Raw genomic sequence first — 56,391 nt, 5'->3', positions numbered from 1 at the left:
GGGAAGGGCCCGGTTCCCGCCTACATCGCCGGTGACGCCGGTGCGGGCAAGACCGCACTGGCCCAGCGCTTCTCCGCCGAGCTGGCCTCCCGCGGCTGGACGACGGCCTGGGGGCCGAGTCCGGAGCACGACGGCGTGCCGCCGGCGTGGGCGTGGACCCGGATCCTGCGGCGACTGGAGAGGCGCTGCCTTCCCGGTGCGCCCGAGCTGACCGGTGAGACGCCCTTCGCGGTGATCGCGGCCCTGTCGGACTACCTCTCGGAGGTCTCGCGGAGAGCGCCTCTGCTGCTGGTGTTCGACGACCTCCAGTTCGCCGGGGAGTCCACCCTCGAACTGCTCGCGGGCGTCCTCGGCACTCCCCCGGCGGGGCCGGTGCTGGTCCTCGGCACGCACCGCCCCACCGGACTGGCGCCGCTGACCGGTCTGCTGGCCCGGACGGCGCGGCTGGAGCCGGTCCGGGTCTACCTGTCCGGGCTCACCGAACCCGCCGTCGCCGAGCTCGGCGCCACACTCGCCGGACGCGATCTCGGGGCCTCGGCGAATACGATCCATGCCCGCAGCGGCGGCAATCCCTTCTACGTCAAGGAACTGGTACGGCTCCTCGACACCGACGGCGAGTCGGCGCTGAGTGCGGTGCCGCCCGGCGTCGGCGAGGTCGTCCGGCATCGGCTGACGGCCCTGGCTCCGGCGACGGTGACGGTGCTGCGGCAGGCCGCGGTCCTCGGCGAGGACGTCGACATCGACCTCATCACGGCCTTGGCCGGTGACGAGGTCCTCGACGCCGTCGACGAGGCCCTGGAGGCCGGGCTGCTGGAGGCCCCGACGGCGGCTCGCCTGCGTTTCGCGCACGCGCTCGTCCGCGACACCGTCTACCAGGACGTCTCGGCGCCACGCCGGGCGCGCTGGCACGCCACGGCGGCCGCCGCCCTCGCCGAATCGCGCCCCGATGACGCCGAGCGGCTCGCCCACCACTACCTGCGCGCCGACGGTCGAGATGCGGCGCTGAAGGCCGCGCATCACGCCGCGATCGCCGCCGAACGCGCCGACCGGCGCTTCGCCCCGCACGAGGCCGCGCGGCTGTGGCACGACGTGCTCGACGCGCAGGACCGCGCGGGCGTCGACGATCCCCGGGTCCGCCTTGACGCGCGCATGGGCCTAGTCCGAGCGCTGGCCATCACCGGCGACCTCGACGGCTCGCGGCGCCAGCGTTCCGCCGCCATCGGCAACGCCGAGTCGCTCGGCGACCCGCTCCAGACCGCCGAGGTGATCACCGCCTTCGCCGTCCCCGCGCTGTGGACCCGCAACGACGACGAGGCCCTGTCGGCGCGGGTCGTCGCCGCGGCCGAACGCACCCTCACCGCGCTGCCCGCGGCAGGTCGAGACCTCCGCAGCCGCCTGCTGAGCACGATCGCGCTCGAACTGCGCGGCACCACCGGCCCACGCGGTGACACCGCGGCACAGGAGGCCGAAGAACTCGCCGAGACCCCCGAGGCGCTGGCCGTCGCGCTCAACGCGCGTTTCATGCACTCCTTCGGCCGCGCCGGGCTGGCCCCCGTGCGGGCGAGGATCGCCGAGCGGCTCGTGGCCATCGGCGACCCGGCCTTCGCCGTCCTCGGGCACCTCATCGGCATCCAGGCCGCCGCCGCGCTCGCCGACTTCGCCACCGCCGACGCGCACTCCGACGCCGTCACCGCGATCGCCGTCGGGCAAGGGCTGCCGCTCGTCGGGATCTTCACCGACTGGTACGGGGCGACGCGCCTGTCCCTCACCGCCGACGCGGGCGCCGCCGAAGCCGCCTACCGGCGCGCGGCCGTGCGGCTGGCGACGGCCGGGATGCCCGGTATGGACGACGGGTTGCTGCCCCTTGCGCTGCTCGGGTTGCGTCTCCGGCATGGTGAGGCCGTCGAAGAGCGCGACGACTGGGGTCAGTACGGGCCCTGGTGCCGGCCGCTGGCGCTGCTCGACGCGGGGAGGACCGGCGAGGCGCGGACCGCCGCCGCGGCGATTCCGCCGTCACCACATGACCTCCTGCTGGAAGTCCGGCTGTGCCTGGAAGGACGCGTCGCGCGCGGTCTTGATGACCTGCCGCGCATGCGGCGGGTCTACTCCGCGCTGCTGCCCGCGGCGGGCGAGCTGGCCGGGGCGGGCAGCGGCGCGGTGGTGTTCGGGCCGGTGGCCTCGCATCTGGGCGACTTGGCCTTGGCGATGGAACGGCCCGAGGAGGCCGCGGCGCACTACGAGCGGGCCGCGGCCGTGCTCGCCGAGGCCGCGCGGAGGTGAGGAACCGGTGTCAGCCGAGACGTTCGGCGAGTATCTCCACGCCCGGGCCGCTCAGATCCTCCAGCGCCTGACCGCGCCCGGAGATCACCATGACCAGTGCCTCACCGGGACCGGCGACCTCGGGACCGCTGCCGGCCGCCATGCGCACGTCGACGGCGTCCAAACGCAGGCCGCGCGTGTGGCGTGTCGCGCCCGGCGGGCTGAAGGCGGTGGACAGGCGCAGGGCGCTGCGGATCCGGGGCGGCGGGATGTCGCGTGGTTCGCCCAGGCCCCGGCGGATGTCCTGGTGGTGGACGAAGGTCTCGATGAACGCGATCCGGCCGCCGAGCGCGGCGGCGAGGCCGCGTGGTTCGAGACGCTCGCGGAAGAGCTCGGCCAGCAACGCCGGCGGGTAGTCGCGGTAGTCGTCGACTCCGGCCTGGTTCGCGCCGTCGAGGGTGAAGCGGCCTCGCACGAAGCGGCGCAGGAGGCTCTCGGGGTCGAGTTCGTCCCTGGCGAGCATGTGGGCCACCACATCGCGCACGCTCCAGCCCTCGCACAGTGACGGCTCGTCCCACCGTTGCGCCGGGAGCCCGTCGAGCAGGTCGGCGAGTTCGCCGCGTTCGGCGAGGGTGAAGGCCATGTGGTCGGGTCGCTGGTGGCTCACCGTGGTCATGTTCTCTCCTGCCGCGCCGGGTGTCACCGGATGGTTCGGTACCCGTTGGAATGCCCCGCAGCGGCCTGGTTGAACCGTGGCCCGGGTGCGGCCATCATGGCACCCGCCCGGGGGCAGCGCGGGCGGTTCCGGTGGGAGGGGGCCGTTCGGCGTGGCGCCGGCGGTTTCCGGGTGACGTCGCCTGAGTCGCCGTGTTGGAGTGGCCACTGAGGATCGGGACCATGGCGGTGGTCGTCAGAACAGGCGGCGAACGGGATCTGGTCGCGGTCGGGGCACTGCATTCCCGTACCCGGCTGGCGCCTAGCGCGAGCTGACGTCTCCCCAGGCGCCGCTACCGGCCAGGCCGAAGGTGCGTGAGTCCATCACGGTCGGCTGACGCCTGACGGGCGGTGCTCCGGCCCCGCCCGTCGCACCGTCCGCGCCGAAGCCACCGAAAAATGACCCACGCGCCCGGTACATTCCCGACATGCCCCGATCCACAGCAGGCTCCCATCGCCTGAAGAGCCGCCTCCCCCTCGCCGTCCTCCTCGCCGCCTCCCTCGCCGTGTCCGTGGCGTGGACCGGTGCCGAGTCGCTGACCTGGACCTTCGTCGACCCGCCGATCACCACCGCCCGGCCGTCGCTGAACTCACTGGCCGCGCTCGCCCCGGACAGTGTCTGGGCCGTTGGGCGAGACGCCGAGGGTGCCGTCGCGACCCATTGGGACGGCACGACGTGGACGCCGACGCCGGTCACCGAGATGGCGTGGCTGTCGGACGTGTCGTTCACCGGCCCGTCCGCGGCGTGGGCGGTCGGCGGCGGGGTCAAGCCCGGCGCGCACGCCGCCGCGTGGGACGGCTCGGCCTGGTCGGCGGCCCGCACGCCGCTGCCCGACGCGGGCGACCGGCGTCCGTGGCTGACGGCGGTCGACGCCCTCGACGGCTCCAACGCCTGGGCCGTGGGCAACACCGGCGCGGTCGGCATCCCCGACGGTGTCGCCTTCCTCGAACGCTGGGACGGCACCGAATGGACCCTCGTGGAGCCGGATGTGCCCGACGACGTGACCGCCTTCAGCCTCAGCGACATCGACGTCGTCGCGGCCGACGAGGCCTGGGCGGTGGGTACCGCCTACACCGCCGGGGCCGCGCGGCCACTCGTGCTGCACTTCGACGGGACTGCCTGGTCGGTGCAGGACGTGCCAGGCCAGGAAGACGGCAACCTGACCGCGACCACCGTCGTCGAGGGCGTCGTCTACGCCGGCGGGTTCACCTCTCTGGGCGGGCCGGTCGAGGCGAAACCGTTGCTGTTGCGTCTCGACGGCGATGTGTGGACACCGGTGAAGACGCCCGAGGACACCAGCTGGTGGTACGGCATGGTTCCCGACGGTCGCGGCGGGCTCCTCATGACCGGTTACACACGTGGATCGTCGCTGGTGCTGCGCTTCGACGGTGAGACCGCCGTGATCGAGCCCGGGCCCGTGCCCGACGGTTACGCCACGATCCAGGCCGTGTCGCTCGTCCCGGGCACGACCCGGATCTGGACCGGCGGCCGATCGGAGACACCGGGCCGCGAGCTCTTCGTGGCGTACACGCCGGGTCAGTAACCGGCGGGCCGGTTCTTGCAGATGTAGAACGCCAGGTCGCCGGGCGCGAAGAACAGGCCGTCGGTGTCGCTGCCGATCAGCTGGAGGTAGACCAGGCCGCCCGCGTGGCCGGCGTCGGCGATCAGGTAGGGCCCGGTTCCGTTGACCGCCCACACGTGGTCGCCTTCGCCGACGGTGTGGCCGTCCTTCGTGCGCATTCGATTCGACATCGTCAACGACTACCAGCTCCCGGCCGCCGGTCCGGTCGGCATTCGGACAGGGCCGGGATCACGGGTGGAGGGGTGTGCGCGCCGGCCCGAAACGCGCGTGGACGCCCGGCGAGTACAGGACGCTGTCGGGCGGCCGGTCCACGATGCCGGGGATCCCGGCGGCGGCGAGGAGCCGGTCGTCGCAGTGGAGGAGCTCGGCGGTGTGCAGCGGCCAGGGCTCGTGTTCGTTGGCGAGGTGGAGGGTGCGCCCGAAAGCCCGGGTGTGCAGGCCCCAGCGGGAGGTGAGGTAGAGCTCCAGAGGGGACGGTCGCTCGATCGGCGCTCCGGCTTCGACGAGGACGCGGCTCGCCGGTGTCGCGCAGGTGTAGGTGAAGCGCTTGCCGTCGCGATCGAGAGTCATGCGCGACCAGCGGTAGGGCAGCCCGAGCGCGGCCCGTCCGATGAGTGCGGGCAGGAGCCTTTCGGCGGCCATCCAGCGGAACACGACCGCCCTGCGTCCATGCGCGTCGACGCTGTACAGGCGGACGTTGGTCTCGCAGAAGGTCCCGAGCCACGGGACGGGCGGTGAGCCGAACAGGCGCGTTCGCACCATGCGGAAGGCGATGAGCCCGACGTGGGCGACGCCGCCGAAGAGGTCGACGGTGACGCCGGGAGGCAACAGCGGGCCGACCGCTTCGGGGTCGATCTCCCAGTGCAGGAAGGCCGCGTCGCGCCAGGATTGGGCGAGCATCGCGCGGGTGAGCGGGCGCGGTGTGCGCGCCGTGACCGCTTCCGGATCCATGTCGCCCCCGCTCCGCCGGCCCCCGGTGGAAGGCTACCGCCGGGGCCGGTGGAGCGTGCGCGTCATGCCGGGGTGTCGCCGAGGGCGAGCTTGCGCATCTCCGGGCCGTAGACCGGATGGGCGAGGGCCGCGGCGAACTGGGCGAGCAGGTAGTTGAGGGGCGTGCCGGTGTCGTACCAGGTGCCGTTGATGACCTGGCCGTAGACGGGGTTCTCGGCGGCGTAGGCGTTGAGCGCGTCGGCGAGGTAGATCTCGCCTTGGCGGTGGGTGTACCACTCCTTGGTGAGGCGTTCGAGTTCGTCGACGATGGCGGGGGTCATGACGTAGCCGCCGATGGCCGCGAAGTGCGAGGGGACCTTGTCCGCCGGCGGCTTCTCGATGAGGCCGGAGACGCGCATGAGACCGCCGTCGAGGGTCTCCTCGACGACCGGGACGCCGTAGCGGGAGGCGTCTTCGGGGGCGACGGGCATGAGGGCGAGGACGGGCGCGTTGACGCGCTCGTAGCTCTCTTTGAGCTGCTGTGCGCGGGGGACGTCGGCGACGAAGACGTCGTCGCCCCACAGGACCATGAACGGTTCGTCGCCGACGATGCGGGCGGCGTTGAGGATCGGGGTGCCGTTGCCGTAGGGGCCGTCCTGGTAGACGTAGGTGATGCGGGCGAGGGTGGAGACCTCGCGGATGGCCTCGGCGACCTCTTCCTTACCGGCCTCTTCGAGTTGCCGCTCAAGTTCGGGGTCGGGGGCGAAGTGGCTCTGGATCGCCGACTTCCGGGAAGACGTGACGATGGTGATGTCGGTGATTCCGGAGTCGGCGAGTTCGCGGATCGTGTGTTCCAGGACGGGTTTGTCACCGACCGGGAGCATCTCCTTCGGCAGCGCTTTGGTGAGGGGCAACAGTCGCGTGCCGAGTCCTGCCACCGGTATCACTGCTTTGCGAATCACGTATCGGTCTCCTCGTCAAGGTCGTCAAGGTCGTCGGTGCCGCCACATTAACAGTGCGGTTCGGGTGGGTTTCCCGCGCTGCGCAGGCGATCGGGCCAGCGTGGGCGGGCCGTCGACCCCGTTGTCGGGCGGGTGAACAGGCGTCGGCGGGAATGGGTACGCACGCCGAACATCGCGTTTTCGAAAGGCGGGCGGACCATGCGCCGGACCGCGCGGGAAGAAGCGCGTGCCGAGAATTCCTCATGGCATTTCCCGGGGGCTTCGTCGTCCGTGGGGATGAACCATTCGGCACGGGGTGAGGGTTCATTCTAGGCGATTGCGGAAGGCTTCGGGGAAGGCGGAGAGGGCCGGTGGGGATCGGTCGGGGCCGTTGGCGGTATGGACGTCCGGAGGTCCGTGACGGGGCGGGCCGCGCCGACCTCGCCTCCACCGTGCGCGACCCCGGATTCCCGTTGCGTTACCGAATTGTTACCGCTCCCAACAAACCCACCCGCCACGCACCCTTGTGCGCTCCGTCACCGCGCTTATATGTTGCTGGGCACAACAAACCATCCGAGCGCTCGCAGACAGCCGCTGTGGCATCCGGACGGCCCGACCCGGCCGGCTCCGGCGGCGACACCCGAACACCCCCGCTCACCCACCCCACCTCGAAAGGACCCGTGCCATGCGCAGGTTCCTCACCATCGCCGCGGCGGGGCTGCTCGCGTTCAGCGGCCTCACCGCCTGCGGGCAGGACGACGACGGCGGCACCACCAAGACCCCCAAGATCGGCGTCATCCTCCCCGACAGCAAGTCCTCCGCCCGGTGGGAGACCGCCGACCGGAAGTTCCTCGCGGCGGCGTTCGAGGCCGCCGGCGTGGAGTACGACATCCAGAACGCGCAGAACGACAAGACCGCCTTCGGCACCATCGCCGACCAGATGATCACCAACGGCGCCACCGTTTTGATGATCGTCAACCTGGACTCCGGCACCGGTAAGGCCGTCATCGAGAAGGCCCGCTCGCAAGGCGTCGCCACCATCGACTACGACCGCCTCACCCTCGGCGGCAACTCCGAGTACTACGTCAGCTTCGACAACGAGAAGGTCGGCCAGCTCCAAGGCGAGGGCCTCGTCAAGTGCCTCGCCGACGCCAAGGTCGACAAGCCCGTCGTCGCCGAACTGAACGGCTCGGCCACCGACAACAACGCCACCCAGTTCAAGGCCGGCTACGACTCGGTCCTCCAGCCGCTCTACGACTCGGGCGAGTTCGTCAAGGGCCCCGACGAGTCGGTGCCCGAGTGGAACAACACGCAGGCCGGCACGATCTTCGAGCAGATGCTCACCAGCACCAGCGGCAAGATCGACGGCGTCCTCGCCGCCAACGACGGCCTCGCCCACGCGGTGATCTCCCTCCTGGAGAAGAACAACCTCAAGGGCAAGGTCCCCGTCACCGGGCAGGACGCCACCGTGCAGGCCCTCCAGCACATCCTCGCCGGTGAGCAGTGCATGACCGTCTACAAGGCCGTCAAGAAGGAGGCCGACGCCGCCGCCGAACTGGCCATCGCCCTCGCCAACGGCGAGAAGAAGACGACGAGCCAGACCACGAAGGACCCGGAGTCCGGGCGCGACGTGCCCTCCGTCCTCCTCGACCCGCTCTCGGTTACCGCCGACAACGTCAAGGCGGTCGTCGACGACGGCTACGTCACCGTCGCCGAGCTGTGCGTCGACGACTACGCCGAGCTGTGCACGAAGGCCGGCATCTCCTGACCATCCCTCCCCCGGGCGGCGGCGCACGAACGCACGCGGGCGCCGCCGCCCGGCCCCCAGCCAAGGAGGCCACCGTGTCCACCAGCCCATCGCCGCTGCTGGAACTGAGCCGGATCAACAAGAGCTTCGGCCCCGTCCAGGTGCTGCGGGACGTCGACTTCACCGTCACCGCCGGAGAGGTCACCGCACTCGTCGGCGACAACGGCGCCGGCAAGTCGACGCTGGTCAAATGCGTCAGTGGGATCTACTCCATCGACTCCGGCATCGTGTTCTACGACGGCGAGCCGATCAGCATCAACGGCCCCCGCGACGCCGCCGACCGCGGCATCGAGGTCGTCTACCAGGACCTCGCGCTGTGCGACAACCTCGACGTCGTCCAGAACATGTTCCTCGGACGCGAACGCCGTACCGGTCTCGTCCTCGACGAGGCCACGATGGAGGAACTCGCCGCCGAAACGCTCGCCGGCCTGTCGGTGCGCACGGTGAAGTCGCTGCGCCAGCCGGTCTCCAGCCTCTCGGGCGGTCAGCGGCAGACCGTCGCGATCGCCAAGGCCGTGCTGTGGAACAGCAACGTGGTCATCCTCGACGAGCCCACCGCCGCGCTCGGTGTCGCGCAGACGGGGCAGGTCCTCGAACTGGCGCGCAGGATGGCCGACAACGGCCTCGCCGTCGTCTTGATCTCACACAACATGAACGACGTCTTCGCCGTCGCCGACCGTGTCGCGGCCCTCTACCTCGGCCGGATGGCCGCGCAGGTGCCGATCACCGAGGTGACCCACGCCCAGGTGGTCGAACTCATCACCGCCGGTCGCAGTGGCGACCTCGGGCTGCCGGCCGCAGGCTCCGGCGACGACTACGGACTGAACGGAGCACGAGGGTGAGCACCCACATCGAAGCCACGCCCGCCGTCAAGACGGTCCCGCCGCCGGCGGTGAGCCTCGGCGGGCACGTCCGCGGCTACCTCGCGCGCGTGCGGGGCGGCGACATCGGCTCCCTCCCGGCGGTCCTCGGCCTGCTCGTGCTGTGCGTGGTGTTCTCGATCGTGCGCCCGACGTTCTTCTCACCGGGGAACTTCGCCAACCTGTTCAGTCAGGGTGCCGCCGTCACGCTCATCGCGATGGGCCTGGTGTTCGTGCTGCTCGTCGGTGAGATCGACCTGTCGGCGGGCTTCACCAGCGGTGTGTGCGCCTCCGTCCTGGCGATCCTGCTGGCGACCTACGGGTTCCCCTGGTACATCGCGGTCGCCGCGGCGGTGCTGGCCGGGACGGTCATCGGGGCGGTGCTCGGTTTCCTCGTCGCGAAGGTCGGCATCCCGTCCTTCGTGGTCACCCTCGCCGCCTTCCTGGCGTTCCAGGGGGTCGTCCTGCTGCTCCTCAAGGAGGGCACGAACATCACGGTCAGCGACTCCGTGGTCGTCGCGATCTCCAACCGGAACCTCCCGCCGGTGCTCGGCTGGGTGCTGGCCGCCGTCGCCGTCGCCGCGTACGCGGCCGTGCAGCTGAACCGCTTCCGCCGCCGTACCGGCCGCGGTCTGGCCACCGACCCGCTCGTCGTCGTGCTCATCCGCATCGGCGCGCTCGCGGTCGCGCTCGGCGCCGCCGTGTACGTCCTCAACGTCGAACGCAGCCTCAACACGCTCATCGCGTCGCTGAAAGGCGTTCCGGTGATCGTGCCGATCATCGCCGGGCTGCTGATCCTGTGGACCTTCGTGCTCGACAAGACGCCCTACGGCCGTCACCTCTACGCCACCGGCGGCAACCACGAGGCCGCGCGGCGGGCGGGCATCAACGTCGACCGGATCCGCATCTCCGCCTTCGTGCTCTGTTCGACGATGGCCGCCGTCGGCGGGATCGTCGCCGCCTCCCGCGACCACTCCGTCGACCCGAACACCGGTGGCAGCAACGTGCTCCTCTACGCCGTCGGCGCCGCCGTCATCGGCGGCACGAGCCTCTTCGGTGGAAAAGGACGCGCCCGTGACGCGGTGCTCGGCGGCGCCGTCGTTGCCGTCATCATCAATGGCATGGGACTGATGGGCTACAGCTCCGGGATCAAGTACGTGGTCACCGGATGCGTGCTGCTGCTCGCCGCCGGCGTCGACGCCCTCTCGCGCCGCCGCGCCGCCGCCACCGGGAACCGTTGAGCGCCCCGGGTCTGCGCGCCGGGCCTAGTCAGGAGGAGATCCGCAGACATAATCTCGGCGCGCTGCTGCGCTACGTGCACATCAACGGGGCCACCACCCGTGCCGAGCTCACCGGCGAGCTCGGTCTCAACCGCTCCACCATCGGCGCTCTCACCGCCGACCTGGCCACCGCCGGGCTCGTCACCGAGGAGACGCCGCGCGCGTCGGGCGCGGCCCGGGCCGGGCGGCCGTCGCTGGTGGTGCGGCCCATGTCGGCGCTGGTCTACACCTACGCGGTCAGCGTCGACGTGGACCGGATCCGGGCGGCCAGGGTCGGCCTCGGTGGGGAGATCCTCGACCGGCGTGAGGCCGCGCGCGACGGTGACACGAGCGTGTCCGAGACGGTCGCGGCCGTGGCCGCGTTCGTCGGTCAGATGCATCCCGACGCGCCGCCCGATGCCGTGAACATGGGAACGGGCGTGGCCGTGACGGGCACCGCCCGCACCGACGGCGGGCTGGTCCAGCTCGGCGGCGACATCGAGCGCTTCGCCGAGCCGCTCGCCGAAGCGCTCTCGGCGGTCCTGGGCGGAGATCCGCGGATCAGCGTCGGCAAGGTCGCCGACCTGTCGGCGCTGGCCGAGCACTCGCGCGGGGTCGCCGCCGGATGCGGCGACGTCGTGTACCTGTACGGCGACGTCGGTGTCGGGGCCGGGATCATCTCCGGCGGGCACCGCGTGACCAGTCACGGCGGCTACGGCGGGGAGGTCGGGCACATGGTCGTGCGGCCCGGCGGGCATCCGTGCGGGTGCGGGTCGCGCGGTTGCTGGGTCACCGAGATCGGTGAGCACGCGCTGCTGAGCGCCGCGGGCCGGGACGGGGCCTCGGGGAGGGACGCGCTGCTGGCGGTGATCGACGCGGCCGGGCGCGGTGACGGCAAGGCGCAGGCGGCGGTGCGGCAGGTCGGGGACTGGCTCGGCTTCGGGGTCGCCAACCTCGCGAACATCCTCAACCCGCGGATGGTCGTCTTCGGCGGGACGATGCGCGATCTGTACCTGGCGACCGCGGCGAGCCTGCGGTCTCGGGTGAACGCGATGGTGCTGCCGGCGTGCCGGGAGAACCTGCGGCTGCGGACCCCGAAACTCGGCGACGACGCCGCGCTGATCGGGGCGGCCGAACTGGCCTTCGAGAGGCTGCTCGCCGATCCCCTGGCCGATCCGGTGGACGGCCAGGGGGGCGACTGAGCTTCAGGCGGGCTTGCGGGCGGTGAACAGGGCGAAGCCCTGTCCTTCGGTGTAGATGCGGGTGTACTGGGCGACGGCCTCGCCCACCATGCCGTAGCCCTCGGGGCCGCCGACGGCGGTGAGGGCCTCGCGGCGTTCGACGACGGCCTCGCGCATGGCGGCGCCGCTGCGGACGACGTCGGCGCTGATGTCGCGGGCCTCGACGGACTCGAAGCCGGCGCCGGTCAGCAGCGAGACCCACTCGTCGAGCGGGGTCAGCGGTGCGGCGGCGAGCATGCCGGTGGCGATGCCGTCGTCTTCGGGCGACATGTCGTGCAGGTGGTGGTAGTCGGCGATGGAGAGCGCCGCGCCCGGCTTGAGGACGCGGAAGACCTCGGCGAAGGCCGCGCCCTTGTCGGGTACGTGGAACACCGACTCCATGGCGTAGGCGCCGTCGAAGGACGCGTCGGGCAGGCCGGTCGAACGCATGTCCTTGACCTGGAACTCGACCTGCTTGGCGACGTCGGTCTCCTGCGCGGCCGCGGTGGCCGCGGCCGCCTGTTCGCCGCTCAGGGTGACACCGAGGACGTAGGCGCCGAAGCGGCGTGCGGCGTGGATCGCCGGACCGCCCTGACCGGAGCCGAGATCGAGGAGCCGGGAGTCGACGGGGACGTCGTGCGCGTCGAGGACGAGGTCGGTCAGGTCGGTCTGCGCGCGGCTGAAGGTCTCCGCACCACGGGCCCAGTATCCAGTGTGGACACAGCCGTCGAACAGCACTCCGAAGGCGCCCACCGTGGCGTCGTAGAAGGCGGCGATCGCGCTGGTGGAGTTCGGTGGTTCGGTCATGGGGGCCTCCGGTCGGATGATAAACGGATTGGCGACTCACCTTGGGTCAGCTTAAATCCGTGAATGAGCCCCGACCAGGAGACTCACGGGCAGAACTTTGCGCAATACGGTCGGCCGATACGGCTGAGCTGCACGGATATGGGCGAAATCGGTCCGATGTGGAGAGTCGGCACGGCGTGTCCCGCCGTTCACCCCCGCAGGTCCCGCTCGATGGCGGCGAGTTCCTCGGCGCTGCCCTGTACTTTCGGTCCCGTGAACCAGCGGCGGGCCGAGACCAGCCACCACACGCCCGCGAAGCCGAGTACGGCGAGGACCGCGATCGGCGTGTAGTTGAACGTCGTCCAGTTGACCGGGCTCTTCTGTGGCAACAGGAACAGCACCGCGATGAACCCGACCCACACGACGGCGATGACGCCGATCGGCCGGCTCCAGCGGCCCAGATGCCATGGCCCGCGGTCGAAGCGGTCGCCCTGCCGCAGTCGCAGGATCGTCGGAAGCACGTAGGCGATGTACAACCCGATCACCGCCACCGAGGTCACCGCGGCGTAGGCCGTCTCGTTCCACAGGTAGGGCAGGCCGAGGACGAACGCGCCGGCCGAGGCCAGCCAGATCGCGTTGGTCGGCGTCCGCGTGCGTTTGTTGATGCGGTGCCAGAAACGTGAGGCGGGCAGGGCGCCGTCGCGGGAGAAGGCGTAGATCATGCGCGAGTTCGCCGTCACCGAGGCCATGCCGCAGAAGAACTGCGCGCCGACCACGACGACGAGCAGGAGCTTGCCCAGTCCCAGGCCGACGGCGTCGATGAAGATCTGCGCGGGCGGCACGCCGGTATCGCTTTTGAGGGCGCCGTCGTAGTCCTGGATCGCGAAGGTCAGCCCCACCAGCAGGATCCACCCGGCGGCCAGCGACACCACAATGGACAGCACCATCCCTTTAGGACCGGAGCGGGCCGCGTCGTGCGTCTCCTCGGTCATGTGCGCCGAGGCGTCGTAACCGGTGAACGTGTACTGCGCCAGGAGCAGGCCGATCAGTCCGACGTAGACCGAGGAACTCCAGCCGGTGTTGTTGACGAACTCGGTGAACACGAAGTCGGCCGACTGGTGCTTGTCCGGCAGCACCGTCAGCGCGCCCACGATCAGTGCGACACCGGCGATGTGCCACCACACGCTGACATCGTTGAACAGCGCGACGAGCCGGACGCCGAAGGTGTTGAGGAGGCCGTGCAGCAGCAGGATCACGCCGAAGAGCAGGATCGTGTTCGGCGGCGTCGCCTCGAAGCCGAACTGGAGTTCCAGCAGGGCGTTGAGGAAGAAGGCCGCACCGAAGTCGATGCCCGCGGTGACCGCCACCTGGCCGAGGAAGTTGAACCAGCCGGTGAACCACGACCACGCCGCCGCGCGCTTCGGCGCGAGCTTCGCGGCCCAGTAATAGAGCCCGCCCGCCGTCGGGTAACTGGAGCACACCTCGGCCATCGCCAGACCGACGAACAAGGTCATCACGCCGACGATCGGCCAGCCCCACACGATGATCGCCGGCCCACCGGTGTTCATTCCGAAGGCGTAGAGCGTCAGACAACCCGACAGGATCGAGATGATGGTGAAGGAGACCGCGAAGTTCGAGAATCCCGACATGTTCCGCGACAGCTCCTGGGCGTACCCGAGCTCGTGCAACCGCCGCTCGTCCGACCCCTTGGCGTCGTTGTCCTCGTCCGGCATGTCGGTCCTCCTTGGGCGGAGCCTCGTGGAGTGTTCACGCACTGTCCATTGAGGATTGATTGGGACACAGACCGAACCCGGTGTCAAGGAACCCACCGCGCGTCGCCGCCGCTCGCGGGGGCTTCAGGGGGCGTGCCGCGCGTACTCCTCGTCGCTGTCCCACACCCGCCAGTCCTCCTGCCATTCCAGAGTGGCGGGGCGAGCGCCGACGCCCTCGGCGAAGGCGAAGGCGGCGGCGATCACGGTCTCCATGGGGACGCTGCCCTCGTAGTCGAGCTGGGCATGTCCATCGCTGAAAAGGACCTCGTCGGGACCTCGGTTGACGGGGATCCAGGTGTCGCCGTCCTCGGCGCAGTACTTCAGCCCGCCGGTGTTGCCGGGGCCGTTGACGCCGATGAGCATGCGCCCGTTGAGATCCTCACCGTCGTACCACCATAGGGTGAGCTGCGCGCTTGGCGGGCACAGCGCGATGATCGTGCGGAGTGTGTCCTCGACGTCCTCCTGGCGGTGAACGCGGATTCCGCGGCCGTTGACGGGCGGGTGGATCAGCAGCATGGTCATCTCCCTGTGGCGTCGGCTTCGACGTGGTGGGCCGGTCGCGGGCGGTCCGCACCGACGGGTGCGTCCCCGCACCGGTGCCCGCCGAGGCGATCGAGTAGAACGGCCTGGAGGCCGATCACCGACGCGGACCCGACGATCTCACCGGCGGCGATTCGCGCCGGAATCTCAGCGAGGGGAATCCAGGCGAGCGCTTCGGCCTCGTTGACATCGATCTGGCCGCCGATCGGCTCGGCACCGTAGGAAACGTAGACGTGCTGGGCGCTGTCGGCGGTGGCGACCCACGGCTGGAACGTCACGAGCGGCTTGAGCGCGGTCGGGCGCCAGCCGGTCTCCTCGGCGACTTCCCGCGCGGCGCACACCGCCAGGTCCTCATCCCCGTCGCAGTAGCCGCCGGGCAGCTCCCATACCCATTGGTCGATGACCCACCGGTGTCGGTAGATGAGCAGGACCCGGTCGGCGGCGTCGATCAGGATCGCCATCGCGGACGATGGCGCACGCAGCACGTACTGCTCGAACTCGATGCCATCGGGCAAGCGGACGTGCGCGATGCTCCATTTCGCTCGGCGGGTCCCGTCGATCTCGCGCTCGCCGAGGATCGTCCACTGTGTCCTGTGCGGGGGCATCGCCATGCCGCCCAGCCTACGATCGCGGTGTGCCTCGCATCCTCCATCTCATCTCGTGCGCGTCACCCCCGATCTCCGACCTCGCGACGGGGATCGACAGCTTCGCGGCCGCCGGTTGGGACACCTGCGTCATCCTCACACCCACGGCCGCGGCCTGGCTCGGCGACGACGGCGTCGACGCGCTCGCCGCCCGAACGGGGCGACCGGTGCGCGTCAGGCTCCGAAAGCCGGGCGAGCTCGACCCGTTCCCGCCGGCCGACGCCGTCGTGGCCGCGCCGCTCACGTTCAACACACTCAACCGGTGGGCCGCGGGGATCTCCGACACGACCGCCCTGGGGAACCTCAACCGGGCCCTCGGCCTCGGGGTGCCGGTGGTCGCCGCGCCGGTGATCGGTCCCGTCCTGCGGGCGCACCCGGCGTACGCGGCGAGCACGACGGCGCTCGAAGGCGCCGGGGTCGCGATGCTCGATCCGGATGTCGTGACTCTCGTGCGCGAGGACAAGACGAAGGCGCTCGCGTGGCTGGTAATAACGGAGCGACTGGGCTCGTAAGGGGAGCACGGGCCGCGTTCCGGGAGCTCACAGGAACGCGAACCCCTCCCCCCGGTACGTCGGCACGCTCTCGGTGATCGCGTCGCCGTCGACCAGATGCAGTTCGTTGACGTGTTCGCACAGTTCGCCGGCCTTGGTGTGGCGGAACCAGACGCGGTCACCGATCCGCAGGCCCGCCGTGCCCTTGCCCGTCAGGGGTGTCTGGACCTCCCCCGCGCCTTCCATTCCGGTGAGCGCCAGGCCTTCGGGCCACACGGGTGTCGGGAGCCGGTCTCGGCCGGCAGCGCCGGAGGCGATCCACCCTCCACCTAGGACGGTCACGTGGCCGGGCCCCGGGACGCGGGTCACGGGCAGCGCGAAGAAGGCCGCCGGGCGGGGGCGAAAGGCACGGTAGGTGTCGAAGAGCGTCGATCCGTAGAGTCCGGAGCCCGCGCCGAGTTCGGTGACGGCGTCCTCCGCGGCGGTCGTCTCCAGGCTGCCGGTGCCGCCGCCGTTGACGAACTCCAGCGGCGCGATCTCACCAACGGCGGCGACGGCGGCCGCCCGGCGCCGGCTCAGCTCGCGCCGGGAGATCCGCTGCACGACCCGGACGGCGTGGCGTTCGAGTCCTGGCGCGTTGTCGCCGCGTCCGGCGGTCTGCGCCTCGTAGGACATGACGCCGACAAGCCGGAAGCCGGGACGGTCCACAATGGCCCGTGCGAGTTCGCGGGCCGCCTCCGGGCTGTGCACGGGCGAGCGGCGGGCGCCCAGGTGTACGCGGCCGCCGAGCAGTCGCAGGGACGCGTCGAGATCGAGGCAGATCCGGATCGGTTGGGCGTTCTCGCCGACGGCGGCGGCGATGAGGTCGAGCTGCGCGGGGTCGTCGGCCATCAGCGTCACGCGCGACGCGAGCCGTTCCGACGCGCCGAGTTCGCGCAGGGCCTCGGTGTCGACGGTCGGGTATGCGACGAGCACGTCGCCGCAGTCGCCGGCCAGCCAGATCGCCTCGGGGAGGGTGTAGGCGAGGATCCCGGCGAAGCCGGGCGTGTTCAGGGCCCGCGTGGTCAGCGCACGGCAGCGCACGGACTTGCTGGCCAGACGGATGGGTTTCCCGCCCGCGCGGTCGACCATGTCGGCGGCGTTGGCGGTGAACGCGCCGAGGTCGACGACCGCGAAGGGCGGCTGGAGGTGCTCGGTCGCGCGATGCAGTTCGGCGAAGCCCATCACTGCCTCCCTGGTGCCACGCCGAGGACGCGGTCGAGGTGGTCGTTGGCGAACAGGCCCGACGGGTCGAGCTCGTCGCGCAGGCCGGTGAAGTCGTCGAAGTGAGGGTAGAGCTCACGCAGTCTCGCCGCGTCGAGGCGGTGCATCTTTCCCCAGTGCGGTCGTCCGCCGACGGCGCCGAGGATGTCCTCCATCGCGTCGAAGAAGCGCCGGTAGGGCATGCGGCGGTACTGGTGGAAGGCGATGTAGACGCTGTCGCGTTCGAAGGTAGGGGCGAGCGGGATGTCGTCGGCGGCCACGTAGCGGACTTCGAGCGGGAAGGAGATCTTCTCGTCGTGGGTGTCGACCCAGCGGGCGATCTCACGCAGTACCTCGGCGGCGTGTTCGCGCGGGACGGCGTATTCGCCTTCGAAGAAGCGGACCGCGCGGCGCGAGGTGTAGACCCGGTAGGACAGGTCGGTGTACTCCCGGCGGGAAAGCGCGCGGCCGGCGAAGCGCGTCAGGGGCGGGATCGTGCGGGGGAAGACGGTGCCGATCTGCATGATCGCGCCGAGGGCCCCGTTGCTGAGCAGTTCGTCGTCGAGGAGGTGACGGAGCGCGCCGACCGGCCGCAGCGGGGTGTCGGCGGGCAGCCGGGTGTGGCGCTTGGTCAGCGCGGTGCGACCGTGCGGGAACCAGAAGAACTCCCAATGGTCGTTGCCGTCGGCCAGCTCGTCGATGGAGTCGAGGACCTGGTCGAGTGGGAGGGGTTCCTCAACGCCGTGCAGGGCGAAGGCGGGGACGCACTGGAGAGTGACGGCGGTGATGACGCCGAGGGCGCCGAGTCCGACGCGGGCCGCGGCGAACAGCTCGGGCCGCTCCTGCGCGTCGCAGTGGACGACGCTGCCGTCGGCGAGGACGAGTTCGAGGCCGCGTACCTGGGTGGCGATGCCACCGAAACGCGCGCCGGTGCCGTGGGTGCCGGTGGAGATCGCGCCTGTGATGGTCTGGCGGTCGATGTCGCCGAGGTTCTCCATGGCAAGGCCGTACCCGGCGAGGATCGGGCCGAGCCGGTGCAGGGAGATACCACCGTCGACGGTGACCAAGCCGGTGGCGGGGTCGGCGGAGCGGATACCGGCGAGGCGGTCGAGACGCAGCTGGACGCCGTCGGTGACGGCGATGGGAGTGAAGGAGTGGCCGGACCCGACCGGCTTGACCCGCAGGCCGTCACGGGCGGCGGTCTTGACGACCTCGGCGAGCTCGGCGGTGCTCGCTGGCGCGGCGACGCGGGCGGGGTCGGCGCGCACGCTGCCGCTCCAGTTGCGCCATGTGGTGCCGGTCGAGCCCATGGTTCACCTCCAGGTCACCTTCGCTGTGATGTGGGTAACGTTGGCAGGAGTGCCCTGCGGAGTGAAACAACCATTCCGGCCGGGACTTACAATCTGTGGTTGTGGATGTGTCCAGTCGCCGCCTGCGGTATTTCGTGACGCTGGCCGAAGAGCTGCACTTCAGCCGTGCGGCCGCGCGGCTGTTCCTGACCCAGCAGGCGCTCAGCAAGCAGATCCGGGAGCTGGAGGACGAGGTCGGTGTCCGGCTCGTCGAGCGGACCACGAGGACGGTCGCGTTGACCGAGGCCGGGACGGTGTTCGTCGCCTCCGCCCGGCGGGCTCTCGACGTCATCGAGGCCGGTGTCGAGGCCGCGCGCAGGGCGCACGACGGTGACATCGGGACCCTGCGGCTCGGCTTCTGCATCGGCGCCGCCTTGGAACTGACCACGCCGATCCTGGCCGAGTTCGGCCGCCGGCACCCGCGCGTCCGCGTCGAACTGCGCGAGGCGGGCTTCGACGATCCTTCGGCGGGTCTCGCCGACGACCGGGCCGACGTCGCGCTGATCCGGCTGCCCGTCGGGGCGCCGGGGATCGAGAGCGAGCCGTTGTTCACCGAGCCCCTGGTCGCGGCGGTCCCGGCCGGACACCCTTTCGCCGCGCGAGAGTCGGTGACCGCCGCCGAACTCGCCGCCGAGCCGTTGGTCGTGGGCCGCTCCCCCGACCCGGTCTGGACGGGCTTTTGGACGCTGGACGCCCATCGCGACCCGTCGCTCCCCCATCGCGTGCTGCACAGCTCTTCGCAGAGCGAGGAACTGGAGATGGTCGCCGCCGGTCTCGCCGTGGCGGTGACCGTCGCCGGGCTGCGGCGCTACGCCGCCGGACGAGGCGGGCTGCACTACGTCCCGGTCGCCGGCATCCCCGGCTCGACGCTCGCCGTCGCCTGGCGCCGGGGCCGCAGGACACCGGCGGTGGCGCACTTCGCGGAGGTCGCGCGAGAGGTCCGCGAGGCCGAGACCGCGGTCGTGCGGGTCATCGAGGGCGGTTAGATCTTGACCTGCGCGTGTGCCCGTTCGCCATCCGCGAGGTTGTCGTGGACGGTCAGCTTCTCGTCATAGGCTTGGAAGGAGACGCTGTAGCTGCCGTTGCCGGAGTACATCCAGGATCCGGCGTCCTTGCCGCCCGAGTCGTTCGGATCCGGTTCGACGTAGGAGTCGCCCCCATACACCCATGGGTCGGCTTGAGCGGGCGTCACCGACAGGGCGACGGTCGTGCCCAGTGCCGCCACCGACGCCAGCGTGATGCCGGCGAACCTCTTCAACATCCTCTTCCCCCTTCGGAACGGTTGTTCGGGCCGATGTTGCCCAGCGGCGCCACAGCGCGCCCATGATTCGCCCACAGTCGGTGGCGGCCCGCACCCCGACCGGGACCAACCGCCACCTGATCCGGCTCCCGTGATCGCCGGAACAGGTCCCAGACCGTCCTTTCGCGCCCCTCGTCCCGACCGTTCGGTGAAGGCGCGCGGGCCGCGGGCAGTCCACAGTGGAGGTGGTGGGTCCTTCAGGCCACCACACCACCGAGGAGTGCGCGTGAAAGCGATCGTCTTCGAGAAGTACGGACCACCCGAGCTGCTCCGGTACGCCGAGGTCCCCGACCCTTCGCCAGGTGCCGGGGATGTGCTCGTGCGCGTCAAGGCCGCCTCCGTCAACGCCGGCGACATGGTCGTCATGCGCGGAAGACCGCCCATGCTGCGGCTCGTCTTCGGACTGCGCCGCCCGAAGAAGCGCATCCTCGGCCGCGCGGTGGCCGGAACGGTCGAGGCCGTCGGACCGAAGGTCACGGCCTGGAAACCCGGCGACGAGGTCGTCGGCGAGGTGAGCCAGCTCGGCTTCGCCGAGTACGTCGCGGCACCCGCCGCCCACTTCGTCGCGATCCCGGAGGGAGTGAAGCACGAGACCGCCGCGACGCTCCCGATCGCCGCCACGTCGGCGCTCCAGGCCCTGCGGGTCTGCCGCATCGCCGATGGCCACAAGGTCGTCGTCAACGGAGCCAGCGGCGGCGTCGGCACCTTCGCCGTCCAGCTCGCCGCGCAGCTCGGTGCGCGCGTGACCGCCGTGTGCAGCGGCCGCAACGCCGCAGCGGCCACCGCGCTGGGCGCAGAACGCGTCGTCGACTACAACCGCGAGGACTTCACCGACACCGCCGAACGCTACGACGCCATCCTCGACCTCGTCGGAAACCACCCGCTCTCGGCGGTGCGCCGGCTCATCAAGCCCGGCGGCACCTACCTCACCGCCGGCGGGGGCTCCGATTCCTTCTGGGGACCCTTTGGCCGCATGATCGCGATCGGAGCCGGCGGACCCTTCGTGCCGCAGCGACTGCGGGCGCTCGCCTCGACGCGGAACGGTGAGGACCTCGCCCACCTCGCCCGGCTGGTCGCCGAAGGCGCGATCACACCCGCCGTCGAACGCACCTGTCCGCTCGCCGAGGCCCCCGCGGCCATCGCCGATCTGGAGCAGGAGCACGCGCGCGGCAAGGTCGTCTTCACCGTCTGAGGTGGTTTCGAGTCCATCGGGAGCTTGCGGGGAGACAGGCATCAGTGCTCCGTTGGCTGTGGCGAGATTGTGCCTTCGTTGTGGCGAAGCGATCTAACGTCGGCGTTTCGACGGCGCGGATTTCCCCGGCGCCCAACAGGAAGGCCACGTGACATGGGTCGACACTCGCTTGGAAGGCTCGCACTGGCGACCGCCGCCGGCACAGCACTCATTGCCGGCGTAACGAACGTGCCAGGCGCCCACGCCGATGCAAGCATCGCTTCGACCACTGAGGTCGACGGTGCAGGAGCGCTCACCGACGACTTCCATGACAACTACGACGACCTTGGCGGAAGCCTCTGCCACGGCTGCGCAAACAGCAGCAACACCGACGCCGTGATCCTGTGGCAGTCCATCCTCGCTGTGGACGGCTTCCTGACGGCAAACAAGTCGACCATCAGTGGAAGTTTCGGAACCCAGACCAGAGACGCGACGAAGGCGTGGCAGACCGCGCGCGGGCTGAGCGCCGACGGCAAGGTTGGGGACGCCACTTGGTCGATGGCCGACAACAACCTGATCTACCTCCCGAGCGGTGCGATCCAGTACCGGAACCCGTCCGGAAACGGGTACGTCAGCTTCCTGCGCGGAGGCGAAGCGTGGGCGGACGGGACCTATGCGCTTTACACAACAAAGGCGATGGATGGCACCTCTGTGAACAACCAGACCAGCCGCAACGTCTTCCTGTTCAAGCGAACCATCGTTTTCAACTGATCTCACCGGGCGCCACGGCACAGCCTCAGCTGCGCCGCGGCGCTTCCTTGAAGTTGAGTCGGGGAGAGAAGAAGCGACGCGGTGCCCGGGCCAGGTGCCGAAGCGGGAGGGCGAGCGCCCGGCGCGCGATCGACGTGAGGCGTCGGCGGTGCGTGGGGATGGTGCTGGTCATTCGCCGCGGCTTGAGCTGCTTGTGCCGGATCCGCCGGAGCCGTCAAGCTCAACCAGATCGTCCATGAGGTCCAAACCGAAGCGGAGCTCCCGCCCGGCCGCGCCGGAACGGCCGCACCGAGCGCCCGGCAAGACGAACGCTCGCCCTGAACCGTCTCGCCGGGTGAGGGCTGCACGATGTCGCGCCACGTCGCCTCCAGCGGCGAAGTCGTCCTGACCGTCTGAGGTGGTGGGGAGGCGCGTGCCTCCCCACCACGGGTCAGGCCGCGGCGATCCGGACGGTGTTCCACGACAGCGGCGGGAGCAGGACGTCGACACCACCGTCGGTGATCGCGATGTCCTTGTTCTCCCGGGGTGCGACCCGATCGGGCTCGCCGCGTGTGTTGCGGGCGTGCCGGTCGGGGTCGGCCAGGGTCGTGCAGCTGACCTGGCCGACGGGTCCCCGCGTGTCGATCCGCAGGTTCATCGGCCGTGAGGTGTCCCGGTTGACCGCGAACACCGTCGTCGACCCGTCATCACCGGCGACCGCCACGGAGTGCAGCAGCGGCACGGTGCCGTGCTTGGCCGTGTCGTGCGCGGGACCGTCGGCGACGGCGTGCAGGATCCGCCCGCGACCGTACCGGGAGGCCTCGGCGAAAGGGTGGAAGATCGTCTGCCGCCAGGACGGTCCGCTCGGCTCGGTCATGATCGGCGCGATCACGTTGACCAGCTGCGCCAGGCAGGCCGCTCGCACGCGCTCGGCGTTGCGCAGCAAGGTGATCAGCAGACTCCCGACCACGACGGCGTCGGTCACGCTGTACACGTCCTCCAGCTGCCGCGGCGCCACCTGCCACGGCTCGGCCTCGACGCCTTCGCGGTGCCAGGTGCTGGAGTACCAGACGTTCCATTCGTCGAAGGAGATCGCGATTCGTTTGGGGCTCTTCAGTTTCGCGCCCACCGCGTCGGCCGTGGCGACCGTCCCGGCGATGAAGGACTCCATGTCGGCGGCCGAGGCGAGGAAGCTGTCGACATCACCGTCGGTCTCCTCGTAGTAGGCGTGCGCCGAGATGAACTCGACCGACTCGTAGGTGTGCTCCAGGACCGTCGCCTCCCACTCCCCGAACGTCGGCATCGCACGCCCGGAACTCCCGCACGCCACCAGTTCCAGGGCGGGGTCGAGCTGCTTGAGCGCCCGCGCGGTCCGGTCGGCGAGCCGCCCGTACTCGTCGGCGCTGAGGCGCCCGATCTGCCACGGCCCGTCGAGTTCGTTGCCGAGGCACCAGAGTCTGATGCCGTAGGGATCGGCGTCGCCGTGGGCCTTGCGCAGGTCGGAGCGGGCGGTGCCGCCGGGGAAGTTGCTGTACTCGACCAGTCCGATGGCCTCGGCGAGTCCCCGGGTGCCGAGGTTGAGGGCCATCATCGGTTCGGTTCCGGTCGCGCGGCACAGGCGCATGAACTCGGCGAGGCCGAACTGGTTGGTCTCGATCGTGCGCCAGGCGAGGTCGAGGCGGCGGGGCCGGGACTCCTTCGGGCCGACGCCGTCCTCCCAGTCGTAGCCGGAGACGAAGTTCCCGCCGGGGTAGCGCAGCATCGTCGGGCCGAGTTCGGTGATGAGGTCGAGGACGTCGGTGCGCAGGCCGTCGGAGTCGGCGGTGGGGTGGCCGGGTTCGTAGACACCGGTGTAGACGCAGCGTCCGAGGTGCTCGACGAAGGCACCGAACAGGCGCGGGTCGACGTCGGCGACGGGGGCGGCGGGGTCGATGGCGAGGCTCGCGCGGAGTGGCTCGGGCATGGGGATCCTCTCGAACGACGGTTGCGGCCCACCGTGGCACGAAAGATCATCCGGCGCCAGACCCCTTTCACCACGTGGTGAGCGCGGAGGCTCCTTTCGTGGCGAGCGCCGGTGCGCCGTCGTCGCCGGGGTCGCCGTCGGCGATGACGACGGCGTAGCGCAGGGCCAGCGTTTCGCCGGGGGCGACGGTGACCTCGGTGTCGAAGAACGGTGCCGGGCAGACGGCGGCGAAGGGGTTCGCCCGGATAAACCACTGGACGGGCGGGCCGCCGGAACCGTCGACGAAGACCATGGTGGACGATCCGTCCTGTTCGTCGTGGCGGCCGGTGTAGGCCGCCCAGGGCGCGCGGACGCCCATGAGCTCGTCGCCGCCGGTGCGGCCGGGGACGCGGACGACGCCGTCGGTGAAACTGCGCGGGCCGCGCCAGAAGAGTCCGCCGTAGCCGGCGTTGTGGCGGCCTTCGGTGGTGGGGCTGCCGATGACGACGGGTTCGGTGCCGGTGTTGGTGAAGGCGGTGGCGAACAGCAGCGTCCAGGAGTGGACGTCGGCCTCGGCGGCGAAGCGGCGCCGTTCGGTGAACATGGTCGCGCCGTCCTGGGTGATCCAGTCGAGGTCGTGGGCGGCGCCGACGCGTGCGCCTTCGGTGTCCAGGCCGGTGAAGGCGCGGTGGCGCATCGATCCGTCGTTGTCGTATTGGCCGTAGCCGGTGCCGCGCCGGTAGGTCGTGCCGCCCCAGAAGTTCTCACTGCCCACATTGGGCAGTGAGAGCGCGATTCCCTTGTGCCATACGTGGTCGTGCGGACGGTAGAGGCTGACGAGGCGTCCGCCGAGGGTCCGCAGGGGATGGAAGTAGGGACGCGGTGATTCGAGCTGGGCGTCCCAGGGGCGGTACACGTAGCGGAGGAGTTCGGCGTCTTCGCGCGTCACGCGCAAGGACACCTCGTCGTCGGCGAGTCGCAGGTTCATCGTGGTTCTCCGCTCGGCGGCCAGGGCGCCCCGGGTCCGTCCATCCGTCGGTAGAAGGGCGATTCCGGGTCGATCTCGCCGCGCCGGACGGGTGCGCCGGTGAAGGCGGCGGCGTAGATCGCGGTGACGAGTTCCAGGGTCGCGCGGGCGTCGGCGGCCGTGACGGGCGGGGGTTCGCCGGCGTCGAGGGCGTCGAGGGCGTCGAGGATCGCGGTGAGCTGGGCGGAGTGCCCGCTGGCGCGTCCGGCGGGTCCGGAGTTCCAGGCCGTGGCGACGGTGCCGGCGTGCTCGTCGAGCGGGGTGATGCGCCAGTCGTCGTCTCCGTAGCCGTAGAGGTGGGTCAGTTCGATGGTGGCGCGGGCGAAGTCGAAGCGCAGGTGGCTGGTCTCCCGGGGGGAGACCAGGCTGTTGACGATCGTGGCGAGGGTGCCGTCGTCGAAGGTGACCAGTGCCGCCGACAGGTCCTCGGTGTCGGTGGCGCGGGCGCGGCGGGCGGCCACAGCCGTGACCTCGCGCCAGGGCCCGAGGATCGACAGCAGCAGGTCGATCTGGTGAATGCCGTGCCCGAGGGTCGGGCCGCCGCCTTCGGTGGCCCAGGTGCCGCGCCAGGGCACGTCGAAGTAGGCGTCGGGCCGGTGCCACATGGTCAGGCAGAGCGCGGTGGCCGACGGCCCGAGGACCCCTTCGGCGGCCAGTGTCCGCAGTCGTTCGGCTCCGCTGCCGAAACGATGCTGAGAGACCGTGGCCAGCCGCGCCGAAGGTGTCTCGGCGGCGGCCATCGCGTCGAACTCGGCGAGGCTCATGGCGACCGGCTTCTCGCACCAGACGTGCACGCCCCGGTCCAGGCACGCGATCGCCGAGGCGGCGTGCAGATGCGGTGGCGTGCACACGATCGCCAGGTCGGGCGCGGCGGTGTCCAGCATGGCCGTGGTGTCCTTGAAGCCGTAGGGCACCTCCCAGGTCGCGCAGAACTCCTCCAGCCGCAGCGGATCGGGGTCGACCGCGGCGGTGATCCGCGCGCGGCCGCCGAGGGTCGCGAGGTCGGCGGCGTGGATCCCGGCGATCCCGCCGGTGCCGATGACGGCCACGTTCGTCACGTGTAGGTCACCTCCGAGGTGAGCCGTCTGTCGTGGCCGACGACGCGCTCCGGCCCGGTCAGCCGCAGCGCGAGCGTGGCGCGGACGTCGGCCGAGGAGCGGCCGAGGCGCAGCTCCAGTGATCCGGGTTCGACCACGCGGTGCCCGTCGCGGCCGGTGAAGGACGACAGGTCGGCGTGCACGGTGAACCCGACCGTACGCCGCTCCCCCGGCGCGAGCGCCACCTTCCCGTAGCCGATCAGGCGGACCACGGGCCGGGTCACCTGCGCGACGGGGTCGTGGAGGTAGAGCTGCACGACTTCGGATCCCGCGCGGTCACCGGTGTTGGCGACCTCGACGGTCACCTCCACCGAGCCCTCGGTCGAGGTCTCGGCGAGAGAGAGCCGGGGCCGTTCCCAGGCGAAGGTCGTGTAGGAGAGCCCGTGACCGAAAGGGAACAGGGGCGTCGGGTCGACCGCGCTGACGTCGGTGCGGCGGCCGAGCATGGGCGCCAGGTACGTCGACGGTTGCCCGCCAGGCTCGCGCGGAACGCCGACCGGCAGGCTCCCGGAGGGGTTGACGCGCCCGGAGAGGACGCCCGCGACCGCTCCCCCGCCCTCTTCGCCGGGGAAGAACGTCTGCACGATCGCCGCCGTCCGGGCGGCGTGCTCGCCGAGGGCGTAGGGGCGGCCGCTGAGCAGGACCAGCACGATGGGCGTGGACGTGGCCAGCAGCGCGCCGAGGAGTTGGCCCTGCGCGCCCGGCAGGCGCAGGTCCGCGCTGTCGCAGCCCTCACCGGAGGTCCCGCGGCCGAACAGGCCCGCGCGGTCGCCGAGCACGGCGACGCACACGTCGGCGGCGGTGGCGACCGCGACGGCCTCGGCGAAGCCGGAGCGGTCGTCGCCGTCCACCGCCGTGCCGCGCGCGTGTGTGATGGTCGCCTGCGGGAACTCCGTGTGAAGGGCGCGCAGCACGTCGGGGATGTCGACGCCCATCGCGGGCGACTCGCCGTCGTCGTCGTGCGCGACGTGGCTGGGGAAGGCGTAGCAGCCGAGCATCGCCGCGGGGTCGTCGGCGACGGGTCCGACGACCGCGATTCGTGCGTCCGGGCTCAGCGGCAGGGCGCCGTCGTTGGACAGCAGGACCACCGACTCCTCGGCGATGGCCGCCGCGAGCGCGCGGGCCTCGGGAGGGTCGAGGTCGACGGCCGGATCGGTGGTGCGGGCGGGTTCGGGATCGAGGAGTCCGAGGGTGATCTTCTGCCGCAGGACCCGCGTGACCGCGCGGTCCACGATGGACTCGTCGAGGAGTCCGTCCCGCACGGCCGCCAGCAGCGGGTCTCCGTAGCAGCGGACCGTCGGCAGCTCCACGTCGACGCCCGCCGACAGGGCGAGTGCCGCCGCCGCGGCCGGTGAGGCGGCGACGCCGTGCAGGAGTTCCAGGAAGGACACCCCGAAGTAGTCGGAGACGACCGTCCCGGTGAAGCCCCAGGTTTCCCGCAGGAGTCCCGTGAGCAGGGCGGGATCGGCGGCGGTGGGCAGGCCGTCGATCTCGGTGTAGGCGTGCATGACCGAGTCGGCACCGCCGTCGCGGAGGGCCAGCTCGAAGGGGAAGAGCACGTCGTCGGCGAGTTCGCGCGGGCCTATGGCGACGGGCGCGAAGTTGCGTCCGGCCGCCGAGGCGGCGTATCCGGCGAAGTGTTTCAAGGTGGGGACGATGCCGCCGTCGCGCAGGCCGCGCACGTAGGCGGTGCCGAGGGTGGCGACGAGGTAGGGGTCTTCGCCGATGGTCTCCTCGGTGCGGCCCCAGCGGGGGTCGCGAGTGACGTCGAGGACGGGCGCGAGTCCCTGGTGGACGCCGACCTGGCGCATGCCGGTGCCGATCTGGCGGGCCATGGCCTCGACGAGGGCGGGGTTGAAGGTGGCGCCCCAGGCCAGGGGCGTCGGGTAGATGGTGGCTCCCCAGGTCATGAAACCGGTGAGGCACTCCTCGTGCACGAGGGCGGGGACGCCGTGGCGGCCGGCGGCGCGGATGTCGGCCTGCATGCGGGCGAGGGCCTTGGCGCCCTGGGCGGCCTCGACGGGCGCGGTCCCGAAAGGCCGGGTGAGCTGGCCGAGTCCGTGGGTGATGAGGGCGTCGAAGTCGAGGGCGTCGTCGGCGAACTCGTGCTGGTGGGGCGCGACGTCGGCGCCGGCCGGTGTCACGCCGATCCAGACGCCGTAGAGCTGGGCGGTCTTCTCGGTGAGCGTCATGGCCGCGAGGAGGGCCGCGGCCCGGTCCCCCACGGTCGCCGAGGTGTCCTGCCAGGGCCGGTGGGTCTCCTCGCGACTGTCCATCCGCCCGCCTCTCCCGTGCCGATTGTTTCCGAAAGTTTCAGTCGACGATGTCGAGGTGCCGACCAAGCGTTGGCACCATATCCGTTGCACTGCAACGGAAACAAGGACTTGACCGGCCGAAAACAGCTCGGTAGTGTGCCCGGCATCACTGAATGAGCCGGGCGAACTTTCCGAAACTTCCGGGGGTTCTGCCGAGGCCACCCAACGCAGACCGCCCGTGTCGTGAAGGGACAGTCATGACCGCTTCCATGCCCCGCCGGAGATTCCTGACCCTCGCCGGGGGCGGCGCCGCCTTCGCCTTATTCGGTGCCACCGGGTGCGGTGGAGAGGATGCCGCCGACGGCGAGTTCTCCGTGTGGGTGCTCCAGGACGAGAACGTCAACCCGGTCAGCCAGGCCTCCCTGGACCGCTACAACGGTGCGGCGGAGGTCAAGGGCGTGCTCCAGCCCGAGGTCAACACCGGCTACCGCGACAAGGTCCACATCTCGATCGGCACCGGGCAGCGGCCCGACGTCTTCTTCAACTGGGGCGGCGGGAGTATCCGCACCTATGCCCGCGAAGGGCTCCTGGAGGACCTCACCCCGCACCTCGACGGTGATCCCGCCTTCAAGAACGCCTTCCTTCCCTCGGTGCTCGACGCCGGGAAGATCGACGGGAAGTTCTTCGGGATCCCGATGCGGACCATGCAGCCGGTGCACATGTTCTACAACACCAAGGTGTTCGGCGAGGTGGGCGTCGAGATCCCGGAGACCTGGACGCAGTTCCTCGACGTCTGCGAGAAGCTGAAGTCGGCCGGGATCACGCCGGTCGCGCTGGCCGGGGCGCAGTCGTGGACCGAGCTGATGTGGATCGAGTACCTCGTCGAGCGCATCGGCGGCGCGCAGGTGTTCGCCGACATCGCCGCCGGGACGGCGGGCGCGTGGCAGAACCCGGCGATCGCGCGTGCGATCGACACCACCAGGTCCCTTGTGGACAGCGGGGTGTTCGGCACCAACTTCGCCGCCGTGGAGTGGGAGGGCGGTGCCGTCCAGCAGGTCTTCTCCTCCGGGAAGGCCGCGATGCACCTCATGGGTTCGTGGGAGTACACGACACAGCTCGGCAGTGCGCCGGAGTTCGCGCGCGACGACCTGGCCTGGGGTCCCTTCCCGGTCATCGAAGACGGCGCCGGCGCGCCCGACGCGGTCGTCGGGAACCCCACCAACTACTTCTCGGTCACCAAGGACTCCGCGCACAAGGACGCCGCGATCGCCTACCTCAAGCAGGAGATGGCCTCCGAGGCCTATGTGGACGGACTGATCGCGATCGGCGACGTGCCCGCCGTCGCCGACATCACCGACCGCCTCTCCGGCGCCGGGAACCCCGAGTTCGCGGCCTTCGTCTACGACCTCGTCGCCAAGGCCCCGAGCTTCCAGCTGTCCTGGGACCAGGCCGTCGAGCGGGAGCTGGCGAGTCCGATGCTCGACGCGATCTCGCAGGTCTTCCTCGGCGAACTGGACGCGGCGGGATTCGTCAAGGCCAACGAGGACGCCGCGGCATGAGCGCCGTGTCATCGAAGCGCGCGAACGGTGAGAGGCGAGCCGACGGCGTCCCGGCCGCGTGGTCGCGGCCGGACGCCGGGAACGACTCCCGCGACGTGTCAGTCGTGTCGGCGGGAAGAAGGCACGCCGGCGGGCGTGCCGGTGGACGGGTTTCGCGTGTTGGGCCGCGAGGAGCCGGCGTGGGAACAGGACGCCGTGTCCACCGGGAGCGTTCGTGAGCACCGCCTTCGAGAAGGTGGCGGCGGTCCGGCGCGGTTCGCGCCGGGCCGCCGCGACCCCGCGCCCGAACTTCCTCTACATCCTGCCCGCGGCACTGTTCTTCGGGTTCTTCGCGCTTCTGCCGCTGGTCCTGGTCGTCGCGCTGTCCTTCACCACCTGGACCGGGATCGGGGATCCCGAGGCGGCGGGCATGGAGAACTGGTCGCGGCTGTTCTCCGACGAGAAGGTCCTGGCCGCCACCCGCACGACGCTGTTCCTGACCGTCCTGTCCTGGGCCACCCAGACGCCGCTGTCGCTCCTCCTCGGGGTCTGGGCGGCCGGACGGCAACGCAACCGCGCGGTGCTGTCGGCGGTCTTCTTCCTGCCGCTGCTGCTGTCCAGCGCGGCGATCGCGCTGATGTTCCACCGCTTCCTCGACCCGAACTTCGGGCTGGCCGCCGACCTCGGGCCGCTCATCGGCTTCGAGGACGGCAACATCATCGGGACGCGCGGAGGCGCCCTCGCCGCGATCGTGTTCGTCGTCGGCTGGCAGTTCGTGCCCTTCCACACGCTGATCTACCAGGCCGCCGCACGCAACATCCCCGCCGTCCTCTACGACGCGGCCACCATCGACGGCGCCGGGCGCTGGCAGGCGTTCCGGCGGATCACCCTCCCGCAACTGCGCAACACCGTGGTCACCTCCTCGACGCTGATGATCGTCGGTTCGCTGACCTTCTTCGAGACGATCCTGCTGCTCACCAACGGCGGCCCGGGGATCGCCACCCACGTGCTGCCGTTCCTGATGTACCGGGCCGGTTTCGAAGGCTACGAGTTCGGTTACGCCGCCACGATCGCGACGCTCCTGGTCGTCGTCGGCACGACCCTGTCACTGCTCATCGTGCGTTTCTCGGGCTTCGCGAAGATGCGGTCCACCTTGGAGGGATTGTGAGCACCGGGGCACGCGGGCGCCCGAACTGGCTCGCGGGCGCGCTGACGGCCGTCTGGCTGATCGTCATCGCCGTACCGATCCTGTCGATGATCTCCTGGAGTCTGCAGAGCCAGCAGGACCTCCTCGACCACGGGCCACTGGCGCCGCCGAGTTCGATCACCTTCGAAAACTTCGCCGCCGTCATGGACATGGGCTTCGGCCGGTACATGCGCAACACGCTGATCGTGACCGGGGCGGGCATCGCGCTGACGCTCCTGCTGGCGATCCCGGCGGCCTACGCGGTGGTCCGCTCGCGCAGTCTCCTGGCGAGCGCGTCGTTCCGGGTCTTCCTGCTGGGACTGGCGATCCCGGCGCAGGCGGTGATCATCCCGGTGTACCTGATCATCACCCGCATGGGTCTCAACGACACCCTCGCGGCGGTGATCCTGCCGACGGTGGCATTCAACCTGCCGCTCGTCGTGCTGATCCTCTCGGGTTCGCTGCGCGACATCTCCGGTGAGCTCTACGACGCGATGACCGTCGACGGCGCGGGCGCGCTGCGGATGCTGGTGAGCCTGGTGCTGCCGCTGTCGCGCGGGAGCATCACCACGGTCAGCGTCTTCGTCGGGCTCGGCGCGTGGAACAGCTTCATCTTCCCGCTGATCTTCCTGCACAGCCCGGAGAAGAAGGTCCTCACCCTCGGCCTCCAGTCCTTCCGGCAGGAGTTCGGGATCAACCTGCCGGGGATGATGATGGGCGTGCTGCTGTCGGCGCTGCCGGTGTTCGTGCTGTACCTTTTCGCGCGCCGCTGGCTGGTCGCCGGGCTCGCCGGGGTCGGCGGCAAGTGACCTAGGCTGAGATTTTCGGGCACCGGGAAGGAACCGCTTCGTGGTTGAGGACGCCGTGGGACGACGGGTGACGATCAGCGCGATCGCCGCCGAGGCCGGTGTGTCGGTGCCGACCGTGTCGCGCGTGATCAACGGCCGCGACGATGTCGCGGCCGACACCAGGCGCCGTGTGGAGGACATCCTCGCTCTGCGCGGCTACCGGCGCCGCAACTCCCGGCCCAGGGACCGCGCGCGCCTGATCGACCTGGTGTTCAACGATCTCGACTCACCGTGGGCGGTGGAGATCATCCGCGGCGTCGAGGACGCCGCCCACGCCGCCGGCGTCGGGACGGTCGTGTCGGCGATCCACCGCGAGACGACCTCGGCCCGCCGCTGGCTGCAGAACCTGCGCGCCCGGGCCTCCGACGGCGTGATCCTGGTGACGTCCAAACTGGACGGTCCGCAGCGCGAAGAGCTGCGGCGCCTCGAAGTGCCGACGGTGGTCGTCGACCCGGTCGGGGGGTCGAGCGCCGACACCCCCACGATCGGCGCCACCAACTGGGCCGGCGGACTGTCGGCCACCGAGCACCTGCTGTCGCTCGGGCACCGGCGCGTCGCCGTCATCACCGGCCCGCGGGCCATGCTCTGCGCCCGCGCGCGCCTCGACGGCTACCGCGCCGGCCTGGAGGCCGCGGGCATCGCCGTCGACCCCGAGCTGATCCATGACGGCGACTTCTACCACCAGTCCGGCTTCGACGGCGCGCGCCGGCTGCTGGCCCTCCCCGACCCGCCCACGGCGATCTTCGTGTCCAGCGACCAGATGGCCTTCGGCGCCTTTGAGGCGGTCCGTCAGGCGGGTCTGCGCATCCCCGACGACGTCAGCGTCGTCGGCTTCGACGACCTCCCGGAGACGCGCTGGGCCTCACCGCCGCTGACCACCGTCCGCCAGCCCCTCAGCGAGATGGGCGTGCTCGCCGCCCGCACGATCCTGCGGCTCGCGGCCGGTGAGCGCCTGGAGAGCCCGCGCATGGAGCTGGCGACCGAGCTGGTCGTACGCGAGAGCAGCGCACCGCCTAAAGCCAGCCGCGCCGCTTGAACACCAGGTACAGGCTGACGCAGGTGGCGACCATGAGCACCAGCGCGAAGGGGTAGCCGAGAAGCCAGTGCGTCTCGGGCATGAAGTCGAAGTTCATGCCGTAGACGGTCCCGATCAGCGTCGGCGCGAAGAGGATCGCCGCCCAGGCCGAGACCTTCTTGATCTCCTCGTTCTGGGCGTAGCTGGCCTCGGTCAGCGCCTTCATCTCGGTGTTCTGCTGCTGGGCGACGAGGGTCGCGTTGAGCGAGAGGATGTCGGCGAGGACCTGCCGGAAGGAGTTGACGCGCTCCACGACGGTCGTGGCGTGGTCGGCGACGTCGCGCAGGTGCCGCTGGAGCTCACCGTCGACGCCGTCGCGGGCGAAACCGGCCGCGAGCCCGTTGAGGATGGAGATGAGCGGGCGGGTCGCGCGCTGGAACTCGATGACCTCGCGGGACAGTTCGTAGATGCGCCGGGACACCGCCGGGTCGCCCTGGAAGACCTCGGTCTCGATCTCGTCGATGTCGTTCTGGAGCCCGGCGACGACCGGGGCGTAGCCGTCGACGACGGCGTCGAGGATCCCGTACAGGACCGCCTCGGTGCCCAGGCGCAGAAGCTCCGGCTCGTCCTCCATGCGTTTGCGGACCACGGCCAGGTCCGGGGACTCGCTGTGCCGCACGGTGAGCACGAAGTTGCGGCCGACGAACACGTGCAGTTCGCCGAAGTCGACCTCTTCGGTCTCGTCGATGTAGCGGGCGGCGCGCAGGACCATGAAGAGGGTGTCGCCGTAGCGTTCCAGCTTCGGGCGCTGGTGGGCGACGATCGCGTCCTCGACGGCCAGTTCGTGTAGCCCGAACTGTTCGGCGGCGGCCAGGATCTGGGCCTCGTCGGGCCGGTAGAGCCCGATCCAGGCCATCGAGTCGTCCTCGGGGAGGCTGCGCAGGGCCTCGGCGAGGGTGGCGGGGGTGTCGGTGCGGCGGCCGTCGCGGTACACGGCGGCCTGGACGACGCTCTCCTCCACCGAGACCGGCTGGTGGCCGCGCGGATCCATGGTGTGCTCAGGGGCGCGTTCATGCTCGGCCGAGGACCCGGTCCCGCGTTTGGGGAGGAGGGCGCGAAACCGCCGGTTGGCCATGCCGTTTCCTAAAGATCGGTGGGGGAATTCGCCCTCAGGCTAACCGACGTGGACGGCCGACCGGTGCGGCTTGCCGCGAAAGGGCCTCCCCGCGATGGGAGGCCCTTTCGCTCGTCTCGGACCGAAGGCGTGGAACGTCGCGCGGTGGGTCAGGCCTCGCCGAGGGCCGTGAACAGATGCGGGAGACCGTCGGCGAAGGCGGGTTCCCAGACGTCCCAGTCGTGTCCGCCGCCGAGGACCCGGAACTCGGTGCTCACGCCGGGCGTGCGCTTGAGGTGGTTGTGCACGACCGCCGCCTCGAAGTCGAGGTCGTGGCGGAAGTCGGCCGGATCGGGGTTGGCCCATTCGTCGTCGCCGACGGCCACATAGGTGTGCACCGGCAGGGCGGTGTCCACTGTGGCCAGCAGCGCCGGGTAGTTCTTGGCCAGGTAGACCTCCTCGGCGAAGCGCGTCTCGCCGTCACCGAAGGCGCCGAACTCGCGCACGGAGGAGTCCGCGGGCGGAGTCGGCGTGTACACGGCGGGGCTGAGCACGAGGGCCGCGGCGAAAAGGTCCTGGTGTGCCAGGACGTAACGCAGTGCTCCCGCGCCTCCCATGGAGTACCCGCCGACGAGACGTGAGGCGCGGTCGGTGCGGGTGCGGTAGGTGCCGTCGACGTGGGCGATGAGGTCGGTGGTGAAGGCGGTCTCGACGGGCCGCCCGGCGGGCGTGCCGGTGAAGGCGGAGTCGACGTAGTAGCCACCGGCCTCGCTGTACTGCGCGTCGGGCATGACGGCGATGACCGGCGGGATGCGGTGTTCGGCGATCAGCTCGTCGAGGACGGGCTTCATCCGCGACCAGCCGGTCATGTCGTCACCGCGGCCGTGGAGGAGGTAGACGACCGGGTAACGGTTTCGGCCACGCCGGTAGCCGTACGGCAGGTAGGCGATGTAGGCGATGTCCTCGCCGAGGACGGGCGAGGGAGCGGCGGCGGTGGTCAGGGTGCCTTCGCGGCGGGCGGGACTCGCGGAGGCGGCGGCCGGAACGGCGAGGGCACCGGCGGCGGCGAGGCCGGCGGTGATGGCCGCGCGGCGGGTGACGGGTGAGGACATGTCGGAACCTCGGTGCGTGGAGGGGATGATCGACAACCCTGCCACGCGTGATCTTGCGAGGGAAGACCTCGCGTGAGGACGACGCGGTGTTCGGGGGATCGAGGTGCCGCCGATCGGCCGTCATACCGAGGAAATCGACCCGACCGCGTTCCGGGGCCGTCGGCATGGTGGGCACCACGAGAGTGGTGCGGGGAGCGCGACGCGGGTTCAATGTGGCGATGAGCGCCCGCCCGCCCCGGCCCACCGGCCGCACGGTTCCGCCCGGCATCCTCACGACCGGGACCGCCTTCTTCCTCTCGCTCGGCCTCGGTTTCGTCGTCGTGGAGCGGCTGGGGGTCGTGCGGCTCTCCGGCAGCGCGCTCGCCGCCTCCGCGGTCGTGGGCACCATCCTCGTGGGCGCGGTTGTCTACGTCCTCCTGCTCACCTCGCACCGGCCGCCACCACCGGAGCCGCCCGGCCTCGCCGGGCTGGCCGCCTCCTCGGTCGACGCCGTGGCCAGGAAGGCCGCGGCACTGATCGCCGACGTCGAAAACGATCCGGCCACCGCCAAGAAGGCGCGCGAGCGGATCCACGGACTCGCCGAGGAGCACATCGGCTCCCTCAAGACCGAGCAGGACGTGACCGTCCGCGCCTGGGAGCGATTCCGCGCGGAGCTCGCCGCGCGCGAGCGGACGGCCCTCCGGACACAGTGGATGTTCTTCGGACTCGGCGTACTGGCCTCGGTGCCGGTCGGCATCGCGATCAACCTCCTCACCGGATAGCAGCCCGCGCCGCTTCGAGACCCGGGACGGGTGACCCGACCCGTTACTGTGAGCCCAACCGGGACCGTTCCCCGGCGGCTCCGTCTACAGTCGACGGATGAGCGAGAACGGGGGCGGCATGCTCGCAGGCGTCCGCAACATCGGGCGGGGTCGGCCGACCCTGCGCAGGGTCCTCTTCGGCGTGGCCATCGCCACGGTGGCGTTACTACTGTTCGTCGTCGGCGTCAACGCCTGCTCCACGGGACCGGCCGGCGACTGCGTCGCCGTCGAGATCAACTCCTCCACGGAGAAGAGCGGCCTGATCACCGAGCTGGCCGAGGCCTACGGGAAGTCCGGCCGCGAGTTCACCGCGGGCCGCTGCGCCGAGATCGCCGTCCACAAGACGACCTCGGGCGCGGCCATGGAGGCCCTGTCGACCGGCTGGGACGAACAGCGCGACGGCGCGCCCGTCCCGCAGGTGTGGCTGCCGACCTCCTCGCTGTGGCTCAGCGTCATGACGGAAAGAGCGGACACCGCCACCATCCTCCCGCCCGGCGACTCCTACCCCTCGGTCGCCAACAGCCCCCTGGTCATCGCGATGCTCGAAAGCCGGGCGACCGCACTCGGCTGGCCGAGCGCCGAGGTCGGCTGGCGCGACATCTTCGAACTCGCCACGAGCGAGGAGGGCTGGGCCGCCCGCGGCCACCCCGAGTGGGGCCGCTTCACCTTCGGCAAGGACAACCCGCACCTGTCCACCTCGGGCATGGCCGCCACGATCGCGACCTTCTACGCCGCGACCGGCATCACCACCGAGCTGACCCCCGACCGCCTCGGATCCCCGGAGGTCGAGGAGTTCGTGCACGGCGTCGAGAAGAGCGTTCTGCACTACTCCGACGACGGGGTCGGCTACATCAAGAACCTCTACGCCGCCGACGCCGAAGGCAAGGCCGGCTCCTACGTCAGCGCCATCGCGATGCAGGAGCAGCTCGTGCACCTGTACAACCAGGGCAGCCCGAACGGAGATCCCGCGCTCATCGGATCCGGCGCGCCGTCGGAGCGGCTCGTCACGCTGTACCCGAGCGACGGCACCCTGGTCATGGACCACCCCTACGTCGTTTTGCCGAACGCCTCGGAGGACCAGCGCGCGGCCGCCGCCGACTTCCTCGCGTTCATCAGCGAAGGCGAGCAGCAGAAGCGCTTCCAGGATCTCGGCTTCCGCAGCAACACCAACGTCCTCACGGACGCCGTGGCCGGCTCGATCGGCGCACCCGACAACCGCACCCTCGCGGTCATCGAGCCGCCGAAGCCGCACGTGCTCACGCAGATCCTGGACAGCTGGGACCGCCTGCGGAAGCGGGCCCGGATCCTTCTGGTCATGGACGTCTCGGGTTCGATGAACGACCCCGCCGTTGGCGGGCTCAGCCGCCTGGAGGCGGCCAAACAGGCGGCGGTGAGCGCTCTCGGGCGGCTCCATCCGCAAGACGAACTGGCGCTGTGGGAGTTCTCCGACGAGGCCGCGCTGGGCACGAGGCTGCCCTACCACGAGCTGCGCCCGCTGCGAGAGGTCGGCGACTCCACCGACGACGCCGCGGAGGTCATCAACGGGCTCAACGCCGACGGCGGCACGGCGCTGTACACGACCGTGCGGGCGGCGCACGAATACATGGTGGAGCACACCGACCCGGAGAAGATCACCGCCGTGGTCATCCTGACCGACGGCAAGAACGAGTACTCCGCCGACAACGACCTCGGCCGGCTCCTCACCGAGGTCGACGCGGCGAACCTGGAGCGCTCGGTGCGCGTCTTCTCCATCGCCTTCGGTGAGCAGGCCGACTTCACCACCCTCGACAAGATCAGCGAGACCTCGCGCGCGACCGCCTACGACGCGCGCGACCCGTCGACGATCGACAAGGTGTTCGTGTCGGTGCTGAGCAACTTCTAGCGCGTGCGGGCCGCGAGCGCCGGACCCGCCGGCCCCGAACGCGTGCGACCGGGACCGCGCTCACGGACGCGATCCCGGTCGGTCGTACGAGTGCGGTCTTCTACTTGCCGCAGGCCGGATCCGACTCGGCCGGCACCGTCACCGCGTCGAACGCCGCCTTGGTGGCGTCGTACTCGGCGCAGGTGGCGAACAGCGGGGAGGTGGCGGCGAAGTTCAGGGCCGCCGTCCGCGCGTCGGTGTAGGTCCAGCCGGAGGTCTTGCCGTTGAGCGCGCCCATCCAGACCTGACCGGCCTTCTCGATGCCGATCCCGGTCAGCGTGCTGTCGTTACAGGTGGTGCTGCCCGGCTTGCCGTCGCCCGCGGCCGCGGTGCCCTCGGCCAGCAGGTAGAACCAGTGGTTGATCGGGCCCGCGGCGGCGTGCACCTCGGTGCCCGGGATCTCCTCGGTCCAGCAGTTCGGGTCGCCGGCCTGCGAGGGGTCGTACATGTAGCGGATCGGCTCGCCGGGGTTCAGCAGGCCGCCCTCCTCGCCGACGGTGTAGTCGCCCGGGTCGTGCGCCTCATCGTTGGCCTGGGCGGAGTACCACTCGGTGAGGGCGCCGAAGATGTCGCCGGTGCCCTCGTTGATGCCGCCGGTCTCGTTGCCGCCGCCGGAGCCGCCGGGCGAGTACTGGAAGATGCCGTGGCCGATCTCGTGCGCCACGATGTCGATCGGGGTGAGCTGACGCTCGCCGTCCTGGGAGTGGCCGAAGGTGGTCGAGCTGCCGTCCCAGTAGGCGTTGACGTCGTCCATGCCCACGTACATCGGGAAGCCCTCACCGTCGCCGGTGAAGCCGTCGCGGTCGAGCCAGGCCTTGAGCATGTCCCACTCGGTGGCGGCGGCGTACATGGCGTCGACGCAGGCCGTGACCAGGTCGGTGCCGGTGCCGTCGCCCCAGGCGTCGTCGTCGTCGGTGAGCGGCGAGCCGCCCTCCTCGGCGCAGCTGACGCCCGAACGCTCCGGGTCGGCCATGGTGAAGCCGCCGCCGTCGGACGTGGTGCCGACGGTGACGTCGGTGCCCTGGCCGTTGTAGTAGGTCTTGCCGGTGCCCGCGAGGATCTCGTCGTAGCGGGTGATCTCCCTACCGGTCAGGGCGTCCACGAAGACGTGCGTCAGCGAGGGCGCGCCGTCCTCGGTGGTCTCGACGATGCTCTCCCAGGCCAGTGCCGGGTCGGTCCAGGCGAGCACGACGAGTTGCGGGGTCCCCTGTGGAGCGTCCACGAGGGAGGTGACGGTCTTGGCGGCCTTGGCCGCGCTGACCTCGGGGGTGGTCGTGACGTCGATGGCCTCGCCCTGTGACACCTGGGTGTACAGGATCTTGCCGGTGTCGTCGGTGATCACGACGAAGTCGCCGCCGACGACGGGGATGCCGGCGTGGCTTCGGCTGTAGGACACGTAGTTGAGGCCGAGGGCGCGGGTGACGCCCGTCTGGGCGACGGTGTCCTCGGCGGTGAGTTTGAGTTCGTCACCGCGCTGGGCGACCAGGGCGTCGGCGGCCGCGGTGGCGATGCCGAGGGGGTCGGTCGCGCCGGGATCGCCGGGTTCGTCCGCGTAGGACATGGCCCCGGCGGTCAAAAGCGCCGTGGCGAGCACGGTGGCCGCCCCGGCGCCGATAAGGCGTCGCATATGGACGCTCTCCTTCCGTCGGTGCCCCGGGTAGGGATCCCGGGGCCGATGTCATCCGAAGCTCGTCCACCGTTCGATGTATGTCAATGGATGGACGCATGGGCTCATTCAGTGAATTCGTCGGACGAAGGCGCCGAAGTGCGGACAGAAGAGGGAAATGCCTGGTCCATCAGCTGTTTTGGGACCGAAGGGCGAGAACCGTCCACAGTGGATTGACTGGCCGGATGGGATGCCGTTGGCCGACCGGGCCCGTGGCGGCCGTCAGGCGAGGTATCGCGCCCACACGTACGCGTGTGAGATCACCAGCGTCACCGCCGCCACGACCGCCCCCGCACGGGCGAAGCGCCAGAACCCTATGGGGTGACCGTTGCGGGCGGCGATGCCCGCCACGACGACGTTGGCGGAGGCGCCGATGATCGTGGCGTTGCCGCCGAGATCGGCACCGAGGGTCAGCGACCACCACAGCACGTCGCGGCCCGGGTCGCCCGCCACGAGACCGGCGACGATGGGGCTCATCGAGGCGACGTAGGGGATGTTGTCGATGATCGCCGACAGCAGTCCCGAACCCCAGATGAGCACGCCCGAGGCGAGGGGGACGTCGTCGCCGACGGCCTCGCCGGCCGCCGTCGAGATCTCGTCGATGACGCCGACGTTGACCAGTCCGCCGATCATGACGAACAGCCCGGCGAAGAAGGCCAGGGTGTGCCATTCGACGTCGCGCATCGCCTCGGCGGGTTCGAGTTTCGCGATGGCGACGAGGATCCCGGCGCCGAGCATGGCGACGATGGACGGTTCGTAGTGCAGGACCGGATGCAGCACGAACGCGGCCAGCACGGCGGCGAGCACGATCCCGGCCTTGACGAGCAGTGCCTTGTCGCGGATCGCCTCCTTCTCCGACAGGCGCATGATCGCCTCGGCCCTCTCGGCGTCGACGGTCATCCGGCGCCCGAACAGGAGCCGGCACGTGCCGATGAGGGCGGCGACGAGCACGACCACGACGGGGGCCGGGTGGACGAGGAAGTCGTTGAAGGTCAGTCCTGCCTTGGCGGCGATGATGACGTTTGGTGGGTCGCCGATCAGGGTCGCGGTTCCACCGATGTTGGAGGCGAAGACCTCGGCGAGCAGGAAGGGCACGGGGTCGGTCGCCAGTCGCCGGCAGATCAGCAGCGTCACGGGGACGACGAGCAGGACGGTGGTGACGTTGTCGAGCAGGGCGGAGGCTCCGGCGGTGATGACGATGAGCAGGGCCATGATCCGGAACGGGCGGCCACGGGCGCGTTTGGCGGCCCAGACGGCCAGATACTCGAAGACGCCGGTCGGCCGGAGCACGCCGACGATGATCATCATCCCGAGCAGCAGGAAGACGACGTTCCATTCGATGCCGGTGGCCTCGTCGAAGAAGACATGGTGCGCGTCGGTGATGCGCAGGATCAGCACCAGCGCGGCGCCGCCGAGGGCGACGGCGACCCGGTCGACCTTCTCGGTGGCGATGAGCACGTAGGCGCCGAAGAAGATGACGCAGGCGGCGATCACATCGAACTGATCCACGAGAGAGCACCCGGATTTCAGGGTCGGCGAAAGATCCGCCGACCAGACTTCCCGGCACACCACGTCGGCTGACCGACGCCGCCAGCGACCCTAGCCCAGATCGAGCATCCGGTCGAGCAGCGCGTCGAGGGTGATCGCGCCGAGCATCCGGTCCTCCGCGGCGACGGCGGCCACCGGCGAGGAGCTCGCGGCCATGACCGAGGCGATCTCCAGGGCCGTGGCGTCGCCGTCGACCACGGGCAGTTCACGGTCGGCCTGGTCGAGTCCGTCCCCGACGGTCCGGGCGCCGAGTTCGCGCGGGAAGAGATCGGCCTCCGGCGCGTCGATGACGCGTGCGAGCACCGGGTCGTCCTGGCGGTAGGCCGGGACGGCCATCCGCAGGACCTGCGTCCCGGGGAGCACCTTGCACGGCATGTCCTCGTCGTCGACGACGATCAGTCCCGAAAGGTCCTGCCCGGCGAGCAGGCGGGCGGAGAACACCCCCGCGGCGAGCGCGGGGGTGTTCTCCCGGAGGTATCGGGGGATGCCGGTCAGCAGTACAGGTTCGCGCCCGGGGCCACGCCGAGGAGCGAGGTGAAGGAGCGGTACTTGCTCACGCGGCTCTCGACCTGGCCGGGGTTGCCGCCGTTGCATTCGAGGGAGCCGTTGATGCTGCGGATGGTCTCGCCGAAGCCGCGCGAGTTGACCATCGCGTTGTGGGCGGTCATGGTGCCGGGCCCGTTCTGGGTCATCCAGTACCACAGCGCGGTCTTCCAGGAGGTCGCCGCGTTGCGCTCGACCTGCCAGGGGTCGGCCAGCAGGTTGATGCCCAGGGCGTCGCCGGCGGCCTTGTAGTTGAAGTTCCAGGACAGCTGGATCGGGCCGCGGCCGTAGTAGGCGGCCTGGCCGGCGGGGCAGCCGTAGGGCTGGCCGGCGTCGCAGTAGTGCGGGTAGTTGTTCTGGTTCTGCTCGACGATGTACACCAGGCCGCCGGTCTCGTGGGAGACGTTGGCCAGGAAGGCCGCGGCCTCCTGCTTCTTGATGGTGTCGCCACCGGTTCCGGCGAATGCCGGGAACGCCTGGATCGCGGCGGTGAGTCCACTGTAGGTGTAGAAGGAGTTCCGGCCGGGGAACATCTGGTTGAACTGCGCCTCGGTGACCACGAAGCCCGAAGGATCGGGGTTTCCGGGACCGCCGCCGCCGTCGCAGGCGCCGTTGTCGGCCCAGACGCCCCATTCGCCGGTGGTGCCGGGGGTCTCGCCCTGCGTCCACCACTTGGCGCGCCAGTTGTGGCCGTTGTGGGAGGCGACGTTGTTGGCGGTGTAGACGGTCGAGGCGCTCCACGGGGTCGCGCAGGCCACCGCGGCGGACGCGGAGACGCTCGGGACGACCAGCGCCGTCCCGCTCGCGAGCACGGTGACCGCGAGGAGTAAGAGGGTGCGTAACTTCGGCATGACCTCTCCCAGAGGTTAGTAAAGTTTACGGTTAGGCGCAAAGTAGCATTCCGGCCAGTCGGGGACAAGACTCCGACAGTGAAAGGCCCGAGATTCCCCGGGCGACGCGCGCGCGCCGGGACCTTTCGGCGATAGTTGCCGGATGGCCCGCCCCGACCACCTCCTCCGCCGCCTGCGTTCGTTGGCGGCCCTGGAACTGCTCAACATCCCGCTACAGGCATGGGTGTGGTTCACCGTGGCCGGCTTCCCCGCCACGGCCGCCAACCTCACCGGGTTCGCGCTCGTGGCGCTGCTCCTGGTCCAGGGTGCCGCCTACTGGACGGCCAAGGGCCGAAGGCTCGCGACCGGTCGCACCGGACTTCCCGCCGCCCGCGCCTTCGCCGTCGCGCGGGTCGCCAACCCCGTCCTGCTTACCGCCAGCACGGGCTTCACCCTGTGGGCCGCGGTGTCGGCACCGGGCCGCGGATCCCTGCCCGGCCTGGCGTTCGCGCTCTTCGCATGGCTGGAGCAGATCAACTACTTCCACGTCCAGCTCATGTACGACAACGCCGCCGACCTGCGCCGCTTCCGCGCCCACGGCTTCCGCCGGGGCCCGCTCGCCCGGAATCTGGCCCGCGAGCGGCGATCCGGCCCCTCCCGTCAACGGTGAACCGTCCGCGAGTCCTGCCCGCGAAGCCCTTGTTCGCAGAAAATCTTCCTGCCAGCATCAGCGCATGAAGAAAAGAAACGTCGCCTGCCTGGCCGGAGCGGTCGTCCTCGCCGCCACGCTGACCATCTCCGGATCGGCCATCGCCCAAGACGGCGCCGACGCCCACCTCGCCGAGACCATCGACGCCATTCTCACCGACGCCCGCCTCGACGGTTCGCAGATCGGCGTCGTCGTCGCCGACGCGACCACCGGCGACGTCCTCTACGACCACAATGGGCACACCCGCGGCATTCCCGCCTCGAACACCAAACTGCTGACCTCGGCCGCGGCCATGCACCACCTCGGCCCCGACCACCGCTTCGTCACCGACGTCGCGACCTCGGCCAAGCAGTACGGTTCGGCCCTCCTCGGCGACCTCTACCTGCGCGGCACCGGCGACCCCACCACCCTGGCCGCCGACTACGACGCGCTCGCCGCCGCCGTGGCCGCCTCGGGCGTCAAGACCGTGACCGGTGGCCTCGTCGCCGACGACACCGCCTTCGACGCCCAGCGCAACGGCAGCGACTGGGCCGCCGATGACGAGAGCGCCTACTACGCCGCCCAGATCTCGGCCTTGACGGTCGCCCCGGACACCGACTACGACGCCGGGACCGTCATCGTCACCGCCACGCCCGGCGCGAAGCCCGGTGACGCGCCCGTCTACACCATCGAGCCCGACAACGGCTACGTCACGATCGTCAACAAGGGCAAGACCGTCCCCTCAGGACAGACCGACACGCTCGGCATCTCCCGCGAGCACGGCTCGAACAGGATCGTGATCTCCGGCCAGATCCCCGTCGGCGCCTCGGCCACGAAGGACTGGATCTCGGTGTGGGAGCCGACCGGCTACGCCGCCGACGTCTTCCGCCGCGCGCTGAAGAGCCACGGCGTCCGTGTCCTCGGCGCCACGAAGCTCGGGAGCGCCACACCCGAAGGCGCCCGGCGACTGGCCGCGCACGAGTCGATGACGCTGTCGGAGCTGCTCATTCCCTTCATGAAGCTGTCGAACAACATGCACGCCGAGGCCCTCACCAAGGCCGTCGGCCGCGCGGTCTCCGGCGCGGGCACCTGGAGTGCGGGGATCGCCGCGATCCGCGCCTACGTCGCCACGCGGGGCATGAAGGTCTCGGCGCTGCGCCAGGCCGACGGCTCCGGACTATCCCGCCGCAACGACATCCCGGCGCAGGAGATCGCCAAGCTCCTCGTGGGTGTCCGTGACGAGCCGTGGTTCGCCGACTGGTACACCTCGCTACCGGTCGCCTGCAACGCCGACCGCCTCGTCGGAGGGACCCTGCGGACGCGCATGTGCGCCAGCCCGGCCGCGAAGAACAACGTGCACGCCAAGACCGGTTCCCTGACGGGCGTGTCCGGCCTGTCGGGCTACGTCACCGACGCCGACGGCCGGGCGCTGGTGTTCAGTGTCGTCACCAACGACTATCTCGCCTCCTCGGTGAAGGACATCGAGGACAAGATCGCCATCGCGCTGGCGAACCACACCGCCTCGGCGCCGGCGGCGAAGGCCGCGACCGACACGCTCGTCCCCGAGGACACCGTCTCGCGGGACGTCGAGTGCACCTGGGTCAAGCCGGACGTGTGCTGACGTCGCCCGCCCCGGTCGCCGAGTGCGGCCGGGGCGCCTACCAGGGTTGCCAGTCGGCGAGGGTCGGGCGCAGCCCGGTGTGCAGGAACTCGGCCGCCGCGGCCCGGACGGTCGCCAGGGTGAGCTCGGCATCGCGCGGGAAGTCGCGATCCTCGCCGTAGTAGCAGTAGAAGAGCTCTTCGCGCTCGCTCGTCGTGCCCTTGCTGTACCAGGCGTCCGTGCTGTCGATGTAGATCAAGGCACCGACGTCCCCTTCGGGGTCGACGGCGACGTGCAGGGCCCGGTAACCGCCGTCGCCGGGCTCGGCGACGGACAGCACGGCGATCGAGCGGTCGAAGCCCTCGCGCATGAGTTCGTCGAGGAGTGCGTCCAGCTCGGCATCCGTGGAGGCGACGGCCGGCTCGTCGCGATGCCCGGGACGGAAGTAGGCCTTCAGGGAGGTCACGCCGCATCGCCTTCCCTCGGACGGAAACGACCGATACCCCGCGTCATACCGCCTCCGTAGCCTTGTAGGTGCGGCTTTCGCCATTGGGCCAGCAGACCGTCAAGCTCGAACCCGGCGGAAGGAAACGGGAGAGGAGACTGTCGCATCCGTATTCCTCCGCGCAGGGTCCATCCGGTTTGTTGATCACGATGATCTCATCCGTGAGCCCGGAATCACGCATGCGCATCGCGTATTTCAGTTCTATGTCCTTGGAGACCGTGAGTACCGGCGGCTCTCCCGGGCGACGAACGGATTTCCAATGGTGATCGACTTTGTCGGTGTACTCGTCGCCACCACTGCACAGGTCCGACACGGCGAAGCCGTCGACGATTCTCAGACCGCGGGTGCGCATTCTCGCGTGGCGCCGTTTCTCCCACACGGGAAGCCGCTCGATCCATTCGGCGGGAGCCGCTCGGCCGGTCGGCGCCCCCGGGCGCAACGCGGGCGCGATCGCCTGGCCCGGAAGGATTCCGGCGGTCCCGCCGGGTGCGAAGTCCCCGGAGCCGCCGACCTGGACGGCGTAGGCGTTCACGTCGCGTGCCGCGCCGTCGAGCTCGCGCAGGGCCCGGTCGATGGCCTCGCAGGCCTGACCGATGGCTCCGACCATGTGGCGGGGTTCGTCGCTGCCGCTGGTGACGGTCACGCGATGGACGGCGGCGGCGCCGTTCTCGGCCGTCTCGCGGGCGTGGCGCAGCTCCTCGGTGGGAAGGTCGGCGACGGCCGCGCGCAGGCCCCGGACGGCCTTCCCCAGCTCGTCCATCACAGCCTCGACAGGTAGCCGTCCCGGCATTCGCGGACGAGCGCGAAGGCCGAACCGGCCTCGTCGAGATGCGTGATCGCCCTGTCGAGGCGGCCGACGGCCGATTCACCGTGCTGATTGACGCTCTGGCCGAATATCGCGAGCATTCGCGAACGGACCTCTTCGATTCGATCGCGCGAGGCGTCGAGCAGCCTGTCGGGTAAGGATTCGACCGCGTGTTCGATCGCCCGACGGACATCACCGATGTCGTCCATGTGGCACCGTCCCCCGGTTACGTGTGTCAGCACACTACCGGACGAAGAAGCCCGCGAGGGTAAAGTGCACGACAGCTTCCGGCGGGTCATCCATCGACGGGAATCGCATTCACGGAATGGTGCACGTCGATGCATTTACCGAACACATTGCGCGATTTCCCGGCCTTGGGAGATCGGTTCAGGCCGCCTTGGCCCGTTCCACCAGCTCCCGCACCAGCCCCGCCAGCTCCTCCGGCTCGAACTCCATGGCGTTCTCACCGACGCTCACCTCGAAGGCGCAGCGACCGGGCAACGGTGTCGAGCCGGTGCCGCCGAACAGGTGCGTCCCGGTCTCTTCGAGGAGCACCCTGCTCGCCTCGCTCGCCGCACGTCGGCCGACCGGCAGGTGCACGTGGAACATCGGCGTCTGAGGCACCAGCGGGACGGTCGTGGCGATGCCGTCGGCGTTGAGCGCGGCGGCGAGGGCGACGGCGTGGTCGCGGAAGGCGGCCATGCGGGGCAGGACGTTGTCGAGTCCGTCGAGCGCGGCGAGCGCGAGCGGCCAGGCGTCGGGGATCTGGCCGCCGAGGCGCCAGCGCCACACCTCGGCCTCGGCGATCGTGGCGGCGTCGGAGGCGAGGACCGCGCCCCGAATCCCCTGGAGCCCCTTGTAGAGGGATACGTAGACGGTGTCGAAGAGGGCGGCGATCTCGTCGAAGGGGCGCTCGTAGAAGGTCTGCGCCTCCCACAGCCGGGCGCCGTCGAGGTGCGTGGCGGCGCCGGTCGAGCGGACGGTCGCGATCTGCTCGCGCAGTTCGTCCCACTCGGGCAGGAGGCCGCCGATCTCACGCTGCGGCAGCTCCCAGAGCACGGCGGCGACGGGCTCGCCGATTCCCGCGAGGTCCTCGGTGGTCATCAGCTCGTTGGCATCGCCGACGCGGACGTAGTGCAGGCCGTGCACGACGTCGTAACCCTGCTGCTCCCACAGATCGAGGTGGTTCGTGGGGTGGGCGGCGAAGCCGCGGCGGCCACGCATCTCGGCGTGCATCCGCAGCGCGACCTGCTGGGCCATCGTTCCCGACGGGAAGAACAGCGCCCGCTCCTTGCCGAGGAGTTCGGCGATGCGCCGTTCCAGCAAGGCCATCGCGCTGTCGGGCCCGTACACGGGCGCGTCGGCCTCGGGGCGTTCCATGAGCCTGGCGAGCACCACGCGGGGCTTGCGGCGCAGCGGAGCGTGGGAACTCAGGGAGCGGCGGATCTCGGGCCGGGGTGCGTCGGTGGTCATGGCGTCATCCTGCCCCCAGGGCGATGCCATGACCACCGGATTCCCGGTCAGTCGGTGCCCGACTCCATGGCGGCGAGGTCGAGCAGTTCGTCGCCGACGAAGCTCTCGGTGGCGCCGGCGGCGATGGCCTCGGCCCCGCCCGCCGGCATCGCGCCGATGAGGCCGGTGGCGGCGGCCTGCGCGGCACCGATCAGTTTCGGCTCACGGCTGCCGACCATGCCGAGCCCGGCGTACTGCTCCAGCCGGGCGCGGGAGTCGGCGATGTCGAGGTTGCGCATGGTCAGCTGGCCGATGCGGTCGACCGGGCCGAAGGCGGCGTCCTCGGTGCGCTCCATGGACAGCTTGTCGGGGTGGTAGCTGAAGGCCGGGCCGGAGGTGTCGAGGACCGAGTAGTCCTCGCCCCGGCGCAGCCGCAGCGTCACCGTGCCCGTGACGGCCGTCCCGACCCAGCGCTGCAGCGATTCGCGCAGCATCAGGGCCTGGGGGTCGAGCCAGCGGCCCTCGTAGAGCAGACGCCCGAGGCGGCGGCCCTCGTTGTGGTAGCTGCTGACGGTGTCCTCGTTGTGGATCGCGTTGACGAGACGCTCGTAGGCGGCGTGCAGGAGCGCCATACCGGGCGCCTCGTAGATGCCGCGGCTCTTGGCCTCGATGATGCGGTTCTCGATCTGGTCGGACATGCCGAGCCCGTGGCGGCCGCCGATGGCGTTGACCGCCAGCACCAGGTCGACGGGGGAGGCGAACTCCTCGCCGTTGACGGTGACGGGGCGGCCCTGTTCGAAGCCGATCGTGACGTCCTCGGCGACGATCTCGACCGACGGGTCCCAGAAGCGCACGCCCATGATCGGCTCGACCAGTTCGACGCCGACGTCGAGGTGCTCCAGTTGCTTGGCCTCGTGCGTGGCGCCCCAGATGTTGGCGTCGGTGGAGTAGGCCTTCTCGACGCTGTCGCGGTAGGGCAGGCCGTGCGAGAGCAGCCACTCCGACATCTCGGTCCGGCCGCCGAGCTCGCTGACGAAACCGGCGTCCAGCCACGGCTTGTAGATCCGCAGGGACGGGTTGGCCAGCAGGCCGTAGCGGTAGAACCGCTCGATGTCGTTGCCCTTGAAGGTCGAGCCGTCGCCCCAGATCTGGACGCCGTCGTCGAGCATCGCGCGGACCAGCAGCGTGCCGGTCACCGCGCGCCCGAGGGGCGTGGTGTTGAAGTAGGGACGGCCGCCCGAGCGGATGTGGAAGGCGCCGCACGCGAGGGCCGCCAGGCCCTCTTCGACGAGCGCGGCGCGGCAGTCGACCAGGCGCGCGACCTCGGCGCCGTAAGTCGTGGCACGACCGGGCACCGAGGCGATGTCGGGCTCGTCGTACTGGCCGATTTCGGCGGTGTAGGTGCACGGGATCGCGCCTTTTTCGCGCATCCACGCGACGGCCACGGAGGTGTCGAGACCGCCGGAGAAGGCGATGCCGACGCGCTCGCCGACCGGGAGTGAGGAAAGGACCTTGGACACGATAAGAGTATATGCACAGCAGTGCATGATCATGCAAGATGGGAGGGGGTGTGTCTCGCAGCACTCCCCCGGCGCGCGTGAACACCCGGCCACGAACCGCCCCGGGAGCACGCGAAACGCCCGTCGCCACGGCGTGGCGACGGGCGTTGAGAAAAGGTGGCTACTCGGCGCCGAGCACGAAGAGCGCGATCCCCTCCTCGTCACTGTCGATCCGCGCGAAGCCGCAGCGCTCCAGCACCCGGATCGAGCCGATGTTCCCCTCCACCGTGTCGGCGTAGAGCGGGCGGTCCGGCATCTCCTTCACGTACTCCGCCAGCGCCAGACTGCCGATCCCGCGACCCCAGAAGCGCTGCCCGTACCAGTACCCGACCATCTGGCGCCCGTCCTGGGACCAGGACAGGATGTTCCCGGCGACCTCGCCGTCGACCAGTACCGTGCGCGCACGCACGTCGGGGCCGGCGAGGATACGGGTCTTCCAGTGCGTCATGAAGGTCTCGCGGTCACGCTCGGGAAAGACGGCCCGGCGGCGCCCCTCCGGCTCGGATTCGTAGGCGAAGAAGGCATCGAGGTCGGTGAGCTCGACAGGCCGCAGCAAGATCGTTGTCACGTCGCGGAGACTAAACGCGGGGTACGACACGAAGCCTTCGCAGCGCGAGCATGCCGCCGATTCCGGGGACCCAGGCCAGCCACTTGGCCGCCTTGCCGCCCGGCTCGCGGGCGACCGGGGCGAGTGCCGTCGCCGCGATGACCGCAACGTAGGACATCCCGTGCAGCGGCCCGCAGAGCCGCGAGACGGTATCGGCGTGCACGGTCGCGAGGTTGACCAGCAGTACCGTCAAGGTGACCGCTTCAAGTGCGGCCGCGACCCGCAGGACCGGCGTCGACATCACGCCTCCGGGCTGTAGCCGGAGCCGGGGCGGACGATCATCAGCACGACGACGGCGGCCCATACGAGGTTGTAGGCGCCGGCGAGCATCGACAGCCGCTTCAAGGGCCGCTCGTCGCCGGGTTCCGCGAGAGCCTCGCGCTGGCGTGGGTAGATCTGCGTGGCGAGGAGGAGCCCGGCCAGGGCGGTCAGGGCCATGGCTACGGTGATCCAGATTTCGCCCATCCGGCCCTGGATCGTCGCCAGCGCGATCCCGATGACCGGCACGCTGATCCCGGCGACGGCGTAGCCGCCGGTGACGCGGTGCAGGGCCTTGGCGACGGCGAGGCTGCGGGGTGAGCCTTCGGCGGGTTCGACGACGGGCGCGTAGCGCGGGAAGAGGCTGGTGGCGACGGCCGATCCGCCGACGAAGACGATTCCGGCGAGGACGTGCAGGGACAGCAGGACGTTCTGCATGGTGACGACTCCCGACCTTCAGGTTGCCTGAAGCTTACGTCATGGCTTCAACCTGATTGAAGGTCGGGATCGGGTGCTAGCCGAAGGCGCCGAGGATCCCCGCACCGACCTTCCGCTGGATCGGATCGGCCTCCGGCCCGAAAAGCAGCTCGTCCACCGTGGACACCGCGCGCTTGGCCTCCTCCAGCAGGCGCGCGCCCTCCTCGGTCAGCTCGATCACCGACGCCGAGCCCGCACGGGCCGTGTGATCACGCACGAGACCGCCCGCGACCAGCGACTTCACCGCCGAATGCACGCTCTGCACGCTCGTCCCCGACATCCGCGCCAGCTCGCTGAACGACGCCCCCGGCATCGCCTTGACGTGCCCGAGCAGCCCCAGGCGCGCGACGGTGAGCTCCAACGGCGCCAGGGCGGCGTTCAGCTCGGTCTCGACCCGGCGCGCCAAGGTCAGCACGATGATCGACGGACTCGTCACGGGCGGGCGCGGGCGGGCGCTGTCGGTGGTCACCCCACCCAGTTTTCCCTACCGGCCCCGCCCGGTTCATCCCGCGTCGAGGGCCTCCAGCAGCGCCTTCGCCCGCGGCGAGAAGGTCACGTTCCCGCACGCGGCCGCCCGCGCCAGCACGTTCCGCGCGCCGGCCCGCTCCCCCCGCCCGGCGAGGATCTCGCCGCTGCGGAAACCGGCCTCGCCGACGAGCTCGGGATCGTTGCTCAACTCCAGCGTCCGGCCGTACCAGCCGACCGCGCTCTCCAGGTCCTCCAGCCAGTAGCAGAGCTCGCCGAGATGCGCGGCGGCCAGCGCGGCACCGTCGTCCTCTTCGGCGAGCAGGGGCGCGAACCAGCGCGTGGCCTCGTCCAGGTCGCGCCTCTTCTTGGCGGCCAGCGCGAGGTTGCTGACCGCCTGCCGGGAGGTCACCGGGTCCCCCATGCCGATCGCGCGCACCCACCAGCGGCGGGCGGTGTCGTCGTCGCCCGCGTGATGGGCGTGGAACCCGACGGTCACGCACGCCTTCGCCGCACTGGCGCCCCTCCCCCGCGCGACTTCGGTGAGCAGTGGCAGGGCCTTGTCGGCCCGCTCCGCCGAACTGAACCACTGGCCGTAGAGGAAGGCCGCGTGGCGGTCGACCGCGCCGGTCGCGGGTGTCACCGCCAGCTCGGTCAGCAGCGCGCGGGCGGCCTCGGCGGCCACGGTCTCGCCCACCCCGTCGAGCAGCTCGGCGAGTTCGGCGATCTCGGCCGCGGCGGCGCGGGCTCCACCCGGCCTGGTCACGCAGCTCCAGTGGGCGCCGCGGATCCAGGCCCCGGCGACGGCGGCATCGTCTTCGCCGTGCCGGAGTTCGTGCTCACCGAGGAGGCGGTACGCGGCGGCGGCGACCGCGGGGAAGGCCGGCGCGGCCGCTTCGGCGATCGTCCGGATCCCCTCGGGGTTCATCGCGTCGGCCTCCGCCCGGGCCAGCCGCCTGCCGATCACGGTGGCCAGAGCGGGCGGGTGGGCCGAGCCGCCGGTGACGGCGTAGGTCCAGGCGGCGACGGCGTTGCCGGTGCCGATGACGAGGGCGAGCAGGGCGTCGAGTGTGGCCTTGTCGCCCTGCCTGCCGTAGTGGAAGGCGAGGTCGACGGCCGCGTTACCGGTCTGGCACCGTTCCAGGTCGCCGCCGAAGCCGACGGCGGCGGCCGCCTCGAAGTCTCCGGCGTAGACGGCGAGGGCGACCTCGGCGACGGCCTTCGACGGGTCGTAGGCCCGGCGGAGTTCGGCGGTGGCGGCGGCCCGGTCGCCGCCTTCGAAGAGGCGGAGCGCGTGCTCGGCCGGGCTGGACATGTCGGCACGGCGGCGGGCCTCGGCGAGGATCACCGGGTCCCCGGCGGCGTGCGCGAGGAGGTAGGCAGCGCGGGCCTCCTCGGCGCGGCCTTCGCCGTGCAGTCGCACGCAGAGTTCGAGGGCCGCACGGGTCTCCAGGGCGACCTCGGCGGTGAAGTCGTCGGCGAGTGTGCCCTCACGTTTGGCCTTGACACGCTCGACGGCGGTGTGGGCCTTGGCCTTGACGTGCGCGTCGCCGGTCTCGATCGCGCGCTCGTAGGCCCGGATCGCGCCGTCGAAGTCGCCGCTGTCGAGTTCGCGGACCCAGCCAAGGCCGAGATAGGCCTCACCGGCGCCCGACGCGGGGCCACCGCGGCGTTCGGCCGCCGGACTCGGGAAGGCGTTGGTGGCCCAGCCCTGCCCGGTCAGGAGGGGTTCGAGCCAGCGCGGGTCGGTGACGCGCACGTCGTAGTCGGCGGCGACGAGGCGGTGTTCGGCCTCCCAGGGGTCGTCCCACTCGTGGAGGTGCGCGTCGAGGCCGTCGGCGTGGTCGCAATGGAACTCGGCGAGGGCGGCGATCTCGGCATCGCCGGTGGGCACGTTGCGCGAGTCGAGCATCTCGACGTGTTCGACGAAGCGCCCGGCGTTGGCGTCCACCCACTCGGTGTCGAGGTACTCCTCAAGCCCGACCTCGTCCTGGAGGGGGCCGCGACGGCGTTTCGCGACGCCGTCGGCGGCCTGCCACAGTGCCCTGAAGAAGAAGCCCGCATCGCGCGGGAGCAGGTCCTCGCGGCCCCACGACCGTTCGAAGTGGACGAGCAGGACCCGGAGCCGCACCCGGCGCGCGGGCGGGTCGAGTTCCAGGACGCGGGCGCTGTAGAGGTCGCGGGTCATGGCCGCAGATTGTGGCAGACGGCCCCGACATGGTCGCTTTCGCTCCGGTGCCTTCCTTGCGCCGCAAGGCTTTGAGGCCATAGCCGTTGCCGTCGACGTCGAGCATCTCGAAGCGTTTGCGCAGTGTGGACTCGCGCAGCGACGTGATCGCCATGACGGGTGCCTCCGCTGTCGGTGTGCCCGGGCCACGACAGCGGAGGACGGCGCTTTCGGCCCTGTGGCCGCAGGTCGTTTCACGCCCCGGAGGTGACCGCCTTGTGCAGCGCGTCGAGCAGGTCGAGGGGTCGCCGGTCGGGTACGGCGGTGCGGATCTCGTTCGTGCAGTACGAGTAGCCGACCTTCGGTCCGGGCCAGGCCGCGTGGCGCGAGCCGCCCCAGCCGGCGTGGCCGTAGGCGTCCTCGGGAGCACCGAAGCGCAAGGACTCGTTCTGCAGTTCGAAGCCGGTCCCGTAGACGATCGGGCCGTTCCACATGGGCTCGATGCCGCGCCGGATCACGCGACGTCCCTCGGCGATCGTCTGTTCTTCGAGCACGCGGACGCCGTCGAGTTCGCCGCCCCGCGCGAGGCAGGCGTAGAAGCCGGCGAGCGCACGGGCGGTGGCGTGCAGGCCGACCGCGGCCTGTTCGGCGCTTCGGAAGGCGGGGTCGTTCCAGATGCCCGGGCCCTCGGATCCGGTGAGGATGTTGCGGGTGAGGACTTTCAGTGGGTCCGGTTCATCGGCGGCGACATCGGCGAGGACGCCGGGAGCGCCGACCATCCGGGACACGCGCGCGTGGTGTTCCGCGGGGACGCCGAACCAGGCGTCGAGGCCGAGCGGGCCGGCGAACTCCTCGGCGAAGAACTCGCCGATGCCGCGGCCGTCGACCCGGGCGAGGATCTCGCCGGTCAGCCAGCCGAAGGTCACCGCGTGGTACATGAAGCCGGCGCGCGGGTCGTCGGCGGGCGCCTGGGCGGCCAGCAGCGCGGCCATGGCCGGGCGGTCGAGCCAGTCGGCGTAGGTGTGCGCGGCGGCCACTCCGGGCAGGCGGGCCTGGTGGGACAGGACCTCCCGGACCGTGATCGCGCTCTTTCCGGCGGCGGCGAACTCGGGCCAGTAGCGGGCGACCGGCGCGTCGAGGTCGATCCGCCCGCGTTCGGCGAGCAGGAGGAAGCAGGCGGCCGCCGGGCCCTTGGCTCCGGAGAAGACGAGCTGGAGGGTGTCGGCGGTCCAGGGGCGGCCGGTGTCGCGGTCGGCGACGCCGCCCCAGAGGTCGACGACGAGTTCGCCGTCGCGGTAGGCGGCGAAGGACGCGCCCGGTTCGGCGTGTTCGGTGAAGTTCGCCGCGAAGGCGTCGGCGACGCCTTCGAAGCCGGGGGCGGTGGTGCCGTGGACGTCGGTCATGGGGCCTGCTTTCGGGTGGGGGCGGCGGTCGCCAGCAGTGCCAGCGCGGCGGCCTTGGCGTCGGCCGCGGCGGTGGCCGTGTCGTGGTGGTCGGCGACGACGGTGGCGCCTTCCAGGAGCATCAGCAGCTGGCGTGCGAGGAGTCCGGGGTCGGCGGCTTCGGCGTCGGCGGCGATGTCGCCGAGCATGGTGAGGTAGCGGCCGAGGTGGGTGGCGGCGATCGCGCGCGCCGGGTCGGCGTGCCGCTGGGTGGCGGCGTTGACGATCGCGCAGCCGCGGAAGTCCGGTTCGGCGTACCACTCGCCGAGCGCGTCGAAGACGGCGGCGAGGCGGTCGGCGGGTCGCGGTCCGGCGGCCGTGGCGGCCTCGGCGATCCAGTGCGTGACGCGGGCGCTGCGTTCTTCGAGGACGGCGGCGATCAGTCCGTCCTTGGAGCCGAAGTGGCGGTAGAGGGTCTCCTTCGAGGCGCCGACGGCCCGGCACAGCTCGCTGACGCCGACGCCGTCGAGTCCGTGGCGGTAGAGCAGGCCGGTGGCGGCGGCGAGGATCCCCTCGCGAGTACGGGCGGGGTCCAGGGACGTTCCTTTGGCGACTGGCACGCAGAGATGGTACCGAGCGGTTCGATCTAAGCCGCGAGGGGGTCGTACCGATCGGTTCGATCGTGCCGCGCGGACTGCCTACCGGGCCCCTTCCGGCCCGAAGACGTGCTCACGAAGGTCCCCGCCGCGCAAGGCCATGTCCCCCGTGCGCCACAGCCACAGCCACACCTCGGGCCGATGCACGCCGCGAACCGGAGGACGCCGTCCGGCACTTCGGCGGACGGCGACCGAGATGCCGAAGAGCTTGTCGAGGAGGTCGTTACCCGCCTCCTGGAGGGTCGGGCCGCTGCCGTGGGCGACGCCGACCAGCGCGAGACGGCAGCCGTCGTCGCGCACGTCGAGTTCCAGTTCGGGGCTCCAGGGGGCGGTGCTCATTCGAGCCAGTGTGATCAGTGCCGTGAGCTGCGGCAACACCCTGCGGCCGATCGTTACGGGATGGTGACCGCGTGGCGCGTCCGCCGCCCGGCCGCGAGGTCCCGGGCGGCGAACGCGGGCGCGGGGATCCCGACACGGACCCCGCGCGTCTAGACCCCCCGGTTCTTGGTGTGCACGATCTTGCCGTCGCGCATGGAGAAGGTGATGTCGGCGCGGTTGGCGACCCCGCGGTCGTGCGTCACCACCACGACGGTCGTCTTCTTCGCCACCACCAGGTCGCGCAGCAGGGTCACGATCCGTTTCCCGTTACGGCTGTCGAGGTTGCCGGTCGGTTCGTCGGCGAGGATCACCTCCGGCCCGTTGGCCAGCGCCCGCGCGATCGACACGCGCTGCTGCTCACCGCCGGACAGTTTCCCGGGCAGACGGCCCAGTTTCGCGCCCGACAGCCCGACCTGCCGCAGCAGTGCCAGCGCCCGGTCCTTGCGTTCGGCGCCCTTCACCCCGTCGAACTCCAGCGGGAGCATCACGTTCTCCAGCGCGGTCAGGTTCGGCACCAGGTTGTACTGCTGGAACACGAAACCGATACGGCTGCGCCGGTAGGCGACCTGCTTGCCCGGCGAAAGCGCGGTGACGTCGACCCCGCCGACGTGGATCGTCCCGCTCGTCGGCGCGTCCAGCGCGCCCATCAGCGCCAGCAGCGTGCTCTTGCCGCTCCCGCTGCTGCCGACGATCGAGGCGAAGGTCGCGTCGGGGATCTCCAGGGTCACCCCGTCGACGGCGGCGATCTCCTCCCCGCCGGACTTGAAGCGTTTGACGACGTCCTTGACCTGCAGCATTCCCCTACTCCCCTCGCAGAACTTCGGCGGGACGCACCCGCGCTATCAACCAGGCCGGCACGACACTGCCCAGCAGTGCGATGCCCAGCGCGCTCAAGACCCCGAGCGCGAGGGTGTCGCCGCCGAGGCCCGCGGTGACCTCGCCGATGAGGTCGGCGGCGCTCTTCGGCTCCTCACCACCCGGGCCGGCCATCTTCACGACCCGCCCGCCGCCGGCGACCATGCCGTCCGCGCCGGACTCCGCCGCGGGCGTGTTCGTGCTGACCAGGACGTCGGCGATGAGATTGCTGGTCATCAGCGTCACGCCCAGGCCCAGCACCGTCGCGACGAGCACGAGCGTCACGGCCTCGATCCCGAACTGCGCGATCACACCGCGCGTGGTCCCGCCGATCGCCTTGAGGACCCCGACCTCCTTGCGCCGCTCGCGCACGGTCAGCGCCAGCGTGAAGAACACGATCACCGCCGCGCACAGCAGGCAGATCAGAAAACCGAGCCAGGTGATCCGGTCGACGGTCTCCAGGCCCTTCGTCGCCGA

At 70.8% G+C, this 56,391-nt stretch carries 54 protein-coding genes (2 of these 54 cut by a window edge); 18 read left to right on the top strand and 36 right to left on the bottom strand.

The genetic code is table 11. From position 1 onward, the window contains the following. On the top strand, positions 1-2,280 hold the 3' portion of the coding sequence (locus HNR73_RS23675; protein WP_239122204.1) for an ATP-binding protein. 876 nt of this gene lie to the left of the window's left edge; 2,280 of the gene's 3,156 nt are visible here — the last part of the coding sequence; the start codon falls outside the window, past its left edge; it ends in the stop codon at positions 2,278-2,280. 10 nt (positions 2,281-2,290) lie between these two features. Here HNR73_RS23675 and HNR73_RS23670 read toward each other — a convergent pair whose 3' ends face one another. After that, positions 2,291-2,935: a maleylpyruvate isomerase family mycothiol-dependent enzyme gene (locus HNR73_RS23670; protein WP_203686440.1), complete on the bottom strand. Its 645-nt coding sequence runs from the start codon at positions 2,933-2,935 to the stop codon at positions 2,291-2,293. 466 nt (positions 2,936-3,401) lie between these two features. Here HNR73_RS23670 and HNR73_RS23665 point away from each other — a divergent pair, with 466 nt between their 5' ends. Continuing rightward, on the top strand, positions 3,402-4,517 hold the full coding sequence (locus tag HNR73_RS23665; RefSeq protein ID WP_184789784.1) for a hypothetical protein: 1,116 nt from the start codon (positions 3,402-3,404) through the stop codon (positions 4,515-4,517). Here HNR73_RS23665 and HNR73_RS23660 read toward each other — a convergent pair. From HNR73_RS23660 to HNR73_RS23650, 3 genes are all read right to left on the bottom strand, one after another. Then, positions 4,511-4,714 carry a hypothetical protein gene (locus tag HNR73_RS23660; protein WP_203686442.1) on the bottom strand — a complete coding sequence of 68 codons (204 nt, stop codon included), beginning with the start codon at positions 4,712-4,714 and terminating at the stop codon, positions 4,511-4,513. The two genes, HNR73_RS23665 and HNR73_RS23660, sit on opposite strands and share 7 nt — an antisense overlap. A gap of 70 nt (positions 4,715-4,784) precedes the next feature. Continuing rightward, positions 4,785-5,507: a YqjF family protein gene (locus HNR73_RS23655; protein WP_184789782.1), complete on the bottom strand. Its 723-nt coding sequence runs from the start codon at positions 5,505-5,507 to the stop codon at positions 4,785-4,787. A 62-nt stretch (positions 5,508-5,569) separates the two neighbouring features. Continuing rightward, entirely contained in the window at positions 5,570-6,448 is an 879-nt protein-coding gene (locus HNR73_RS23650; RefSeq protein ID WP_184789781.1) for a UTP--glucose-1-phosphate uridylyltransferase, read from the bottom strand. A gap of 664 nt (positions 6,449-7,112) precedes the next feature. Between HNR73_RS23650 and HNR73_RS23645 the strand changes: the two genes are divergently transcribed. From HNR73_RS23645 to HNR73_RS23630, 4 genes are all read left to right on the top strand, one after another. Next, a complete protein-coding gene (locus tag HNR73_RS23645; RefSeq protein ID WP_184789780.1) occupies positions 7,113-8,195 on the top strand; it encodes a sugar ABC transporter substrate-binding protein in 1,083 nt (360 codons plus the stop codon). 74 nt (positions 8,196-8,269) lie between these two features. After that, entirely contained in the window at positions 8,270-9,076 is an 807-nt protein-coding gene (locus tag HNR73_RS23640; RefSeq protein WP_184789779.1) for an ATP-binding cassette domain-containing protein, read from the top strand. Further along, positions 9,073-10,335, top strand: coding sequence for a sugar ABC transporter permease (locus tag HNR73_RS23635; RefSeq protein WP_184789778.1), 1,263 nt, complete (start codon positions 9,073-9,075; stop codon positions 10,333-10,335). The genes HNR73_RS23640 and HNR73_RS23635 overlap by 4 nt, the downstream gene beginning before the upstream one ends. 11 nt (positions 10,336-10,346) lie before the next feature. Then, complete coding sequence (locus tag HNR73_RS23630; RefSeq protein ID WP_184789818.1) at positions 10,347-11,555, top strand: ROK family protein; 1,209 nt, start codon at positions 10,347-10,349, stop codon at positions 11,553-11,555. Between the two features lie 3 nt (positions 11,556-11,558). Here HNR73_RS23630 and HNR73_RS23625 read toward each other — a convergent pair whose 3' ends face one another. The 4 genes from HNR73_RS23625 to HNR73_RS23610 form a co-directional block, all read right to left on the bottom strand. Beyond that, on the bottom strand, positions 11,559-12,380 hold the full coding sequence (locus tag HNR73_RS23625) for a class I SAM-dependent methyltransferase (RefSeq protein ID WP_184789777.1): 822 nt from the start codon (positions 12,378-12,380) through the stop codon (positions 11,559-11,561). Between the two features lie 188 nt (positions 12,381-12,568). Continuing rightward, the gene (locus tag HNR73_RS23620) at positions 12,569-14,092 is read right to left on the bottom strand and encodes an amino acid permease (RefSeq protein WP_184789776.1); all 1,524 of its coding nucleotides are present in this window, start codon (positions 14,090-14,092) and stop codon (positions 12,569-12,571) included. Positions 14,093-14,215: 123 nt separating this feature from the next. Then, positions 14,216-14,647 (bottom strand): Imm1 family immunity protein, encoded by a 432-nt coding sequence (locus HNR73_RS23615; protein ID WP_184789775.1) that lies wholly within the window; start codon positions 14,645-14,647, stop codon positions 14,216-14,218. 2 nt (positions 14,648-14,649) lie between these two features. Beyond that, entirely contained in the window at positions 14,650-15,282 is a 633-nt protein-coding gene (locus tag HNR73_RS23610; protein WP_184789774.1) for an NUDIX hydrolase, read from the bottom strand. 23 nt (positions 15,283-15,305) lie between these two features. Between HNR73_RS23610 and HNR73_RS23605 the strand changes: the two genes are divergently transcribed. Beyond that, entirely contained in the window at positions 15,306-15,827 is a 522-nt protein-coding gene (locus HNR73_RS23605) for a flavoprotein (RefSeq protein ID WP_203686444.1), read from the top strand. A gap of 27 nt (positions 15,828-15,854) precedes the next feature. On the opposite strand, the gene HNR73_RS23600 is transcribed toward HNR73_RS23605, so the two are convergent. Then, positions 15,855-17,030 (bottom strand): amino acid deaminase/aldolase, encoded by a 1,176-nt coding sequence (locus HNR73_RS23600; RefSeq protein ID WP_184789773.1) that lies wholly within the window; start codon positions 17,028-17,030, stop codon positions 15,855-15,857. Next, complete coding sequence (locus HNR73_RS23595) at positions 17,030-18,358, bottom strand: D-arabinono-1,4-lactone oxidase (protein WP_184789772.1); 1,329 nt, start codon at positions 18,356-18,358, stop codon at positions 17,030-17,032. The genes HNR73_RS23600 and HNR73_RS23595 overlap by 1 nt, the downstream gene beginning before the upstream one ends. Before the next feature lie 101 nt (positions 18,359-18,459). On the opposite strand from HNR73_RS23595, the gene HNR73_RS23590 reads away from it, so the two are divergent. Then, positions 18,460-19,383, top strand: a complete 924-nt coding sequence (locus HNR73_RS23590; protein WP_203686446.1) for a LysR family transcriptional regulator — start codon at positions 18,460-18,462, stop codon at positions 19,381-19,383. Here the strand turns inward: HNR73_RS23590 and HNR73_RS23585 are convergent. Next, entirely contained in the window at positions 19,380-19,658 is a 279-nt protein-coding gene (locus HNR73_RS23585) for a hypothetical protein (RefSeq protein ID WP_184789771.1), read from the bottom strand. The two genes, HNR73_RS23590 and HNR73_RS23585, sit on opposite strands and share 4 nt — an antisense overlap. 265 nt (positions 19,659-19,923) lie before the next feature. On the opposite strand from HNR73_RS23585, the gene HNR73_RS23580 reads away from it, so the two are divergent. Both HNR73_RS23580 and HNR73_RS23575 read left to right on the top strand, forming a co-directional pair. Beyond that, positions 19,924-20,889: an NAD(P)-dependent alcohol dehydrogenase gene (locus HNR73_RS23580; RefSeq protein ID WP_184789770.1), complete on the top strand. Its 966-nt coding sequence runs from the start codon at positions 19,924-19,926 to the stop codon at positions 20,887-20,889. 153 nt (positions 20,890-21,042) lie between these two features. Beyond that, complete coding sequence (locus tag HNR73_RS23575) at positions 21,043-21,639, top strand: peptidoglycan-binding domain-containing protein (RefSeq protein WP_184789769.1); 597 nt, start codon at positions 21,043-21,045, stop codon at positions 21,637-21,639. Positions 21,640-22,069: 430 nt separating this feature from the next. On the opposite strand, the gene arfA is transcribed toward HNR73_RS23575, so the two are convergent. From arfA to HNR73_RS23555, 4 genes are all read right to left on the bottom strand, one after another. Then, positions 22,070-23,581: an arabinosylfuranosidase ArfA gene (gene arfA, locus HNR73_RS23570; protein WP_184789768.1), complete on the bottom strand. Its 1,512-nt coding sequence runs from the start codon at positions 23,579-23,581 to the stop codon at positions 22,070-22,072. 67 nt (positions 23,582-23,648) lie between these two features. Continuing rightward, positions 23,649-24,548 carry a DUF6807 domain-containing protein gene (locus HNR73_RS23565; RefSeq protein ID WP_184789767.1) on the bottom strand — a complete coding sequence of 300 codons (900 nt, stop codon included), beginning with the start codon at positions 24,546-24,548 and terminating at the stop codon, positions 23,649-23,651. Next, entirely contained in the window at positions 24,545-25,645 is a 1,101-nt protein-coding gene (locus tag HNR73_RS40835; RefSeq protein WP_184789766.1) for a Gfo/Idh/MocA family protein, read from the bottom strand. Before HNR73_RS40835 ends, HNR73_RS23565 begins: the two co-directional genes overlap by 4 nt. Then, positions 25,642-27,960 carry a beta-xylosidase/alpha-l-arabinosidase gene (locus tag HNR73_RS23555; protein WP_184789765.1) on the bottom strand — a complete coding sequence of 773 codons (2,319 nt, stop codon included), beginning with the start codon at positions 27,958-27,960 and terminating at the stop codon, positions 25,642-25,644. The genes HNR73_RS40835 and HNR73_RS23555 overlap by 4 nt, the downstream gene beginning before the upstream one ends. Before the next feature lie 236 nt (positions 27,961-28,196). Between HNR73_RS23555 and HNR73_RS23550 the strand changes: the two genes are divergently transcribed. The 4 genes from HNR73_RS23550 (at position 28,197) to HNR73_RS23535 (ending at position 32,547) form a co-directional block, all read left to right on the top strand. Next, entirely contained in the window at positions 28,197-29,498 is a 1,302-nt protein-coding gene (locus tag HNR73_RS23550; protein ID WP_184789764.1) for an ABC transporter substrate-binding protein, read from the top strand. 214 nt (positions 29,499-29,712) lie between these two features. Then, positions 29,713-30,645, top strand: a complete 933-nt coding sequence (locus tag HNR73_RS23545; protein WP_184789763.1) for a carbohydrate ABC transporter permease — start codon at positions 29,713-29,715, stop codon at positions 30,643-30,645. Continuing rightward, a complete protein-coding gene (locus HNR73_RS23540) occupies positions 30,642-31,472 on the top strand; it encodes a carbohydrate ABC transporter permease (RefSeq protein WP_239122205.1) in 831 nt (276 codons plus the stop codon). Before HNR73_RS23545 ends, HNR73_RS23540 begins: the two co-directional genes overlap by 4 nt. Positions 31,473-31,512: 40 nt before the next feature. Next, complete coding sequence (locus tag HNR73_RS23535; RefSeq protein WP_184789762.1) at positions 31,513-32,547, top strand: LacI family DNA-binding transcriptional regulator; 1,035 nt, start codon at positions 31,513-31,515, stop codon at positions 32,545-32,547. On the opposite strand, the gene HNR73_RS23530 is transcribed toward HNR73_RS23535, so the two are convergent. Together HNR73_RS23530 and HNR73_RS23525 are read right to left on the bottom strand one after the other, a co-directional pair. Continuing rightward, positions 32,525-33,661 (bottom strand): magnesium and cobalt transport protein CorA, encoded by a 1,137-nt coding sequence (locus HNR73_RS23530; RefSeq protein ID WP_184789761.1) that lies wholly within the window; start codon positions 33,659-33,661, stop codon positions 32,525-32,527. The genes HNR73_RS23535 and HNR73_RS23530 overlap by 23 nt on opposite strands. Positions 33,662-33,810: 149 nt before the next feature. After that, positions 33,811-34,752, bottom strand: coding sequence for an alpha/beta hydrolase (locus HNR73_RS23525; protein ID WP_184789760.1), 942 nt, complete (start codon positions 34,750-34,752; stop codon positions 33,811-33,813). A gap of 218 nt (positions 34,753-34,970) precedes the next feature. Between HNR73_RS23525 and HNR73_RS23520 the strand changes: the two genes are divergently transcribed. Together HNR73_RS23520 and HNR73_RS23515 are read left to right on the top strand one after the other, a co-directional pair. Beyond that, positions 34,971-35,513, top strand: coding sequence for a hypothetical protein (locus HNR73_RS23520; RefSeq protein WP_184789759.1), 543 nt, complete (start codon positions 34,971-34,973; stop codon positions 35,511-35,513). A 97-nt stretch (positions 35,514-35,610) separates the two neighbouring features. Beyond that, positions 35,611-37,434 carry a substrate-binding domain-containing protein gene (locus HNR73_RS23515; protein ID WP_184789758.1) on the top strand — a complete coding sequence of 608 codons (1,824 nt, stop codon included), beginning with the start codon at positions 35,611-35,613 and terminating at the stop codon, positions 37,432-37,434. Positions 37,435-37,534: 100 nt separating this feature from the next. Here HNR73_RS23515 and HNR73_RS23510 read toward each other — a convergent pair whose 3' ends face one another. The 4 genes from HNR73_RS23510 to HNR73_RS23495 all read right to left on the bottom strand — a co-directional run bounded on the left by HNR73_RS23510 (position 37,535) and on the right by HNR73_RS23495 (position 42,081). Further along, positions 37,535-39,100, bottom strand: coding sequence for a M4 family metallopeptidase (locus HNR73_RS23510; protein WP_184789757.1), 1,566 nt, complete (start codon positions 39,098-39,100; stop codon positions 37,535-37,537). A gap of 261 nt (positions 39,101-39,361) precedes the next feature. Then, complete coding sequence (locus HNR73_RS23505; RefSeq protein WP_239122206.1) at positions 39,362-40,648, bottom strand: ArsB/NhaD family transporter; 1,287 nt, start codon at positions 40,646-40,648, stop codon at positions 39,362-39,364. Positions 40,649-40,738: 90 nt separating this feature from the next. Further along, on the bottom strand, positions 40,739-41,128 hold the full coding sequence (locus HNR73_RS23500; protein ID WP_239122207.1) for a CBS domain-containing protein: 390 nt from the start codon (positions 41,126-41,128) through the stop codon (positions 40,739-40,741). A 50-nt stretch (positions 41,129-41,178) separates the two neighbouring features. Next, a complete protein-coding gene (locus HNR73_RS23495) occupies positions 41,179-42,081 on the bottom strand; it encodes a glycoside hydrolase family 19 protein (RefSeq protein ID WP_184789756.1) in 903 nt (300 codons plus the stop codon). A gap of 142 nt (positions 42,082-42,223) precedes the next feature. Here HNR73_RS23495 and HNR73_RS23490 point away from each other — a divergent pair, with 142 nt between their 5' ends. Then, on the top strand, positions 42,224-42,730 hold the full coding sequence (locus HNR73_RS23490) for a hypothetical protein (protein WP_184789755.1): 507 nt from the start codon (positions 42,224-42,226) through the stop codon (positions 42,728-42,730). 64 nt (positions 42,731-42,794) lie between these two features. After that, a complete protein-coding gene (gene dacB, locus HNR73_RS23485) occupies positions 42,795-44,369 on the top strand; it encodes a D-alanyl-D-alanine carboxypeptidase/D-alanyl-D-alanine endopeptidase (protein WP_184789754.1) in 1,575 nt (524 codons plus the stop codon). A gap of 37 nt (positions 44,370-44,406) precedes the next feature. Here dacB and HNR73_RS23480 read toward each other — a convergent pair whose 3' ends face one another. The 15 genes from HNR73_RS23480 to HNR73_RS23410 form a co-directional block, all read right to left on the bottom strand. Next, the gene (locus tag HNR73_RS23480; RefSeq protein WP_184789753.1) at positions 44,407-44,814 is read right to left on the bottom strand and encodes an Imm1 family immunity protein; all 408 of its coding nucleotides are present in this window, start codon (positions 44,812-44,814) and stop codon (positions 44,407-44,409) included. 43 nt (positions 44,815-44,857) lie between these two features. Continuing rightward, entirely contained in the window at positions 44,858-45,613 is a 756-nt protein-coding gene (locus HNR73_RS23475; RefSeq protein ID WP_184789752.1) for a DddA-like double-stranded DNA deaminase toxin, read from the bottom strand. Continuing rightward, complete coding sequence (locus HNR73_RS23470; protein WP_184789751.1) at positions 45,613-45,867, bottom strand: hypothetical protein; 255 nt, start codon at positions 45,865-45,867, stop codon at positions 45,613-45,615. Before HNR73_RS23470 ends, HNR73_RS23475 begins: the two co-directional genes overlap by 1 nt. Before the next feature lie 178 nt (positions 45,868-46,045). Next, complete coding sequence (locus tag HNR73_RS23465) at positions 46,046-47,131, bottom strand: threonine aldolase family protein (RefSeq protein WP_184789750.1); 1,086 nt, start codon at positions 47,129-47,131, stop codon at positions 46,046-46,048. Between the two features lie 47 nt (positions 47,132-47,178). Next, the gene (gene argG / locus HNR73_RS23460; protein ID WP_184789749.1) at positions 47,179-48,630 is read right to left on the bottom strand and encodes an argininosuccinate synthase; all 1,452 of its coding nucleotides are present in this window, start codon (positions 48,628-48,630) and stop codon (positions 47,179-47,181) included. A gap of 160 nt (positions 48,631-48,790) precedes the next feature. Beyond that, positions 48,791-49,237, bottom strand: coding sequence for a GNAT family N-acetyltransferase (locus tag HNR73_RS23455; protein WP_184789748.1), 447 nt, complete (start codon positions 49,235-49,237; stop codon positions 48,791-48,793). A gap of 10 nt (positions 49,238-49,247) precedes the next feature. Next, positions 49,248-49,517: a DUF3817 domain-containing protein gene (locus HNR73_RS23450; protein WP_184789747.1), complete on the bottom strand. Its 270-nt coding sequence runs from the start codon at positions 49,515-49,517 to the stop codon at positions 49,248-49,250. Beyond that, on the bottom strand, positions 49,517-49,972 hold the full coding sequence (locus HNR73_RS23445) for a hypothetical protein (RefSeq protein ID WP_184789746.1): 456 nt from the start codon (positions 49,970-49,972) through the stop codon (positions 49,517-49,519). Before HNR73_RS23445 ends, HNR73_RS23450 begins: the two co-directional genes overlap by 1 nt. Positions 49,973-50,048: 76 nt before the next feature. Further along, positions 50,049-50,480, bottom strand: coding sequence for a MarR family winged helix-turn-helix transcriptional regulator (locus tag HNR73_RS23440; RefSeq protein WP_184789745.1), 432 nt, complete (start codon positions 50,478-50,480; stop codon positions 50,049-50,051). 33 nt (positions 50,481-50,513) lie between these two features. Beyond that, positions 50,514-52,664 (bottom strand): hypothetical protein, encoded by a 2,151-nt coding sequence (locus HNR73_RS23435; RefSeq protein ID WP_184789744.1) that lies wholly within the window; start codon positions 52,662-52,664, stop codon positions 50,514-50,516. Between the two features lie 233 nt (positions 52,665-52,897). After that, positions 52,898-54,046: a serine hydrolase domain-containing protein gene (locus HNR73_RS23430; RefSeq protein ID WP_184789743.1), complete on the bottom strand. Its 1,149-nt coding sequence runs from the start codon at positions 54,044-54,046 to the stop codon at positions 52,898-52,900. Beyond that, positions 54,043-54,645 (bottom strand): TetR/AcrR family transcriptional regulator, encoded by a 603-nt coding sequence (locus HNR73_RS23425; RefSeq protein ID WP_184789742.1) that lies wholly within the window; start codon positions 54,643-54,645, stop codon positions 54,043-54,045. The genes HNR73_RS23430 and HNR73_RS23425 overlap by 4 nt, the downstream gene beginning before the upstream one ends. A gap of 78 nt (positions 54,646-54,723) precedes the next feature. Further along, entirely contained in the window at positions 54,724-55,020 is a 297-nt protein-coding gene (locus HNR73_RS23420; RefSeq protein ID WP_184789741.1) for a hypothetical protein, read from the bottom strand. Between the two features lie 149 nt (positions 55,021-55,169). After that, entirely contained in the window at positions 55,170-55,856 is a 687-nt protein-coding gene (locus tag HNR73_RS23415; protein ID WP_184789740.1) for an ABC transporter ATP-binding protein, read from the bottom strand. A gap of 4 nt (positions 55,857-55,860) precedes the next feature. After that, positions 55,861-56,391: the end of an ABC transporter permease gene (locus tag HNR73_RS23410; RefSeq protein WP_184789739.1), read on the bottom strand. 822 nt of this gene lie beyond the right edge of the window; 531 of the gene's 1,353 nt are visible here — the last part of the coding sequence; its start codon lies beyond the right edge, outside the window — the gene reads right to left on this strand; it ends in the stop codon at positions 55,861-55,863.

Origin of the sequence: Phytomonospora endophytica (assembly GCF_014202425.1) — a bacterium.
In the GTDB taxonomy this organism is placed as follows: domain Bacteria; phylum Actinomycetota; class Actinomycetes; order Mycobacteriales; family Micromonosporaceae; genus Phytomonospora; species Phytomonospora endophytica.
Note: the sequence above shows the minus strand (reverse complement) of the source record. Positions and strands in the feature narration are given on the sequence as shown.

What these genes read in the sequence shown, in the direction of transcription:
- HNR73_RS23670 (WP_203686440.1), bottom strand. Translation starts at nt 2,935, where the DNA reads ATGACCACGGTGAGCCACCAGCGACCCGACCACATGGCCTTCACCCTC.
- HNR73_RS23665 (WP_184789784.1), top strand. Translation starts at nt 3,402, where the DNA reads ATGCCCCGATCCACAGCAGGCTCCCATCGCCTGAAGAGCCGCCTCCCC.
- HNR73_RS23660 (WP_203686442.1), bottom strand. Translation starts at nt 4,714, where the DNA reads ATGCGCACGAAGGACGGCCACACCGTCGGCGAAGGCGACCACGTGTGG.
- HNR73_RS23655 (WP_184789782.1), bottom strand. Translation starts at nt 5,507, where the DNA reads ATGGATCCGGAAGCGGTCACGGCGCGCACACCGCGCCCGCTCACCCGC.
- HNR73_RS23645 (WP_184789780.1), top strand. Translation starts at nt 7,113, where the DNA reads ATGCGCAGGTTCCTCACCATCGCCGCGGCGGGGCTGCTCGCGTTCAGC.
- HNR73_RS23625 (WP_184789777.1), bottom strand. Translation starts at nt 12,380, where the DNA reads ATGACCGAACCACCGAACTCCACCAGCGCGATCGCCGCCTTCTACGAC.
- HNR73_RS23620 (WP_184789776.1), bottom strand. Translation starts at nt 14,092, where the DNA reads ATGCCGGACGAGGACAACGACGCCAAGGGGTCGGACGAGCGGCGGTTG.
- HNR73_RS23615 (WP_184789775.1), bottom strand. Translation starts at nt 14,647, where the DNA reads ATGCTGCTGATCCACCCGCCCGTCAACGGCCGCGGAATCCGCGTTCAC.
- HNR73_RS23610 (WP_184789774.1), bottom strand. Translation starts at nt 15,282, where the DNA reads ATGGCGATGCCCCCGCACAGGACACAGTGGACGATCCTCGGCGAGCGC.
- HNR73_RS23600 (WP_184789773.1), bottom strand. Translation starts at nt 17,030, where the DNA reads ATGGGCTTCGCCGAACTGCATCGCGCGACCGAGCACCTCCAGCCGCCC.
- HNR73_RS23595 (WP_184789772.1), bottom strand. Translation starts at nt 18,358, where the DNA reads ATGGGCTCGACCGGCACCACATGGCGCAACTGGAGCGGCAGCGTGCGC.
- HNR73_RS23585 (WP_184789771.1), bottom strand. Translation starts at nt 19,658, where the DNA reads ATGTTGAAGAGGTTCGCCGGCATCACGCTGGCGTCGGTGGCGGCACTG.
- HNR73_RS23575 (WP_184789769.1), top strand. Translation starts at nt 21,043, where the DNA reads ATGGGTCGACACTCGCTTGGAAGGCTCGCACTGGCGACCGCCGCCGGC.
- arfA (WP_184789768.1), bottom strand. Translation starts at nt 23,581, where the DNA reads ATGCCCGAGCCACTCCGCGCGAGCCTCGCCATCGACCCCGCCGCCCCC.
- HNR73_RS23565 (WP_184789767.1), bottom strand. Translation starts at nt 24,548, where the DNA reads ATGAACCTGCGACTCGCCGACGACGAGGTGTCCTTGCGCGTGACGCGC.
- HNR73_RS23555 (WP_184789765.1), bottom strand. Translation starts at nt 27,960, where the DNA reads ATGGACAGTCGCGAGGAGACCCACCGGCCCTGGCAGGACACCTCGGCG.
- HNR73_RS23550 (WP_184789764.1), top strand. Translation starts at nt 28,197, where the DNA reads ATGACCGCTTCCATGCCCCGCCGGAGATTCCTGACCCTCGCCGGGGGC.
- HNR73_RS23530 (WP_184789761.1), bottom strand. Translation starts at nt 33,661, where the DNA reads ATGGCCAACCGGCGGTTTCGCGCCCTCCTCCCCAAACGCGGGACCGGG.
- HNR73_RS23525 (WP_184789760.1), bottom strand. Translation starts at nt 34,752, where the DNA reads ATGTCCTCACCCGTCACCCGCCGCGCGGCCATCACCGCCGGCCTCGCC.
- HNR73_RS23520 (WP_184789759.1), top strand. Translation starts at nt 34,971, where the DNA reads ATGAGCGCCCGCCCGCCCCGGCCCACCGGCCGCACGGTTCCGCCCGGC.
- HNR73_RS23515 (WP_184789758.1), top strand. Translation starts at nt 35,611, where the DNA reads ATGAGCGAGAACGGGGGCGGCATGCTCGCAGGCGTCCGCAACATCGGG.
- HNR73_RS23510 (WP_184789757.1), bottom strand. Translation starts at nt 39,100, where the DNA reads ATGCGACGCCTTATCGGCGCCGGGGCGGCCACCGTGCTCGCCACGGCG.
- HNR73_RS23495 (WP_184789756.1), bottom strand. Translation starts at nt 42,081, where the DNA reads ATGCCGAAGTTACGCACCCTCTTACTCCTCGCGGTCACCGTGCTCGCG.
- HNR73_RS23490 (WP_184789755.1), top strand. Translation starts at nt 42,224, where the DNA reads ATGGCCCGCCCCGACCACCTCCTCCGCCGCCTGCGTTCGTTGGCGGCC.
- dacB (WP_184789754.1), top strand. Translation starts at nt 42,795, where the DNA reads ATGAAGAAAAGAAACGTCGCCTGCCTGGCCGGAGCGGTCGTCCTCGCC.
- HNR73_RS23475 (WP_184789752.1), bottom strand. Translation starts at nt 45,613, where the DNA reads ATGGACGAGCTGGGGAAGGCCGTCCGGGGCCTGCGCGCGGCCGTCGCC.
- HNR73_RS23470 (WP_184789751.1), bottom strand. Translation starts at nt 45,867, where the DNA reads ATGGACGACATCGGTGATGTCCGTCGGGCGATCGAACACGCGGTCGAA.
- HNR73_RS23465 (WP_184789750.1), bottom strand. Translation starts at nt 47,131, where the DNA reads ATGACCACCGACGCACCCCGGCCCGAGATCCGCCGCTCCCTGAGTTCC.
- HNR73_RS23450 (WP_184789747.1), bottom strand. Translation starts at nt 49,517, where the DNA reads ATGTCGACGCCGGTCCTGCGGGTCGCGGCCGCACTTGAAGCGGTCACC.
- HNR73_RS23445 (WP_184789746.1), bottom strand. Translation starts at nt 49,972, where the DNA reads ATGCAGAACGTCCTGCTGTCCCTGCACGTCCTCGCCGGAATCGTCTTC.
- HNR73_RS23435 (WP_184789744.1), bottom strand. Translation starts at nt 52,664, where the DNA reads ATGACCCGCGACCTCTACAGCGCCCGCGTCCTGGAACTCGACCCGCCC.
- HNR73_RS23430 (WP_184789743.1), bottom strand. Translation starts at nt 54,046, where the DNA reads ATGACCGACGTCCACGGCACCACCGCCCCCGGCTTCGAAGGCGTCGCC.
- HNR73_RS23420 (WP_184789741.1), bottom strand. Translation starts at nt 55,020, where the DNA reads ATGAGCACCGCCCCCTGGAGCCCCGAACTGGAACTCGACGTGCGCGAC.
- HNR73_RS23415 (WP_184789740.1), bottom strand. Translation starts at nt 55,856, where the DNA reads ATGCTGCAGGTCAAGGACGTCGTCAAACGCTTCAAGTCCGGCGGGGAG.